Below are 54,154 nucleotides of genomic sequence, written 5' to 3' on the forward strand. Positions count from 1 at the left end.
TCCGGGTTCCGGGTTCCGGGTTCCGGGTTCCGGGTTCCGGGTTCCGGGTTCCGGGTTCCGGGTTCCGGGTTCCGGGTTCCGGGTGAAGCGTGGATCTTACCGTGCTGCGCCGGGGAATTCGGTCGCCGGTGGAGCTGCAGCGCGGTGGGCATGGCGGTCGATCCTAGCCGAGTCGCAACCGCCTCAACCCGTGGTCGACCGGTCCGCGGCGGGCTGGCTCCGGTCGATCTCCACGCGGTTGCGCCCAGCCCGTTTCGCCCGGTACAGCGCGATGTCGGCGGCCGCGAACAGGTGCTCCAGCTTCGCCGGACCGGCCGCGACGCCGATGCTGACCGTCGGCGCCTTCGTGATGCGCCCCAGCACCAACTGCCAGTCGTGCCGGTGCACCGCTGATCGGATCCGTTCGGCGACGATCGGACCGGCGTTGCGGGAGTCCTCCGAAGCATCGACCAGGAGCACCACGAACTCGTCGCCAGCCCACCGGCAGAGCAGATCGTCGGCGCGGCATTCGCGGCGCAGCAGGTGCGCGACCTCCTGGAGCACCACGTCACCCGCGGTGTGCCCGGCCAGGTCGTTGACGTCCTTGAACCAGTCCACGTCCAGCAGCAACAGCCACGGCACCCGCCCGGCGGCGGCAGTCCGCTCCAGCAGCATCGGGGCGTGGCGTTCCAGGCCGAGGCGGTTGGTGAGGCCGGTCAGCGGATCGCGCAGCGCGGCCTCGCGGGCGGCCATCGCCATGCGCTGGGCCTGCACCGCCACCCGGCGCTGCTCCAACGCCTGGCCCAGACCTTCCTGGAGCACCTCCACCGCAGTGCTGCTCGCGGCGACCGTTCGGCGCAACGCGGCGGCCTCGCCGACCGGGTCGCTGAGCGCTTCGCAGATCGCCGCGAGGTCCAGGGAGAACTGCATCATCAGCATGGTGTCGCGGATCGTCTCCGCGCCGTCCAGGGCGCGGCTGGCGAACGTCCGCGCTTCCTCCTGCCGGTGCTGTTCACGGCGCACCACGGCCAGCACCCAGTTCGCCACCGACGCGGTGAACCAGTCGTCGGCGGCGCGGCCCAGCGCCAGCGCCTCCAGGCCGATCCGTTCCGCCAACTCCACCTCGCCGACCCCGGCCAGTGCCCGCGCGAAACCGGCCAGCGCCGAACGCTTCACCTGACCTGGTTTGGCCAGCGACTGCGACTCGTCGAACAGGTCGCGGGCCAGCGTGAACTGCGCAGTGCTGGACTCGCTCGGGTTCGTCACGGCGCGGAACACCCGCGCGTTGCCCTCCCGGTTCAGGCAGTGCGCCAACGCTGCCTGATCACCCGCGTCGCGGGCGATCTGCACCGACAGCGCCATCAGGTTCAGCGCCGGGCCGCGATGCCCGATCGTCTCCAGCAGGTAGCCGAGGATGCTGATGGTGTGCGCGGCGGCCGCCCCCTCCGGGTGGTCCACGTCCAGCTCGGTCCAACCTTCGGCCACCAGTTCTAGGGCGAGCGGGATGTGTTCGAGGCGCCACGCCAGCGAGGCGCGGTGCACCAGCACGGTGGACCGGTTCCACCGTTCATCGACGCGGTGGGGCCCGGTTGCGATCAACTCGTCGAACGCCATGTCGGCCTCGGCGAAGCGACCGGAATCCAGCAGCAACCGCACCTGGCGGTCTTGGGCCGGTAGATGGCCGACCATCAGCGGATCATCCTGCTGCACTGCGTCCTCGCAGGAGCACACCTAGTAGCGGAACCGCGTGCCGGTGCGGTTTTGTTTGAATACAGGCTACCGGGTGCGACCGTGACCGTACTTGTCGTAGTGCACGACCTCGTCCAGCGGCAGTCGATGCCGCCAGCCGTGCCGTTCCAGGTCGGGCGTGTCGGCCAGCGTCCGCACCGGTCCCACGCACAACCATGCCACCGGACGCAAGCCGGATGGAATGCTCAGCAGGCGGCGCAGGAACTCCTCGCGGTAGAAGCTGACCCAGCCGACGCCCAATCCTTCGGCGGTGGCGGTCAGCCACAGGTTCTGGATGGCCAGGCACACCGAGTACAGCCCGGCGTCGGCGATCGCGTGGCGGCCGAGGACCTGGGGCGCACCCCGGCTCGGGTCGTAGGTGACGGCGATGCCCAGCGAGGATTCCACGATGCCCTCGACCTTGATCTTGGCGAAGGCGTCGGCGCGTTCCGCGTCGAGCTGGGCGGCGAACACGCTGCGCTCGGCGAGCACGTGCTCGCGGAAGGCGCGGCGGATCGAGTCGTCGCGGACCAGCACGAAGTCCCACGGTTGGGACAGGCCGACGCTGGGCGCGCGGTGCGCGGCGGTCAGCACGCGGCGCAGCGCGTTTTCGGGGATTTCGCCACCGGTGAACTCCCGGCGCACGTCACGGCGGCGGTTGATCACCTCGTAGAGGTCTGCGGCAGGGGTGGAATCGGTCAACTGGGGTACTCGTCCGGCGATCGTCATCGCCATCCATCCTGCCGTGCCGAGGCGGGCGACGACGTGACGGGCACCCCGTGCCCGCTCAGCAGTCCGCAGGCGCCGGGAGGTGCCGATTTCGCGGGAATCGGCACCTCCCCGCGGTCAGGGGCCGCTGCCTGCGCAGCCAGTACAGGGACGGTGCGGATGCGTCATTTGCGGGTGTTCGCGGGGTAGGGGAGGAGGGCCATTTCGCGGGCGTTCTTGATCGCCTTCGCGACCTCGCGCTGTTCCTGCATGGTCAGACCGGTGACCCGCCGGGAGCGGATCTTGCCCCGGTCGGAGAGGAACTTGCGCAGCAGCGCGGTGTTCTTCCAGTCGACCTCGGTGACACCTTCGCGTTGCAGCAGGTTGGGCTTGCGGCGGTAACTGCGCCGTTCGGCGTTCGGCACGGCTCACCAACTCGACTTCGTCACGCCGGGCAGTTCACCGGAGTGCGCCAACTCCCGCAGCCGCACCCGGGACACGCCGAACTTGCGGAAGTAGCCGCGCGGACGGCCGTCGACGGCGTCCCGGTTGCGCACCCGCACCGGGCTGGCGTCGCGCGGCTGGCGCTGCAACTCGCGCTGCGCGGCTACGCGCTCTTCAGAACTGCTGCCTGGCGCGACGATGATCTTCTTCAACTCGGCGCGCCGCTGCGCATAGCGGGCGACGATCTCGCGCCGCTGCTCGTTGCGCGCGATCTTGGACTTCTTGGCCACTCGGCCCTTCCTTTCGATGTCAGGAGCCCGTCGGCGGCAATCCGGGCCGGTCTCATACTCAAGTCGGGAATCCCGCAGTCGAGGCGGCGTCTGAGGTTCCGCTACCCGCACCGCCACGCAAGACGCGCCTGAAAATTCGAGTATTAGCGTTCTTCGCGGAATTCGACGTGTTTGCGGGCCACCGGGTCGTACTTGCGCAGGACCAGGCGGTCCGGGTTGTTGCGGCGGTTCTTGGTGGTCACGTACGTGAATCCGGTACCGGCGGTGGACCGCAGTTTGACCACCGGGCGGACGTCGGTGCTCTTGGCCATCAGATTCGCTCTCCTCGTGCTCGCAGCTGCGCCACCACGGCCTCGATGCCCCGTTTCTCGATCGTCTTCATCCCCTTCGTCGACACCCGCAGCCGGATCCAGCGGCCTTCGGACGGCAGCCAGTAGCGACGCCGTTGCACGTTGGGCAGCCAGCGGCGTCGGGTGCGGTGGTTGGAGTGGGAGACCTGGTTGCCGTAGCCGGGTTTCCTCCCGGTGACCTGGCAGCGGATGGACATGATCAACCTCTCGATAACGACATTCATTTTCATTATGACACGAATGAGGGTAACGTGTGGCCGAGTCAGATGAAAACCGTTGTCGATTGAGGTGGGGATGGGAACCGAGTCGTCCGCGAACCAGCGGACTCCGCTGATCATGGTGGCCGGGATCCGCGCGGAGCAGGTCGCGGCAGCCGCCGAGGCGGCGCGGCGGGAAGACCCGGCGGGCACCGCGCTCGTGCACCACGACCTGCGCGAAGTCGCTCACGGCGTGGTCCGGCGCTTAGTCCGGCACGGCGATGCCGAACGCACCGCGGTGCTCGAACTCGCGCACGGTTGCGTGTCCTGCACGCTGCGCGAAGACATGCTGCCGCTGCTGCGGCGGCTGGCCGCCGAGCCCGATGTGGCGCGGATCGTCGTCCAGCTCGATCCGGCGCTGGAGCCGGAGACGATCTGCTGGGCGTTGCGGCACGTGGTGGTGGACGACCGTCCGATCGTCGACGACGTCGACATCGAGGCCGTGGTCACCACCGTCGACTTGGCGACCTGGCTCGCCGACGCGACCGGTGGCGAAGAACTCGTCGAGCGCGGGCTCGGTGGCAGCGCGGACGACGAGCGCACCGTCGCGCAGGTCGCGGTGGGGCAGGTCGAATTCGCCGACGCGATCGTGCTCGCGGGCCGCGCCGACGACCGCTGGAAGCAGGTGCGCACCGCGGCCGTGCTCACCCGGCTCACCCCGACCGCGCCTGCGATGCACCTCGATGACCTGGGATTTTCCCGGTTGCTGGGCGAAGTGCCGGGTGGTGCGCGGCGCGGCGCGATCGACGGGCCGCACGGGCCGTTGCTGCGCGGGCAGCCGCCGCTGGACACCGATGCCGGGGTGTCGACGGTGCTGTTCGAAGAACGTCGGCCGTTCCACCCCGGACGACTGCACGAGGCGATCGACGTGCTGCTGGACGGTGTGGTGCGCACTCGTGGCCGGGTCTGGGTGGCCAGCCAGCCGGACATCGCGCTGTGGCTGGAGTCCGCCGGTGGTGGGCTCGGCGTGGCGCACGGCGGGCCGTGGCTGGCCGCGCTGGAGCCGGACCAGTGGGCGGATGTTTCGCCCGAGCGCCAGGTCAGGGCCTCGCTGACCTGGGACGACTACTACGGCGACCGGATCCAGGAGCTAGTGGTGATCGCCCACGAGGCCAGTCCGCGGGACATCGTCCGCGCCCTGCGCCACGCGTTGCTCACCGACGACGAGCTCGCCGCCGGTGATCAGGCGTGGGCGAGCTACGACGACCCGTTCGTCGAGTGGCACACCGACCCGTGCGATGCCGACCCGGCGGAGAACTCGACCTCGAAGGAGCGCACATGAAGCCCGGAATCCATCCCGAGTACCGGCCGGTGGTGTTCCAGGACCGCACCACCGGAGACCGCTTCCTGACCCGCTCCACCGCGACGTCCGACGCGCGGACCGAGTGGTCGGATGGCAACACCTACCCGCTGGTCGTGGTCGACGTGACCGCGTACTCGCACCCGTTCTGGACCGGCGAGCAGCGGGTGCTCGACACCCAGGGCCGCGTCGAGAAGTTCCGCCGCCGGTACGGCGACCGCATCACCTGATCGCGGGAGGGTTCGCAATTTCTCGCGAAATTGCGAACCACCCCGGCACAACCCACGGAAGGACCGTCATGGCTGTTCCCAAGCGGAAGACGTCCCGCAGCAACACCCGGCACCGCCGTTCTCAGTGGAAGGCGGCGGCGCCCGACCTGGTGCCGATCATCGTCGACGGCAAGCGCAAGCTGGTGCCGCGCGCTCTCATCAGGCACTTCCACCAGCGGTGATCGATCCGGGGCGGGTGCTCACCGAGGGTGCTGCGGAGCACGCCTGAGCGCCCGTCTTTGATCTTGTTTTTGAACCGGGAAGCCGCTTAGCCCACCTACGCTACTTGCACCGCCAGGCAAACCGAGTTCAAAGACAGGCTTTGAGCGGAGACGGGTGTCACGCGGTTCCGCGATGTCCGGCGGGGTTCTCAGCTACTTCTCAGGGCCAGGGGTAAGACTGTGCCCATGCGCATCCTCGTCGTCGACGACGATCGTGCCGTGCGGGAGTCCCTGCGAAGGTCGTTGCAGTTCAACGGGTACCAGGTCGAGCTCGCCGCGGACGGTCAACAGGCCCTGGACTTCCTGGCCAGCAGCCGCCCGGACGCCATGGTGCTGGATGTCATGATGCCCCGCCTGGACGGGCTGGAGGTCGCCCGCCGGCTCCGCAGCACCGGCGATGACCTGCCGATCCTGGTGCTGACCGCGCGAGACGCGGTGTCCGACCGGGTCGCCGGTCTCGACGCTGGCGCCGATGACTACCTCCCCAAGCCGTTCGCGCTGGAAGAGCTGCTCGCCAGGCTGCGGGCGCTGCTGCGCCGCGCCACCCCACCGGACCTCGGGCTGGACGCCCAACCGGCCGCGCTGCGCTTCGCCGACCTGGAGCTGGACCCCGGCACCCGCGAGGTCCGCCGAGGCGAGCGCCCGATCAGCCTGACCCGCACCGAATTCGCCCTGCTGGAACTGCTGATGGCGCACCCCAAGCAGGTGCTGACCCGCAGTCGCCTGCTGGAGGACGTGTGGGGCTATGACTTCCCGACCTCGGGCAACGCCCTGGAGGTCTACGTCGGATACCTGCGCCGCAAGACCGAGGCCGAGGGTGAACCGCGGCTGATCCACACGGTCCGCGGCGTCGGTTACGTGCTTCGAGAGACGCCACCGTGACAGTCCCCGCTCCACCCCCGCCCGGCCTGGACCAGTCGCCCACCAGCAACGGCCGGTTCCAACGCGTGTCGCTGCGCAACCGCGTCACTTGGCTGGCCGCGATCTGCGTGGCCGGTGCCGTCGCACTGGTGTCCGTGGCGGCCTTCGTAACCGTGCACGACAGCCTCTACCAGCAGCTCGACGACAACCTCACCGAGCGCGCGGTGGAAGCGGCCGAAGGTCCGCTGGTTCGCACCGCGGACCTGCAACAGGTGCCGGTGGCCTTCTTCGTGGCAGCCAACTTCAAGATCAGCGTGCTGTCCGCGGACGGCGTCGTGGTGGGCCCGCCCGACCGGCCGCCGTTGAGCTACGCGGAGCTGGCGGTCGCCAGGGGCGAGAGCCGCGAGTCGCTGCGCACCGACCCGCGCACCAACAGCCGCGTGGTCGCGGTGCCGACCGGTCAGAACGCCGCGCTGGTGATGTCCAGTCCGCTGGCACCTACCCAGCGGACGCTCGCGCAGCTGAGCGTGGTGCTGGTGGTGATGGGCGGCGCCGGAATCCTGCTCGCGGCTGCTGCCGGGACCGCGGTGGCCCGAGCCGGACTGCGACCGGTGCAGCGGCTGACCGCGGCGGCCGAACGCGTCGCGCTCACCGGCGACCTGCGCCCGATACCGGTTGGCGGGGACGACGAGCTGGCCCGGTTGACCACGAGTTTCAACGGGATGCTCATCGCGCTGGCCGAGTCGCAGGAACGGCAGCGGCGGCTGGTGGCCGACGCCGGGCACGAGCTGCGCACCCCGCTGACCTCGCTGCGCACCAACCTGGAACTGCTGATGGCATCGGCTCGACCGGGTGCGCCGACACTGTCCGAACAGGACCGCGCGGAGATGTTCGCCGACGTCGAGGCGCAGGTGACCGAACTGTCCGCACTGGTCGGCGACCTCGTCGAGCTGGCCAGGGAGGACACCCCGCAGGCGGTGCACGAGCCGGTCGACCTGGTCGACGTGGTGGAGCGCGCGCTGAGCCGGGCGCGACGGCGGGCAGCGGGCGTCGAGTTCGACGTCCACCTGCAACCGTGGGTGATGATGGGCGACGCCACTGCGCTGGAGCGGGCGGTGCTCAACCTGCTGGACAACGCGGCGAAGTGGAGTCCGGACGGCGGTCGGGTGCGGGTGGATCTGCATCCGGACGAGCCCACCAGCGGAGCGGTCGTGCTGGAGGTCGCAGACAGCGGGCCGGGCATCTCCACCGCGGACCGGCCGTACGTGTTCGAACGCTTCTACCGCTCGTCCGACGCACGGCCCCTGCCGGGCTCCGGGCTGGGCCTGTCGATCGTGAAGCAGGTCGCCGAGCGGCACGGCGGTACGGTCTGGGCCGGTGAGGCGCCCGAGGGCGGTGCGCTGCTGCGCATGTCACTACCCGGAAGCACGCCGTACATCGAACAGCAATGAACACCGCACCCCAATCGTGATGTTGGAAATCCGCATTCTCTGCCCATCACCCGTTCGGGTATGTTGGTTTCTGAGGTTGTGCGGAATGGGCGGCCCCACACCGACGTCGGGCCAGCGGCGCAGCCGCCTCCCGCTACGCCACTGGCATCGCTGACCGCACCGCCATGCAAGGCCGACCCGCTCGCGCAACCGCTTCGGAGTTGACCTGATGTGAGGGGACGGGTGGAGTGCTCGCGCGGCAACGCCAGGAAGTGATCCTCGACGAGGTTCGGCGGACCGGGGCGGTGCAGGTCGGTGATCTGGTGCAGCGGCTGGGCGTGTCGGACATGACGATCCGCCGCGACCTCGACGTGCTGGCCCGCCGCGGCCTGGTGGAGAAGGTCTACGGCGGCGCCACCTCGATGATCGGCCGCAGCACCGACGAGCCGGGTTTCGAAGCCAAGTCGGTGCGCCAGCTCGCCGAGAAGGAGGCCATCGCGCGGCTGGCCGCCGCGCAGGTCCGGCCGGGCACCGCGATCGGGCTGTCCGCGGGCACCACCACCTGGACCCTCGCGCGGCACCTCGACGACGTGGCCGACCTGACGGTGGTGACCAACTCGGTGCGGGTCGCCGATGCCCTGCAGCAGCGCGGTCGCACGGATCGCACGGTGGTGCTGACCGGCGGCGTGCGGACCCCGTCGGATGCGCTGGTCGGGCCGGTCGCGGTGCAGTCGCTGCGCTCGTTGCACCTGGACCTGGTGTTCCTCGGTGTGCACGGGATGGCGCCGCGGGCCGGGTTCACCACGCCGAACCTCAACGAGAGCGAGACCAACCGGGCGCTGGCCGAGGCGGCTGGCCGGTTGGTGGTGGTCGCCGACAGCTCCAAGTGGTCGACCGTGGGGATCTCCACGATCGTCGACTTCGACGAGGTGGATCTGCTGATCAGCGACGAGGGATTACCGGCGGACGCGCGCCAGGTGCTGGCCGAGCACGTCGAGCTGCTGCTGGCCGATCAGCAGGACGCTGATCAGCAAGACGCTGTGGAGGACTGATGAGCGACGCTTGTTCATCTGCTCATCGAGGCCGACCGGGTGCGGGTGTCCCGCAAGACGCTGCGGAGGACTGATGAGCGACGCTTGTTCATCTGCTCATCGAGGCCGACCGGGTGCGGGTGTCCCGCAAGGCACTGTGGAGGACTGATGAGCGACGCTTGTTCATCTGCTCATCGAGGCCGAAGCACTGTGGAGGAGTTGTGAAGCGGACGGCGCGACGGCTGGCCGACGGTCGGGAGATCATCTACTTCGACGCCGATCCCGCTCGGGTCCGGCAGGCCGTGGACACCAGGGACCTGCCTGCGCAGGCCCCGGCGTCGGAGATGCGGCGGGACCCGCTGACCGGTGAGTGGGTGGCGATCGCCGCGCACCGGCAGTCGCGGACCTACAAGCCGCCGACCGAGCTGTGTCCACTGTGTCCGAGCAGTCCGGGGCGGCCCACCGAGATCCCGGAGTCGGACTACGACGTGGTCGTGTTCGAGAACCAGTTCCCGTCGTTCGCCCAAGGCATCCCCGGCGATGAATCCACTGTGGACGGAATGCCGATGGTGCCGTCGTCGCCCGCTCGCGGCCGCTGCGAGGTGGTGTGCTTCACGCCCGACCACAACTCCTCGTTCGGGCGGCTCAGCCCGGCGCGGGTGCGCACCGTGGTGGACGTCTGGGCGGACCGGACCGCCGGGCTGGCCGAAACACCCGGCGTGGAGCAGGTTTTCTGCTTCGAGAACCGCGGTGAGGAAATCGGCGTGACGCTGCACCACCCGCACGGCCAGATCTACGGATACCCGTTCATCACCCCGAAGACCGAGAAGATGTTGCAGGTCGCCGAGAAGTACCTGGCCCAGCACGGTCGGCACGTGCAGGGCGATGTGCTCGCGGCCGAACGCGCCGCCGGGCAGCGGGTGATCGTCGACTCCGAGCACTGGACCGCCTTCGTACCGGCTGCCGCGCGCTGGCCGGTCGAGGTGCACCTCGTGCCGCACCGCCAGGTGCCGGACATCGTGGCGCTCACCGACGCCGAACGCGACGATTTCGCGGTGACGTACCTGGATGTACTGCACCGCCTCGACGGGCTCTACGACCGTCCGCTGCCCTACATCGCGGCCTGGCACCAGGCGCCGGTGCGGACCGGTCGAGAGCTTTCCTGGTTGCACCTTGAGGTCTTCTCGGTGCTGCGCGCGGCGGACAAGCTGAAGTACCTGGCGGGTTCGGAATCCGGCATGGCGGTGTGGATCAACGACGTGACACCGGAGCAGATCGCCGAGCGACTGCGCTGATCGGCGTCGTGGTGGTGCGGAACTGGCGATTTCGCGCGAAATCGCTCGCGGCGCTTCGACGACAGGTGCCGGGTGAGTCGACGCTGCGACTCGCGCCAGACCCGGCGTGGCTCGACATCACGACCGAACCGCGCAAAGCCGACTGCGCCGCCGCCGGGTGGGTCGCACGTCACATCGCGGGTGTTCGTTTTCACGGCGCTCCACAGGTTGATCTCAGGCACTTCTCAGTTGCCTGGCGCAGAGTGGAGGCATGACCGATCACACCCCGGAGTCCTCCGGCAACCAGCCGGAGGAACCGAAACCGCAGGCGGCGTCCGCTGCGGGCGCAGGCGACACGCCACCAGCCGGGGTGCCGCCGCAGCAGCCGTTCCAACAGCCCTACCAGCAGTCGGCGCAACAGCAACAGCCGCCGCACTCGACGCAGCAGTTCCCCCAGTCGCAGCCCTGGCCGCCCAGCAGCGGATACACCGCGATGACCCCGGTCCCGCAGACGCGCAACCGGCGTGGCGGACTCATCGTGGGCGCAGCGGCGCTCGCGCTGGTGGCCGGACTCGTCGGCGGCGGTGTGGGCGGCTTCGTCGGGTACCAGCTCGGCGGCGACCACGGGTCCGGCGTGACGTCGCTGGACCAGCCGCTGCCCGCGCGCAGCACGAGCAGCGCGCCGCAGGGCTCGGTGCAGCAGGTCGCCGACAAGGTGCTGCCCAGCGTCGTCCAGTTGCAGCTGGTGACCTCGCGCGGTACCGGTGAGGGCTCCGGGATCGTGCTCAGCAACGACGGCTACATCCTCACCAACAACCACGTCGTCGACGGCGAGGGGCAGGGCGGGGGTCAGCTCACCGCGCTGTTCCACGACAACCGCTCGGCGCCGGTGCGGGTCATCGGCACCGACCCGAAATCCGACCTCGCGGTGGTCAAGGCCGACGTCACCGGCCTCACCCCGGTCGAACTCGGCCGCAGCGACGATCTCCCGGTCGGCGCGCCGGTGGTGGCCATCGGGTCGCCGTTCGGCCTCTCCGGCACCGTCACCAGCGGCATCATCAGCGCCAAGGACCGCCCGGTGCGGGCGGGCGGTGAATCCGGCAGCCAGGACACCGTGCTCAACGCGTTGCAGACCGACGCCGCGATCAACCCCGGCAACTCGGGTGGCCCGCTGGTGGACATGGACGGGCGCGTGGTCGGCATCAACTCCGCGATCTACAGCCCTGGTAACAGCCAGCAGCAGTCCGGATCGGTGGGCCTCGGGTTCGCGATCCCGATCGACCAGGCCCGGCGCATCGGTACCGAGCTCAAGGACACCGGCTCGGCTACCCAGACCACGCTGGGCGTCACGATCGGCGCCGGGCAGCAGCCCGGAGCACTGGTCCGCGACGTGACGCCCGGCGGGCCCGCGGACCAGGCCGGAATCCGCCCTGGAGACCTGATCACCATGCTCGACGACCGAGCGATCCAGGACCCCGACTCGCTGGTGGCGGCGGTCCGCTCGCACGCCCCCGGCGATCGGGTGCGGATCACCGTTGCCAACGGGAACCGCACCGTAGAAGCCACCCTGATTGGGCAACAGGGGTGATCTGAACGCACGGCCGGACTCCTCCGGCCGTGTTCCGCGTCGACCGCGCCGAGCTGCTATGCCCCCTTCCGAGCTGCCCGGCGCGGTCGGCGGCGCACCGGCGTGGTGCACCGGAGAACTGGGAGGAACATGTCCGACAAAACAGGTGCTGTTGTCCCGCAGCGGGCGCGGCGGTTGGTCGATCTCACCGGGTCGTTGGATCTGACCGGGATGGACCTTGGCACTACGGTTACCGGCATGGAACGCAGCGCGCAGCGGTTGGGGCGGGCCCTTGTGGTCGTGGTGGACGATCGGGTCGCCCAAGGCGAGCAGGAAGACAACATCGGTCCGCTGGTGACCGAGTTGCTGGAGGAAGCCGGTTTCATCGTCGACGGCACCGTTGCGGTGGCCGGGGAAACAGTAGACATCCGCAACGCGCTGAACACCGCAGTGATCGGCGGGGTGGACGTGGTGATCACCGTCGGGGGCACCGGCGTGTCACCGAGGGATGTCACGCCGGATGCGACGGCAGGTGTGCTGGACCGCCCGGTCCCAGGCATCGCGGAAGCCCTGCGAGCCTCCGGGCTGGCAGCGGGAGCGGTCGAAGCGGGGGTTTCGCGCGGCCTGGTCGGAGTCTCGGGCAGCACCCTGGTGGTGAACCTGGCTGGCTCCCGAGCATCGGTGCGGGACGGCATGGCAACCCTGACGCCACTGGTGGCCCACGTGATCGAGCAACTGTCCGGCTTGGAAGCGACCTGACCTGAGAGCCTTGTCTTCGGACTCGTTTTGCTTTGCGGTGCGTCGAGGCTGATCTCCCGACACGACGTCTGAGAACCCGCGGCGGTGCAAGCGCCGTAGGTGGGCCGAGCGGCTACGCCGCTTCGAAGAACAAGATCAAAGGCAAGCACTGAGATTCACGCGGTGGCGGCTCCTGCGCGGGGCCGCCACCGCTTTGTTCTGGCCATGGAACTGCCGCCCGCTGCGCGGGACGAGCCTGCGGACGGCCCTTGGTCAGGGGGTTTTCGGCGGTTCGGTGGGGCCGCCCGCTGGGCCCTTGTCCTCCGGTCCCTTGGCCTCTGGTCCCTTGTCTTCGGGACCTTTCTCCTCGGACTTCGGCGGCTGGCCGTCCGGGTGGTGCTCCCGCTTGATCATGCCCTCGACCTTGTGGCTGACGTTCTCGATCTTGTCGTGGTACTTGCCCCCGGTGGCCTTGTCCAAGCTCGTCTTGGCCGCGTCGAGCCCCTTCACCGCGCTCGGGCCTGCCTTCTCGGCGAGGTGCTCCGCCTTGCCCCTCGCCTGGTGCGCCAGTTCCTTGGCTTTGTCCAGGAAACTCATTTCTCGCCTCCCGTGGCTTCGACACCCGGTGAGCCACGCCTGGCGCCGCTCCCGCGGCATTGGACCTGCAACAACTCAACTGTAACCGACATCACAGCGATGGTTGGCGGTGCCGCCGCACGGCCTCGGCGGTGGGGGATGATGGCGGTGTGACCGGCGCCCAGGCCGCCGGTGGAAGGGCTTGACTTGAACGGCAACACCGGCCAGGACCGGGAGCGGCGGCGCAAGCTCGCCGAGATCTTCGGCGACGTGCTGCCGGAGACCACCTCGGACGACCGTCCGGACCGGTCTCCCAGCACCGAGGACGAACGCTGGTACCGGGAGAACCGGCCGCCGCACCACGACGCGCGCTGAGGCAGTCGGTCGGCGCACGGGCGCGCCGACCAAATCAAGAGCCTCAGTTCAGCTTGCCGTTGCCGGACACCCCGGCCTTCTCATCGTCGGTGGCCAGCCCCTCGATCTGCGGCAGGCCCTGCTCGCGGCGCAGCAGATCGCGGATCTCCAGCAGCAGCTCGACGTCGGTCGGCTCGGGCAGCTCCTCCTCGCCCTTCTTGCGCCGCTCCGCGAGCTTCTTCATCGGCAGCACGAACAGGAAGTAGACGACCGCAGCCGTGATGAGAAACGTGATCACCGCATTGATCACCGTGGCGAAGTCGATGATCGATGCGGTGTTACCGGCGCGCAGCTGGATGCTCAGACCTGTGACGTTCCCGCCGCCGGTCGCGGCGATGATCGGCTTGATGATGCTCGTGGTGAACGACGTGACCAACGCGGTGAACGCGCTGCCGACGACCACCGCGACGGCCAGTTCGACCACGTTGCCGCGCATCAGGAAGTCCTTGAAGCCCTTGAGCACGCTGGAAGCTCCTCTCCAAATCAAGGCGACCCGGAAGATCCCGGATGGATGATGCGCCGAATCGATAGTGGATCGGCGCGCGACGCGTACTCAGCGGAGCGTAACGGTCACCGACTGGGTCAGGGACGCCGCGGCGACTGCTGCGGCGGGCCCTTCCGGCAGCCCGACGAAGATGAGTCTGCCCTGGTCGCGGCGATTCTGCGCAGGTTGGACCGCGAGCACCGGGACGTTCTCGGCGAGCACCGAAGTATGACCCGATCGAGTGATCGTTGTGATGAGGTCCACTCGTCTGCCGGGGACCAGGAAGTCGGCGACGTCCGGATCGGCCAGCCGGACCGGCACCGACGCCCGCCCGGCACCACCGGAAGCCACCGTCGGGCCGTTGAACCGGACATCGGTCAGCGGTTCGCCGCCGCGTGCCGCGCTGCCGAGCACCCGGCCGACGGCTGCGGCGGCATCCGGCAGCGCGCCGTCCGGCACTAGTTCCGCGGGCATCTCGCGGCGCACCACGTCCACATGCGACAGAACGCGGCCGGGTGGTAGGTCGCGCGCGGCGACGAGCACCGCGACTCGTGATTCCGGTGGCCCGTGGCGCGGCTGGAACGCGAGACCAGCCGCCAGCGCAAGCAGCGCCACAGCGGTCAACCGGCGCAGCGCGTGCAGGCGAATTCCGCGCCGAGCAAGGGAAAACGCGCTGATTCGCGCGCGCAGTGTCGAGTTGAGACGGTCGTCCGGTGCCATGATCGCCTCCCTGGTTTCGCGGCGGTATCCAACGGATTCCGACGCTAGGGAGCTGCCGGGCCCAGCGGAAGGCAGGAACGGAAATCTGTGCACAAACCGGTCCGCTGTGGACAACTCGGCTCACTCGAACGATTCCTCGCCGATCACTCGCCGTGCAGACGAAAATCGCCGACCGCAGCGGCTGCGGTCGGCGGGAGTTGCGGTGTGCCAGGCTCAGGAGGCGGCAGCAGTGGTCGTCGACGAGCTGCTGCTCGAAGACGACGAGCTCGACTCCGACGAAGAGCCGTTGCCGTTGGACGAAGAGCCGCCGTCGCTGGACGAAGAGCCGCCGTCGCTGGACGACGAAGAACTGCTCGCCGCAGTGCTCGAAGGCGAGTTCGACGATCGGTTGTCGGTCCGGTAGAAGCCGCTGCCCTTGAACACGATGCCCACCGCGTTGAACAACTTGCGGAGTCGGCCGCTGCACTTCGGGCACTCGGTGAGCGAGTCCTCGCTGAACGACTGCACCGCCTCGAAACGGTGATCACATTCGGTGCAGGCGTACTGGTATGTGGGCACGGCCGCGAACCTCCGACATCTCGTCTTGGCACTCAAACAGCAGGAGTGCTAACTCGATAATGCGTCAGATCGGGTGTCCGGTGCAAACACTGATATGTCACACGGGCAGCGCCACGACCCCGCGCCGCGGGGTCAGCACGCCGGTCATCCGCACATCATGCGGCTCACCAGGCAGCTCGGCCACGAACTCGCCGTCCCGCACGATGCCGATCAGCGCCGCGCCCGGCGCGGCCATCGGCAGCGACCGGTCGTAGTGACCGGCCCCGCGCCCCAGCCGAACGCCCCGGTGATCCACGGCCAGCGCGGGCACCAGCAGTGCCTCGGCCTCCCCGATCGCGGCCGGGCCGAGCCGATCAGCGACCGGTTCCAGCAGGCCGAACCCGGCAGCCCGCAGCGAGTCCGGTCCGGTGTAGGTGGCCCACTCCAGCGGCCCACCGCGAACCACGATCGGCAGCAGCACCCGCAGCCCGGCCGCGCGCAGCGCGTCGAGCATGCCCGGCGACCCCGGCTCGCCGCCGACCGGCACGTACGCCGTGACCGTCCGCACCGGGCGGTCGCTCAGCCACCGCAGCAGCGCCTCCTGCAGCGCGCTGTCCTCAACGGATCGGGTGCTCTCGTCGATTTCGCGGCGCTGCTCCAGCAGCAAGTTGCGCCACTGCGATTTGGTCGTACACGATTCATCCAGTGAGCTCACAGTTCCACTGTAGGTATGCCCGATAGGCTCCCTGGCCATGAGCAGCCCGACGAGCACGCCCAAAGCGTTCCGGACCGCCATCGTGCCCGCCGCCGGTCTGGGAACCCGGTTCCTGCCGACCACCAAGACGGTGCCCAAGGAGTTGCTCCCGGTCGTGGACACTCCAGGGATCGAGCTGGTGGCCGCCGAAGCGGCCGAAGCGGGTGCGCAACGCCTGGTCATCGTGACCTCGCCGGAAAAGCGGGCGGTCGTCGACTACTTCCAGCCGCAGCCCGAGCTCGAGCAGACCCTCGAGGACCGCGGCAAGGACGAACTGCTCGAAAAGGTCCGCCGTGGACCCGCGCTGATCGCGGCGGAGACCGCGGTGCAGGACCGGGCCCTGGGGCTGGGCCACGCGGTGGGCTGCGCGGAACCGAACCTGACCGACGCCGACGATGCGGTCGCGGTGCTGCTGCCCGACGACCTGGTGCTGCCGCGCGGGGTGCTCAAGCGGATGGCCCAGGTGCGCGCCCGCTACGGCGGCAGCGTGCTGTGCGCCTTCGACGTCCCGCGCGAGCAGATCGCCGCCTACGGCGTCTTCGACGTCACCGACACGGATGAGGATGACGTCAAGCAGGTCCGGGGCATGGTCGAGAAGCCAGCACCCGAACAGGCCCCGTCCACCTTCGCGGCGGCCGGGCGCTACTTGCTGGATCGAGCGATCTTCGACGCGCTCAAGCGCATCGAGCCGGGCGCGGGTGGTGAACTCCAGCTCACCGATGCCGTAGCGTTGCTGATCTCCGAAGGGCACCCGGTGCACGTCGTGGTCCATCGCGGTGGGCGACACGACTTGGGAAATCCTGGCGGTTTCCTCAAAGCTGCGGTGGACTTCGCGCTGGAAGATCCCGAGTACGGGCCGGACCTGCGGGACTGGCTCGTCGAGCGGATGAGCAGGAGCTGACGCCGCGCGCCACGCCTGGCCACGGCTCGGGGCACGCGAGAAGAGGTCGACAGCCATGAGGTCAGTGGACGAGCAGCTCGCGCGCGTACTGACGGCCGCCGTCCGGCCCGCGCCGGTCCGGGTGGCGATCTCCGAGGCGCAGGGCTTGCTGTGCGCCGAAGAGGTCGTCGCCGAACAGGCGCTGCCCGGATTCGACCAGGCCGCGGTGGATGGCTACGCGGTGCGCAGCGTCGACGTGCAGACGGCCGTCGACGAGTCGACCGTGCTGCCGGTGGTCGGGGAGATCCAGGTCGGGTCGCGGCAGCCGCGCCGGTTGCAGCCCGGACAGGCGGTGCGGGTGGCCACCGGCGCACCGCTGCCGACGTTGGCCGACGCCGTGGTGCCGCTGGAGTACACCGACGAGCACCCGGCGAAGGTCACGGTGCGGCGTGCGGTGCCATCCGCGGCGTTCGTCCGGCGCACCGGTGAGGACGTGCAGACCGGCGACGTCGCGGTCCGTCGCGGTGCGCCGATCGGCGCGGCGCAGGTCGGGCTGTTGGCGGCGGTGGGTCGCGACAAGGTCCTGGTGCACCCGAGGCCGCGGGTGTCGGTGATCTCAGTGGGCGACGAACTCGTGGACGTCGACCGGACCCCCGGACAGGGCCAGGTCTACGACGTCAACTCCTACGCGCTGGCCGCCGCTGCGCGGGACGCCGGGGCCGAGGTCACCCGCGTCGGCATCGTCAACAGCGACCCGCGACGGCTGCGCGAAGTGGTCGAGGGGCGGCTGCTGCTGTCCGAGATCGTGGTGATCATCGGCGGTGCCGGGGGCGCGGTGGGCAACGAGGTCCGCGCGGCCCTGGCCGATCTCGGGGAGCTGGACGTGACGCGGGTGGCCATGCAACCCGGCTCGGTGCAGGGCTTCGGCCGTCTCGGCCCGGACGAGATCCCGACCTTCGTGCTGCCCAGCAATCCGGTGAGCGCACTGGTGGTCTTCGAGGTGCTGGTCCGACCGCTGATCCGCGCGGCGCTGGGCAAGCTCAACCCGCACCGGCGCACCGTGTCGGCCGAGCTGCTCTCGCCGATCACCTCCACCAAACAGCGGCGCGGTTTCCTGCGCGGCCAGCTGCTGCGCGACCCGAAGAACGGCTCCTACCTGGTACAACCGCTTGGCACCTCGGGCTCGCACCTGCTCGCGTCGCTGGCCGAAGCCAACTGCCTGGTGGTGGTCGACGAGGACACCACCGAGGTCGCGGCGGGCGAGGACGTGCAGGTCCGGTTCCTGTCCCAGCGCGCCTGAGCCGCCGATGCAGCCCACCGACGCTGATGGGTTCGTGATCGGCCGCCACCCCGGCTGGCCGGTGCGGCTCGGGCCGTTGATCACCGCGCGCGGCGCCGTCGCATTGCGCCCACCCCGGCTGCGCGATGCCTCGGCATGGAGTCGGACGCGGCTGCGCGACCGCGTCTACCTGCAAAAATGGGAACCCACCGCAGTTGGCGGCTGGCAGGAACGCAACGCGTTCATGTCCTGGCCCGCGCAGTGGGGCGCGCTGCGCGGCATGGCGCGACGAGGTCAGGCGCTGCCGTTCACCATCACCGTCGACAGCGAGTTCGCCGGGCAGTTGACCATCGGCAACATCGTGCGCGGCGCGCTGCGCTCCGGATGGATCGGTTACTGGGTCGCCGAGCGGCTGGCCGGTGGCGGGGTCGCCACGGCGGCCGTCGCGCTGGCCGTGGACCACTGCTTCGGCCCGGTCGGACTGCACCGCCTGGAGGCCACCGTGCGGCCGGAGAACCAGCCGAGCGTCCGGGTGCTGGAGAAATCCGGATTCCGTCGCGAAGGGCTGTTCCACCGGTACCTGGACGTGGCCGGTGCCTGGCGGGACCACTACGTGTACGCGCTGACCGTCGAGGACCTGCCGGACGGTGCGGTGACCCGGCTGATCCGGGCTGGTGGGGCGAGCCGCCCCTGAGTTGCCGCTTCGATGCCGGTCCTTGATCTATCTGGTATCGAGATTTCGATCACGCGCCGTCACCGCTGAGCAGGACCGGCCCGGTCGAACTTGGGCTGAACAGCGGTGCTGTTGACGGCATTCGGCGGTGCGGAAGCCGACACGCCGGTGTCGATGTTGCCGCCGACTGCTCCGAACGTGCGATTTTCTCTTCGCCGGGGAACCGATGTGACTCGGCGTGGCTCCGAGACAGAAGTTGCTGGTGTGGCTAGCGTGGCGATCGCAGACTTGTGCGCTGCTGGTGGCCAGGGGGAGGTGGCGGGGCATGCCCAGTTCGTTGATCTTCGCTGCGTTGGCAGCGGCATGGCTGGTGGTGCTGGTACCGATGTTCGCCCGCCGCCGCCAGGAAGTGTCCAAGACCACCGATTCCGCGCTAGCCGCACGAGTTGTCCGGCGCGGCAGCGGTCGGCGACCGGCCACGCCCGGAGCCGCAACAACCGACAGGGTGGAGGAGGCGTTCGGGATGCCTGACACCGACCAGGACGACGCAGTCGAAGAACACGAGCTCGACAACTCGTGGCGGCGGGTGCACAGCGACGACGTCCGGGCCGGGCGCCGCTACCGGCCGGGCCGTGGCGGCTTCGACCCGGAAGCCGCCGCCCTGGCGGCGCGCGCCAAGTACGCCCGTCGGCAGCGGATCGTGCTCGTCATGCTGCTCGTGGCGGTGACCACCGCGCTGCTGGCCGGCCTGCTGTGGCCGATGGTGTGGTGGGCGCACGGCGCCATAGACCTGATGCTGGTCGGCTACCTCACGTACCTGCGTCGGCAGGTCCGCATCGAAGAAGACGTCCGCAGCCGTCGGCTGGCGCGGCTGAACGGCGAGTACGACGAAGTCGAGGAGTACGACGAAGTCGACGAGCGGATCGAGGAGTACGACGAAGACGTCGACGACGAGCCCGACGAAACCGACCGGTCCGCCGACCGCCGATCGGACCGACCGGCCGCGCAAGCGGTGCGCGTGGAGATCGACGACGAGGACCCGATGTTCGACGAGCTGGACGAACGCACCTGGGAGCCATACCGGCGAGCCTCCGGCGAATAGTCCGCGAGCACCCAACAGGGGGTGCTGTGAGTGCTGATCCAGAGGCTTGCTAGGCTCTTGCCAGCACTCAACAAGGGGCTGTAGCGCAGTTGGTAGCGCGTCTCGTTCGCATCGAGAAGGTCAGGGGTTCGATTCCCCTCAGCTCCACTGCACGTCAGAGGCCGTCCACAGTAAAGTGGACGGCCTCTTTTGCGGCCGGGATAGCAGCAAAGTACAGCAGCTTCACTGCTCATCGAGGCTCTCACCAAGCCGCTTGAGCGCGTCCCGCGTTTTCTTCGACGACGCCTGCGAGTAGATCTCCATCGTCATCAAGGGCGGCCCCTGCGGGGCCGCCTGCCGCTGTATGCGAGCCAGGGTGGAGCCGCCGACCTTCCTGTATGCGAGCCCGGTCAAGCAGGCGTTGGCCGGCCGGGCGTGCGGCTCGCTGCGCTCACCGGTCCCGGCAGGCCAACGCCTGCGACCGGGCGCAAGCGGAAAGGCTGACGGCCGCACCTGACTGGCCGTAGGCATTTTGGCGTCGCTGGTCGACTGGGCGATCGCTCAAGAAGTGGACGAGGATTCCGACGATCGCGGCGAGGGTCACGATGGACAGGCCGGCGACCGTGGACGTGAGAGCTTTGCCGGTCGGTGGTCGTCCTGCGGTCTGACTCATGTGTGCCAGTCAAAGCGGCACCGTGTTGCCAGCCTGTACGCGGTTTTCGATACGTCGGCGATATCCGCCCGCTCCTACGATTGAGAGCATGCGTGTGCTGGTTGTCGAGGATGAGCCCTACATGGCCGAGGCCATCCGCGATGGACTGCGCCTGGAAGCGATCGCGGCCGACATCGCCGGGGACGGCGCCACCGCTCTGGAGCTGTTGAGCGTCAACGCCTACGACATCGCCGTCCTCGACCGCGACATCCCCGGGCCCTCCGGCGACGAGGTTGCCGAACGCATCGTCGCTTCAGGCAGCGGCATGCCGATCCTGATGCTCACCGCTGCGGACCGGCTGGACGACAAGGCCTCCGGGTTCGAGCTCGGCGCCGATGACTACCTCACCAAGCCGTTCGAGCTGCAAGAACTCGTACTCCGTCTCAGAGCTCTCGACCGCAGGCGTGCGCACAACAGGCCGCCAGTGCGGGAGATCGCCGGCCTGCGGCTGGATCCGTTCCGCCGCGAGGTCTACCGGGACGGCCGGTACGTCGCGCTCACCCGGAAGCAGTTCGCGGTGCTCGAAGTCCTCGTGGCCGCCGAAGGCGGTGTCGTCAGCGCCGAAGAGCTCCTGGAACGGGCTTGGGATGAGAATGCCGACCCGTTCACCAACGCCGTGCGCATCACGGTATCCGCACTGCGCAAGCGGCTCGGCGAACCCTGGCTGATCGCTACGGTGCCTGGCGTCGGCTACCGCATCGACACGGGACCGGACGCCGGGAGCGATGGAGGCGAACGTGGATAGGGCGCCTGGGTTGAGCGTTCGCCTCAAGCTCACCTTCAGCTATGCCGGCTTCCTAATGCTGGCCGGCGCCGTGCTGCTCGGGGCGTTTGCGGTGTTCCTGGACGGCTACCGGGAGAGGGCACAGGACGCTGGCGAGGTTGTGATCGCGCCTTCGGGCACCGCGCTAATGCGTGACTTCGCGCCGGCGGCCGCCAGCGCGACTGCGTTCCTCCTGGTGTTCGGTCTCGCCGGAGGGTGGATTCTCGCTGGGCGGATGCTGGCCCCGCTGACCCGCATCACCGATGCCACGCGCACGGCTGCGAGGGGGTCGCTCTCTCACCGGATCGAGTTGGAGGGGCGCCAGGACGAGTTCCGAGAGCTCGCTGACGCCTTCGACGGCATGCTCGCGCGGCTCGAAGCGCATGTCGCCGAACAGCAGCGCTTCGCAGCCAACGCTTCCCACGAGCTGCGTACTCCACTTGCGATCACGCAGACCCTGCTCGACGTCGCTCGCAACGATCCGAACCGGGAAAGCAGCGAGCTCGATGAACGCCTCCGCGTCGTCAACGCCCGAGCGATCGACCTCACTGAAGCACTGCTGCTGCTCAGCCGCACTGACCAGCGCTCCTTCGCCCGAGATGACGTTGATTTGTCGCTCATCGCGGAAGAAGCCACCGAAACACTCCTCCCACTTGCCGAGAAGCATGGCGTCGTCATTGAAACCTCCGGGGACATCACCCCGACCATCGGGTCCCATGCGCTCCTGCTGCAGTTGACCACGAATCTCCTGCACAACGCGATCGTCCACAACCTGCCCGAATACGGCATCGTTCAGGTCAGCACCGCTGTCGGTTCCGAGGACGCCGTGCTTACGGTCGAGAACACCGGTGACAAGCTCAGCCCGCACGTGGTCTCCACCCTCACCGAGCCGTTCCAGCGCGGCACCGAACGCATCCGCAGCGACCATGTAGGTGCCGGCCTCGGTCTGGCGATCGCCAAGAGCATCACCCAAGCGCACGACGGAACGCTCTCGCTCAGCCCGCGCGCGGACGGCGGGCTCTGCGTCACGGTACGACTACCCGCGACAGCTCGGCAGGTCTCGTAGGAAGCGGGACGAGATTCCAGCTTGGCCGGTGTACCCGCGTCGCTCGTAGAACCTGTGCGCGTCCGGCCGTCGATCATTGCTGGTGACCTCCATCCGAACGCATCCGTGGCTGGCGGCGAAAGACTCGGCGGCCTCGACGAGCCGGGAGCCGACGCCGTATCCGCGTGCTCGGTCGGAGACGACCAGTGCGGTGATTCGGCCCCAGGCACCTTTGCGTTCGAAGAACGGGCAGACATGGACGGCGATGACGCCGAGTGACTCGTCGTCGGTTTCGGCGATGTAGGCCGCACTGGCCGGGTCGTCGAACCAGGCCTGGAGCCGAGCGGCTGTCGCTGCATCCTGGGGATAGCCCAGCTGGCCGAGCAATTCGTTGACGGCTTCGGCGTCAGCGCTGCGCGCTGGTCGTATCCGCATGGTTCACTCCAAGCCTCGTGAGTCGATACTTCGTTGCTCCGCGAGTCGTGTCCAGTCCGCGGACGGTGCCGAGAGCGGTGATCTCGGCCGTGGGCTCCAGACGGCGCAGCGCGTCGGCGAAGTTCATCGAGGGCTCGATGTGCCCTGCCGAGTGGCCGCCGGCGACGACGATGCGCGGTGGAGGCTCGCCTGGCATCACGATGTCCCTCTGATCAAGATTCCTCGGTTCGCGTGAAACCGCTCGAATACCTGCATGGGTAGCGATGCGGAGTCTGAATTGTGTGAGTAGCCCGACGGGTTGTGGAACCGCACGACACCGTCATCGACCGCGTAGATCAGTACGAGGTGGCCTCCACGTTGGGGCTCGTGGGTGTTTGGGTCGCGAATCTCAGGTGATACTGACGCGATCATGACCTGCCCGGGTCGCACCTCTCGGCTGGATACGTGAATGGGCGTGTGCTCGACCAGTTCGCAGTGGAATCCGAACTGTGAGCTGACCCAGGCCATGAACGGCCGGTAGATGAGTCCTTGGACCTTGCCCGAGGGCTCCACCACGTAGCAGCCCCAGTCGAGGGCCAGCGCGAGGAGTTCGCCCATCGGCAGCCGGATGTCGATCCAGCCCTGGAGCAGCGACTGTAGGCACGCTAGACCGCAGACCTTGCGGGACCAGAACAGGTATTCCTCGCTTGAGCGGTATCCGTCGGAGGCCCAGTCGTGCAGTCGCGATGGATCGGCGCCACCCAAGAAGACCTCCAGCCCCGATAGGTCGGTGCGCCGCATGACGACCTCGTCGTTGCGTTCCAAATGTCCCCACTGCGAGATGCAATGGAGACTCCGATCATGTGATGGGAAAGTCGAAGTAGACATCGGGATGGGGCTCGTTTCTTAGCGTGTAGTGCCACCATTCGCTGTCGTACCGATCGAATCCGCAGTCCTCCATGATGGAACGGAGATGCTCACGGTTCTGGGCCTCGGTCGGCGTGATTTCGCTGGCTTGATGACGTGAGATCGGGTCCATGAGGTCGTGGCCGCCACCCATGGGAACAAGCTCACCGGTGGCAAGCTGATAGAGGGTCAGGTCGACGGCGCTGCCCCTGCTGTGGCCCGACTTCGCGGCCACATATCCGTTCTTGAACATCTGGGGCCGGTCGATGTTCGGGTAGTGCCGCAGTTTGGTCCGGCCATCTTCTGGCTGTTCTGACCAGCGGAGGAAGCAGTCGACGGCGCGTTGGGGGCGATACCCGTCCCAGAGAAGCAGCCCGAAGCCGAGGGAAGCTGCCTTCTCGCGTGCTTGCTCCAGGGCCGCGCACAGGGACCGGGTGCCGACGATGCGATTCGCGAGGTAGCCGTCGACGGGTTTGCCGGTGAAGTTGTCCCAGGTGGCGTACTTGGCATCCCAGCGGACGCCCGGCACCCAGTCGTCGATGTAGACGAAGTCGTCGTTCATCGCTTCTTCCCGTGCAGTGTCATCGAGATGAGCCGGTCGATCACGTCGGAGAGCGACAATCCCGCGGCGGCCATCATCCGCGGATAGCGGCTGTAGGACGTCATGCCGGGCATGGTGTTGACCTCGTTGAGCACCACCTGTCCGTCGTCGGTGAGGAACATGTCGACGCGGGCAAGTCCCTTGCAGCCCAGGGCGCGGTAGATGGTCTTGGCGGTCTCTTGGACGAGCTGGCGCGATTCGTCGGAGATGTCGGCGGGAACGATGAACGTCGAGTTCTCCGATCCGGTCTCGGGGGAGTCTTCCTGGTGGATTCTGAAGAATCCGTGTGAGAGGTCGACGCGGTCCACCTCGCCCGTGACCAGGCCGAACAGCTCCCCGAGGACCGCGCAGCCGATCTCGCTGCCTACCACGACCTCCTCGATCAGGACCTTCGAGTCGTACTGTCGCGCCGTGCTCAGCGCGTCCGGCAACTCGTTTTCCCGGGTGACCTTGCTGATGCCGAACGAGGAGCCCGAACGGGCCGGCTTCACGAAGACGGGATAGGGGAGACGGTCGGGGTCGACCTTGTCGTTCTCCGCAACGACCCAGAAGCTCGGGGTGGCAATTCCTGCGCTCTTGGTGACGGTGTAGGCAAGGGACTTGTCCATGCACACGGCCGAGCTCTGGATGTCGCAGCCGACGTAGGGGATGCCGGAGAGCTCCAACAAGCCTTGGATCGCGCCGTCTTCGCCGAGCTTGCCGTGCAGCACGGGGAAGACGAGGTCGAGACGCACCGTCTCATAGCCGTCCTGCCCGATGACCAGCAGGCCGTGCACGCTTCGGTCAGGTGACAGCGTGACTGAACGGGCACTGCCGTTCTCCCAGTCCGCGGCGGGGCCGTCGCACAGTTTCCAATCGCCGTCGGCCGTGATGCCGATCCAGAACGGCTCGTACTTCTCGGTGTCGAGGTTCCTCGCGACCTCGCGCGCTGACTTGATGGAGACGGGATGTTCCTCGGAGGCGCCTCCGAAGATGACTCCGACCTTCAATCTTGTCATGCTGTTTTCCCACTCTCGAAGCTCAGGCAGTTGATGAGACTGTTCTCGACGATGTCTTTCAGGGCGTGGTCGGTGTCATAGGCGGAGTGCGGACTGATCAGCACATTCGGCAGGCGCTGCAGTCGTAACAGGGCCTCGTTCTCGACATGCCTGTTTCGGCAGTCGGCGTAGAAGATGCCTTCCTCGCCTTCGAGGACATCCAGCGCTGCACCGCCCAACCTGCCGCTCTCCAGTGCGGCGAGGAGGGCCTCGGTATCGAGCAGCGGTCCGCGACCTGTGTTGACGATGTACGCGCCGGGCTTCATCTGCTCGATGCGATGGCGATCGAGGAGATGGTGGGTGTCCGCGGTGAGCGGGGTGTGGAGCGTCACGATGTCGCTCTGTTCGATCAGTTCGTCGAACGGCACGTGGTCGGTTGAGACGTGAGATCGGTTGTCGTGGGTCAGCACGCGGCAGCCGAAGCCTCGCAGCCGGTCGATGACCGCTGTGCCGATGCGGCCTGTTCCGATCACCCCGATGGTCAGGTCGCGCAGTTCCTTGCCGCGCGTGTCGCTGAGTCGGTAATCATGAGAGTCTGTGCGGCGGATGGTGGATTTGGCGTGGCGAACGGCCATCAGCATCAGCATGAGTGTGTAGTCGGCCACGCTGTCGGATGAGTAGACGACGTTGCCGACCGAGATGCCGACGCGTCCGGCGTATTTCAGGTCGATGTGGTTGTAGCCGATGCTTCTGGTGGAGATGTATTCCACACCGGCTTTGCTGAGCGCCAAGAGCGTCGGGTTGGTGATCGGAGTCTTATGATTCACGCTGATGCATCGGTTGCCACGAGCGAGTTCAGCGTTGGTTTCACCCAAGGGTGCCTCGGTGATGATTAGCGATACTCCGAGGCGGGTTCCCATCTCGCGGAACAAGGCGGCTTCGTCTTGGCCGCATCCGAAGACCGTGAGTCCTGTCGTTGGAACGGCCGAGGGGGACGGCTCGGCCATCGCGCGGGCGCGACGGTCCGCGATCGCTCCGCTGTAGATCAACCCCAGTTCGCTGTAGGCCATGCCTCAAGTCAAGACAGCGCGGTGTTGCCAGCGCGTATGCGATTTTCGATATGCGGACGATATGCCGCTCAGGCTGCCGAGTTACGTGAGCGCAGCGGCGATCTCGTCGAGGCGCGCCGCGTGGGAGGCCTTGACGAGCACTACGTCGCCGGCGACGAGATGCTCGCGCAGCCAGTCGACGGTCGCCTTGTTGTCGGCCAGCGACACCGCCCGCTCTCCCGCGCCGTCGGCGATCGCCCGGGCGGCGTCGCCGACCGCGACCACCACGTCGGCGCGAGCGGGGGCGTACTCCCGACGCACGGTGTTCGGCCTCGCCGCGGTTGGAGAGCTCGTCGGCGAGGGTGTCGAGGGTGTAGTTGTCGGTGGCGAAGAGTTCGAATCCGAGTTGGACGAAGGGTGCGCGTTCGGGGTCGAGGATGATGGTGCGGATCTCGCGGCTGTCGGCGAAGTCGCGGCCGTGTCGGTAGGAGACGTAGGCGGAGCCGGCAGCGACAAGCCCGGTACACCCGACACATCCCCATGCTGATCGGATCAGGTCGTCGGCTGGCGTGGAAGGCCGACCTTGACCAGTGACTCGACCAGTTTCTCGACGTAGTCGTGCACGTCGCCGAGCGGCCAGACCGACTCCACTGTGGACGTGAGTGCCAGCCGGCCGTGCACTGATGCCCAGATGAACATCGCGGCCTGTTCGGGGGACTGGCTCAGTTCGATGTCCTGTTCGCGCAGCCGGGCCACTGCGGTTCGCCATCGCTCGGCGAGTTCGGCGGCCATGTGCGGTTCGGTGGGGGAGGCGGTGAAGCGCATGAAGTCCGTCTTGAACATGATCCGGTAGTAGCCCTTGTTCTCGTGGGCGAACCGGCAGTAGGCCTGGGCCTGGGCGATCAGTCGCTGGCTGGGCGGCCCCGCGGCGGCCCACTCGTCGGCGGCGTCCATGGCCGTGATCAGCTTGTCGAAGCCGTCGGCCTCGACGGCGCGGCCTAGTTCCTCCTTGTCGGCGAAGTGCCGGTACAGGGCGGGCGCGGTGACGCCCGCCTCGCGGGCGACCTCGCGCAGTGACAGGGGCAGCGGGCGCATCCGCTCGTCGTCGCCGACCAGGCGGACCAGCGCGGTGATCACCTCTTCGCGCAGGCGGTCGCCCTGGCCTCGCGGGTTTCGCTCGCGCGGCGCCCGCGCGGTGCCCGAATCTTCCATTGAGGACGAATCGTCTGCACGCATGTCCCCAGCCTGCCATGTCAGGGTGCTGTCCACGGTGTTCGGCCCTGGTCAGGAGGTGGAGTCGTCGCCGAGTGACCGCATCGCCACCAGGCGTGCCGCGGAGGCTGCGGGGAATCCGGCGTAGGCGGTGGCGTGGTAGACGACCTCTTCCAGCTCGGCACTGGTCAAGCCGTTGCGCAACGCGATGGGGAAGTGGAACGCCAGTTCTTCGTTCGCCCGCAGAGCGATCAGGATGCCCAGTGTGACCAGGCTGCGGCTGCGCCGGTCCAGGCCGGGGCGGGTCCAGAGTCTGCCGAAGACGTTCTGCAGGCTCAGCTCGGCCAGTTCGCCGGCGAAGCCGTCCATGTGCAGTTCGTCCCCGGTCTGGCCGTCGAGCATCTCGGGCAGCATCTCGCGCAGCAGGTCGAGGCCGTCGTCGCGGTCGGTGCTCATCCGATCCTCCGATGTGGGGTGGGTCATGTTTCCTCTCTATCAGTAAACGAATGTATATTAACGACTGTTCACTTATCCACTCGTGAGAGATCGGAGTTGGCCGTGGAGATCACCCTCGAAGAAGACAAGTGCTGTGGAGCCGGTCAATGCGTGCTGGCTGCGCCGGAGGTGTTCGACCAGCGCGACGAGGACGGCGTGGTGGTCCTGCTGGACGCCGCGCCGCCTGCCGAGCAGCACGAGAACGTCCGCGACCGGCGCAGTGCCAGCGCGCGAGCGGCGGTTCACCGCGCTGTTCGGGCGCGACGGCCGCGTCACCGCGGCGCTCGGCATCGACATGGTCCGCCCGCTGCGCGCGCTGCGAAAACTGGTCGCCGACCGAACCGACTGGGACACCGCGGTCGCGGCCTGACTCACTTCCCTCCGCGAAACAGGAGAATTGACATGACGACCGCCGAAGAGCACGTCGCGGCTCCCGAATTCCCGCTGAACCGGGGCTGCCCGTTCGCCCCGCCCGAGAAGGCCACCGAGTTCCGCGAAGCCGGTGCCCCGCAACGGGTTCGGATCTGGAACGGCAACACGCCCTGGCTGATCACCCGGCACGACCAGACCCGGCAGGTGCTCTCGGCCACCGACCGCTTCGCCGCCGACGTCACCCTTCCGGGATTCCCCAACACCAGCGACGCCCAGCCGTTCGTCGAGGGCGGCATCTTCTTCCGCAAGGACGGCGACGAGCACCTGCCGGTGCGCCGGATTCTCAACCCCGACTTCACCGCCAAGCGCTCCGAGGCACTGCGCCCTCGGATGGCCGAGCTCACCGACCGGCTCATCGACGACCTGCTGACCATGCCGCGCCCGGTGGACCTCATCGAGCACTTCGCGCTGGCGCTGCCGACGGTGGTGATCTGCGAGGTGCTCGGCGTGCCCTACGAGGAGCGCCACGCGGTGCACGAGTCCTCGAAGAAGATCGTGCAGCTCGATCTGCCGCAGGCCGAGAAGAAGGCCGCGCACGAGGCCATGTTCGCCACCATCGGCGAGCACATGCAGCGCAAGCGCGCCGAGCCGGACAACGCGCTGCTGTCGCGACTGGTCAACACCCATGTCGATGAGCGCGGAGAGCTCACCTTCGAGCAGGCCGTTGGCCTGGGCGTGCTGGTCATCGGCGCCGGGCACGAGACCACTGCGAACATGATCGGCCTGGGCGTCCTGGCGCTGATCCGCGAGCCCGACCAGCGCGAGATCCTGCTGTCGGACCCGGCCAAGTACGCGCCGAGCTGCGTCGAGGAGATGATGCGCTACTGGAGCATGGTGCAGACCGAGCCGCGTCGGGTCTGCGTGCAGGACACCGAGGTCGGTGGCGTGCTCATCAAGGCAGGCGAGGGCATCATCTGCAACCTGCCCGCCGCCAACCGCGATCCCGAGGTCTTCGCCGAGCCCGAGCAGCTGGACATCACCCGCGTCGAACGCAAGCACATCGGCTTCGGCTTCGGCGTGCACCAGTGCCTCGGGCAGAACCTCTCCCGGGTCGAGATGCAGGTCGCGTGGCCGCGGCTGTTCCAGCGCATCCCGGACCTGCGGCTGGCCGTCGACGAGAGCGAACTGCACTTCCACAACAAGGCCCTGACCTACGGTCTCGAAGAACTGCCGGTCACCTGGTGAGCACGGAGGGACGAGGATGACGGGCAAGCTCGAAGGCCGGACCGTGGTGGTCGTCGGCGGAGGCCAGACCCCCAGCACCACAACCGGAAACGGACGTGCGGTCGCGCTGACCTTCGCTCAGCAGGGCGCGAAGGTACTGGTCGTGGACCGGGATGTCTACTCCGCGCAGGAGACCGCTGATCTGGTGGCGGAGCAGGGTGGCATCGCGGTGGCGCACAAGGCGGACGTCACCGTCGAAGCGGAGTGCGCAAGCATCCGCGACGCCGCGCTGGAGGCTTTCGGCGCGGTCGACGTGCTGCACAACAACGTGGGCATCGTGCCAGCCGGGCCCACCGAATCCCTGCCGTCGGAGAAGTGGCGGCAGGGATTCGACGTCAACCTCACCGGGATGTGGCTGACCTGCAAGTACGTGCTGCCGCACATGCGAGAACGCGGACGGGGTGCGGTGGTCAACATCTCCTCGATGGCGGGGCTGCTCGCCGGGGGAGAGGCCATCGCCTACACCACGTCCAAGGCCGCGGTGCACGCGATGACCCGCAGCCTGGCCCTGGAGTACGCCCCGCACGGCGTGCGGATCAACTGCGTGGCGCCGGGCATGATGGACACCCCGATGGGCGTGGACTCGGTCGCCAGGGCCAGCGGGACCGATCGGGACGAGGTCGCCGCGCGCCGCGCCGCGATGGTCCCGATGGGGCACCAGGGCGACAGCTGGGACGTCGCCAACGCGGCGCTGTTCCTGGCCTCGGACGACTCGGCGTTCATCACCGGCGTCGTACTGCCCGTCGACGGCGGTTTCACCCTCCGCGCCGGCACGCCCTGATGCGTAGGTCCGCCGAGGATCGTCTGTGGTGAGAGAGGTGTTGACCGATCGGTCCGACGACCGGTCAGTCAACACCTGATCCGCGGAACGACTAACGGGTCTCGGCGTCGTCGAGGACGGTTTCGGCGATGAATCTGTCGACCTCGTTGGTGGGCGGCGTGGTGGCGTCGGTTGTCCGCTCGGTCGCGACGAGGACGTCGAGCAGACCGTCCGCCAGTCCGGTCACCAGGGGCGGTGGGGCGTCGATGGCGAGGCTGTGCTGGATGGAGGCCAGCCCGTGCAAGCTGGTCCAGAGTGTGTGCGCGGCCTGGTGCAGGGGCAGGGCGAGCGGATAGCCCTCCTCGGCGCAGCGGGCGAGGGCGCGGCGAAATCCGCGTGAGACGAGCCGGGACGGGTGCTGGCCCATGCGGTCGGGTTCCACCGTCGGCTGGCGCACCTCGTACATGAGCCGGTAGTGCCCGGGGTTCTCTTGGGCGAACCGGCAGTAGGCGTGCACCTGGGCCCGCAGCCGTTCGCGGGGCCCGCCGTCGGCGGCATCCCGGTCCGCGCGGTCCATCTCCTCCGCGAGCTGCTCGTACTTGTCGGTCAGTGCCGCCCACACCAGCTCGGCCTTGTCGGCGAAGTGCAGGTAGATGCTCGGTGCGGCAACGCCGACTTCCTTGGCCACGGCGCGCATGGTGAGCTTCTCGTCGCTACCCCATTCGTTGAGCAGGCGGTTGACGGCGTCGAGCACCTCGGCGCGGAGTTGGTCGCCCTGACCTCGTCGGCTGCGTTTCCGGCCGGCTCCGTCTGCAGGCACGTTTTCCCACCATCCATGCTCGTCGTCTTGACCTGCCCACGATAAGCCGTCGATGGCGCTCGGGCGGGGTTCCTCGGGCCGTGTCCAGTGTGGATCACGGACCGAGGAACCAGCCGTTTTACCAGGTCACCATCATCTTGCGGACGCCGTAGTTGGTGCCGTGGGTGTCCATCTCCACCTCGTCGACCGGGGTGGCCAGCCGCAGGCCCGGGAAGCGGGTGAACAGCTGCGGCAGGATGGTCTTGAGCTCGGCGCGGGCCACGTTCTGGCCCAAGCACTGGTGCACGCCGTAGCCGAAGGCCAGGTGCCGGGTCATCTTCCGCTCGAAGTCCGGTGCCTCGGGATTGTCGAAGGCGCGCGGATCGCGGTTGGCCGCGGGCATCGCCACGACCACCAGGTCGCCCTCGGCGATCTGCTGCCCGCCGATCTCCAGGTCCTCCTTGGCGGTGCGGCCGAGTCCGAACTGGACGATGGTGAGGTAGCGCAGCAGTTCCTCGACCGCCGGCCCGATCTTGTCGGGGTTGTCCTGCACGAACCGCCGCTGCTCGGGGTGGGTGAGCAGGGTGAGCGAGGACAGGCCGATCATCGCCATGGTCGTGTCGTGCCCGGCGAACAGCAGCAGAACCCCGATGCTGATGAGGTCCTCGTCGGTGAGGAACGAGTCCTCTTCCTGGCTGGTGCGGATCAGGTCGGCGAGCAGACCCTCGGCGTCCGGGTCGGCGCGCTTGACGGCGATGAGTTCGGTGATGTAGTCGATCAGCCACTTGCCGCCCTGCGCGCGTTCGTCGCGGGACTTGCTGACGTCCATCATCACCTCGGTGGCGTGGTGGAACCCGTCCCGGTCGGCGTAGGGCACGCCCAGGATCTCGCAGATCACCAGGCAGGGGATCGGCAGTGCGAGGTGTTCGATGAGGTCCACCGGCCCGTTCGCGCCCAGCCTCTCGATCTCGTCGAAGTGCTCGGTGACGATCCGGTCGATGTAGGGCTGCAGGTTGCGCTGGATGTACTTCGGGGTGAAGCGTCCCGAAAGCAGGCGCCGGTAGGTGCCGTGTTCGGGCTCGTCCATCATCACGAAAGTCGGGTTGATGCCTTCGCTGGCGTCGCTGGCGTCGGTGCCTTCCTCCGCCGGGATGTCGTGGCGTGGCCGGAAAGCGCTCATCCTCGGGTCGGAGAAGACCTGGCTGCCTTCCTCGAAGCGGGTCACCAGCCAGCCGTCCCGGCCGCTGGGGAAGCGGACGCGGACGATCGGCTGCTCTTCGCGCAGCTGGTCGTACTCCAGGGGCGGGTCCAGCAGTCGCTGCCGGGCCGTGGGCATCTCGGGCAGGTCGGTCATTTCTGCTCCTTCGTTTCGTGCACGCGCAGCGCGGCTTCGACTCCGTTGTTGACCTGGGTTCCGTTTCCCCAGCCGACGTAGTAGTGCAGGTGCAGCACGGCTTCGCGCAGTTCCTCGGCGGTGAACTCACCGTTCGCCAGCGCGCCTTCGACCTGGATCTGGATCAGATCGGCACGGCCCAGCGCGGCGGTGGCCCCGATGACGAGCAGCCGCCGGTCCCGCACGGAAAGGCCCGGCCGTGACCAGATCTCGCCGAAGAGGTGGTCGACGGTCTTCTCCAGCATCGGGCTGCGTTCGGCGGGAAGGTTCCCGCTGAAACCGGCGCCGTAGACCTTGTCCATCATGGACATACCGAGTTCGGTGTCACCGGACATCAGACGTCTCCTCGCTCTGGAATTTCGATCGTTTCGGCGCCGTGCGCCCTCGTGACGTCGACCAGTGGAACCGGGACGGACTGGTGCGCGGCCAGTTCCTGTGCCGCCGCGAGGTCCTTGTCGAGCAGCTGCCGCACCTGCGGAACCCCCGCGCGGATTCCCGGATCCGCGGCATGGCGCATGCGCTGCCAGGTGAACAGCGTGCTGCCCTCAGGATCAGCCGCCTCGACCACGTTGATCAGATTCGCCGGGTCGACTCCGGCCGACGCGGCCAGCGCGGCGGCTTCATGCACCGCGCGCCAGGTCCCGTAGGTGATCACATTACGGGCGATCTTGGTCGCCATGCCCGCTCCGAGCAGGCCACAGTGGACGATCTCCTTGCTGAAGTCCACCAGTACCGGACGCGCCTTCTCCACAGCGGATTCGTCGCCACCGAGGATCGCCACCAGCCCGTTCTGGGCGGCCTTGTCGCCTGGAGTGACCCCGCAGTCCAGCAGCGCGACATCGTGTTCGGCGCAGAGCTCGGCCAGCTCGTGCACCACCGGCACCGCGACGGTGCACAGCAGCACGACGACCAGGCCCGGATGAGCGCCCGCGAGCACGCCCTCGGGACCGGAGAGCACGGTGCGAGCCTGGTCGGCGTCGACGACGGCCACCAGCACGACGTCACTGGCCCGGGCTACCTCGGCCGGTGAGGCGAGTGGCGCGGGCACACCAGCGAGTTCGTCGGCGGCGTCCGGGCGGATGTCGTAGACGGCCGGGACGCGGCCGCGGCGGGCCAAGCTGACGGCGACACCGCCGCCGATCATGCCCAGCCCGATCACGCCCGCCCTGACGTCCTGCTTCGCAGTCATGCGGTGGCTCCTTCCTGGGAAACGGCCGCGTCCCAAGCGGTTCGGCTCGCCACGTGAGCCCTGGCGGCTCGCACCGGGCGCACCATGTTGATGCCGACCGCGGCCCGCACGACCTCGTCGCGGCCGTAGAGCGCGACTAGCCTGCCGTCGGCCAGGCCGCCGTCGGTGACGGCGAAGCGGTCCGCGCCGCGGGGCAGGCCGTAGATCTGGATCTTGCGGTCGTACTGGTCGGACCAGATGTAGGGCACCGGGGCGAACGGCTTCGGCTCGCCGAGAATGTTGCGCGCGACCGCCATGCCCTGCTCCGCGGCGTTCGTGCGGTGCTCGATCCGCAGGCGCTCGCCCAGCGTCGGGTGCTGCCAGGACGCGACGTCGCCCGCGGCCCACACACCGGGTGCAGCCCGGCAGAACTCGTCGCACACCACGCCGTCGCCGACCTCGATGCCGCTGCCGCCCAGCCACTCGGTGTTGGGCACCGAGCCGATCGCGACCAGCACGGCATCCGCCTCGATGACCCGGTCGTCGGCCAGTCGTACGCCGGCGACCCGGCCGTCGCTGGTCAGCACCTCCTTGACCAGCACCCCGGTGATGACCTCGACACCATGCTCGCGATGGGTGTCCACGAGTAGCCGACCAAGGTCGTCACCGAGCACGTCGGACAGCGGCGCCTGCAGATCCGACACCAGCGTGACGTCCGCGCCCACCTGCCTGGCGACGGCTGCGACCTCGGCGCCGAGGAAGCCCGCGCCCACGATCACCAGCCGGGGCTTCGCCTCCAGCTCCGCCCGCAACGCACGAGCGTCCGCCAGCGTCCGCAGCACGTGCACGCCCGGTACATCGTCAGTCCCGGGCAACCGGCGCGGGCGCACACCGGTGGCGATCACCAGCTCGTCGTAGGGCACCGTCGAACCATCGGCGAGCTCCACGTTTCGCGCCGCGGCATCCGCGCCGGTCGCGCGAACGCCCAGCCGCAGGTCAAGGTCCAACGCATCGATAGCGGACTCCTCGCGAAGCCAGACGCGCTGCTCGGGCCACTTGCCGGAGAGGATCTCCTTCGACAACGGCGGCCGGTCGTAGGGCGCCGAGTCCTCGTCGCCGATCATCGTGATCGAGCCGTCGAAACCCTCGCGGCGCAGCGTCTCCGCCACCGAGAGCCCGGCAGCCGAAGCACCCGCGACGACCACCCGAGACGGCCGACTCATTCGTCCACCAGGATGGCCGCCGCCGGGCACACGGCCGCCGCCTCGCGAGCGACAGCGTGCTGATCCTCCCCCGGCTCCGCGTCGAGCAGGATGACGACCCCGTCGTCGTCACGCTGGTCGAAGACGTCGGGCGCGACCAGCACGCACTGCCCCGCGCCGCAGCATTTCCCCTCGTCAATCGTGATGTGCACGCGTTCCTCCGATCACCCGAGAACTTAACCTAACTAAGTTCAGTTACCGTAGGCTAGCTCTGGTCGCGCGATCGGGAATGCCGAGGTGGGGTGATTCAGGGCACAAAGACCAACGGGAGCGTCACTGATGATCACGTGGATCGGACAGACCGCGCCGGCGCATCGCCACGCCGTGGCGGTGCAAGATCGCACTAACAGTGCGGCGCTCGATGCCGAACTGATCACCCAGCTCGTAGACGGTTGAGCCCGACGTGTACGGCGATCAGTTGCTGCACCTGCGCGTCGGAGAGTCGCCGGGCTCGGCCGGGCCGTGTCCGCTGGAGTGTTGGTTGGATTGGCGCGTCCAGGTCCGGCAGCTTCCGCCGCAGCGTTTCCGGCGCGCCGACCAGGTCTTCTGTGTTCGAGTAAGCTCCCCCAACCTCCACTCCGCGATTGGAAACGCCCTGCTCACGCAGAGCGTTTCGCTTTATCGCTTCGTCATTGCTTTGGGGGTCGAACCCCCCAAGCCCCCACGGTGCGGTGGCCTCCGTGTCCTCGGCCCAGGACCAATCCGCACCCCCATACCGGAGATTGCATCTCCGTTTGGATGGTACGGTAAAACGGAGATTGAATCTCCGGAAGAGGGGTTGGCAGATGGCAGAAACGGTTGTCGTCACAGGCGGCACGGGCTACGTGGCCGGTTGGGCGATCGTCGCGCTGGTCGAGCGTGGCTACACGGTGCGGACCACGGTCCGCACATCGGGCAAGGAGAAGGCGGTCCGGGACGCCGTCGCCTCGGTTGTCGATCCCGGTGATCGGCTGAGCTTCGTGCACGCCGACCTGTTGCGGGACGAGGGGTGGGACGCGGCGATGACCGGCGTCGACTGCGTGCTGCACGTGGCGTCGCCTCTCGGTGACGAGCGTTCGAAGGACGCCGAAGCCCTCATCGTTCCCGCGCGTGACGGTGCGTTGCGTGTGATCGGTGCGGCCACGCGGGCAGGGGTGCGACGTGTCGTCATGACTTCGGCCGCCAACGCGGCCAGCCCGGCGTCGTACACCTCGGAGGGCGTGACGGACGAAACGTTGTGGACGATCGACGACCCGTCGCTGTCGGCGTACCGGCGGTCGAAGACACTGGCGGAGAAGGCGGCATGGGACTTGATGGCTGACTACGACGGCCCGACCGAGCTGACGACTGTGCTCCCCGGCGCAGTGTTCGGCCCGATCCTGACCGCCGACAACATCGGCAGCACGCAGATCATTCAGCGGATGCTGCAGGGCAAGACGCGGGGCGCCCCCAAGATCGGCCTGGAAGTCGTGGATGTGCGCGACTTGGTGGACCTGCACATCCGCGCGATGACCTCTCCCGACGCAGCCGGACAGCGGTTCCTGGGCACAGGCGAGTTCATCTGGATGAGCGAGATCGCCCAAGCGCTCAAGACCGAGCTGGGTGAGAAGGCGGCCTCGGTTTCCACCCGCGAACTGCCGAACCTCGCGGTGCGGATCGCGGCGCTGTTCGACCCGTCGTTGCGGGCGATCACGATCTCACTCGGACGACGCAACCGGCACAGCACCGCGAAAGCCGAGCGCGTGCTGGGTTGGAAGCCGCGCCCCGCAGCGAGGACGGCTGTCGAGTGCGCCGAGAGCTTGATCGCGCACGGGGTGGCCTGATGCGGGAAGGAGAGCCAGCGATGACCGCGACAGCCGTCCCCTTGAGCAGCCCTCGGAGCACCCGCCGATGGTGGATGCTCGCCACGATCGGCGTGGCGCAGCTCATGGTTTCCCTCGACTCCACGATCATGAACGTCGCCCTCCCCTCGATACAGGACGACCTCGGGTTCAGCGACGGGGTTCGCTCCTGGATCCTCACCGCCTACGCCCTCGCCTTCGGCAGTCTCCTCCTAGGGGGCGGACGGCTCGCCGATCGGTTCGGCAGGCGCCGCGTCTTCTTCGTCGGTCTCATTGGCTTCGCGGTCGTCTCAGCGATCCGCGGCGTCGCTGTGGACTTCGGCATGCTCGTCGCCGCCCGCGCCGCACAAGGAGTGTTCGCTGCGCTCCTCACCCCGGCTACCCTCGCGCTCGTCACAACCAACTTCCCGCATGGCCCCGACCGGGCGCGGGCGTTCGGCATCTACGGCGCCATCAGCGGCGCTGGTGGTGCGATCGGTTTGGTCGTCGGCGGCGCGCTGACCGAGTACCTGTCGTGGCGGCCGACGATGTTCGTCAACGTGTTCTTCGCGATTCCGGCGGTGATCGCGGCGTTTATGCTGATCGCGGCAGACGAGGACTCCCGCCGCGTGCGGCTCGACCCGTTCGGCACCCTGACCGTGTCGCTGGGTCTGTTCGCTCTCGTCTACGGGCTGACCAACGCTGGCCACGATGGCTTGACCGCGCCGCTCACGATCGTGCTCCTCGCCAGCGGAGTCGTGCTGCTCGTGGCGTTCGGCCTGTGGCAGGCTCGCGCGAGTGCACCCCTGCTCCCGCTGCGCGTGCTCGTCGACCGAGACCGGGCGGGCGGGCTGATCGTGCTGTTCATCGGTATCGCGGGCTTGCTCGCCGTGATCCTGCTGAGCGTCTACTACGTGCAAGGCGTTCTAGGTTGGAGCGTGGTCCGAACCGGCATTGCGTTCCTCCCGGAGCCAGCTGCGATGGTCCTCGCTGGAGTCTTCGTCGGGCCGCGCCTCGTCCGCCGACTCGGAGCCAAGGTCGTCGTGCCGGTGGGACTCGTCGTCGCAGCAGCGGGGATTCTCCTCCTGACCCGGCTGGACGGGACCAGCGACTACGCGTACGACATCCTTCCCACCCTCGTCCTGCTCGGCCTTGGCCTGGGACTGTCCTTGCCGGTCGCCATCGGGCTGGCTACTCGGGGTTTGCGGAACGACGACGCGGGCGTCGGCTCCGCCCTCGTCGGAACAGTGCAGCAAGTAGGTGGTTCGATCGGCGTTGCCGTCATCAACGCAATCGCAACCTCGGGGGCCGCTGCCTACTTCGCGACCGCGACCACATCACGCACCGCGCCGATCGACGCCATCGTCTACGGTGACGTCCGGGCGTTCGCGGTCGTGGTCGCACTGTTGGTGGCCGCCGCGCTCGTCGCAGGTCTGCTGCTGCGTCGACGCTCGCGTGAGGAGGAACCGGCGGCGGACAGCGTGCAGCGTGAAAGGATCAGCATGTGAGCGCCCCCAGGTCGAAGAGCACTCGCAGGGACTCGGTTCGGAATCGGGAGTTGCTCATCGAGGCCGCCCGCGAAGTCTTCGCCCAGCAGGGGTTCGGCGCCACGCTCGACGACATCGCACGGCACGCCGGTCTCGGTACGGGCACTGCTTACCGCCACTTCGCGAATAAGCACGCGATCGCCGCGGAGGTGCTTCGCGAAGCCACCGAACAGATCGTCATCGACGCCCGTGAAGCGCTCGATGTTGACGATCCGTGGGATGCGCTCGCGCAGTTCTTCGAGCGCACAGCCGCGCGCCAAGCGGCCGACCGCGGACTCTATGAAACTCTTACCGGCCAAGGGGACTACGAGGCACAGGCACGCATCTGGCCCCAGATCGTTGCCACTGTCACCGAGCTGTTCGACCGCGCGCAGCGCTCGGGGGCCGTGCGATCCGACGCTGCGCCCCAAGATGTCGCCGCGATCCTCGCCATGATGGGCCCCGCGTTCGAGATGAGTCGCGAGATCGGCCCGGATCTTTGGCGACGCTACCTGGCCCTCTTCCTAGATGCGCTCCATGCTGGTCGCCATCACGACCTGCCAGTGCCGCCACCGCCGGTGGAGTCGCTTGACGCCATCCTCCGGGCTGGCAAGCGACGCAACTGAACTCGCACCCCTTACGGCTCACGACGTTATGCCGCCGTCGGAACCCCGCCCGCCAATCACCGCTGCGTGGCAACGAATCACCAGCCGCACCTCATCGCCCTGGGCATCCTGGTAGTCATGGACCGGTCACGACCTGGAGACGCAGACGGAGTGGAAAGGCGCTTTTCATGGCTGGACTGGCGACCCGGTACCTCTACCTCACCCGGCACGCCGAACCGTTGCCCGGAGGGGATGGCTTGAGCGCTCTCGGACGTCGGCAGGCCGATCTGCTCGGGCGACGGCTGAGAGGCGCGCCGCTGTCGGCGCTCTACCACGGTCCGCTCTCCCGGGCGGCGGAGACGGCGCAGCTGATCAGCGAACAGCTCGGCGGCGTCAAGCCCGAGGAGTCGGAGGTCGTCGGCGACTACGTTCCGCACTCCCCCGGCAAGGCCGAGCTTCCGGAGGAGTGCGCGGACTTCCTCTTGGACTTCGTCGCTCAGTTTCCACCGGAGGAGCGCGAGCGCGGGTTGACGTTCTCACGCGAGGCGCTCAAGCGTTTCGCCGGTCCGGTCGAGGGAGAAGAGGATCAGCACGTCCTGCTGGTGACCCACAATTTCCTCATCGGCTGGCTGGTTCGTGCTGCTCAGGATGCGCCCGACTGGCGTTGGCTGGGGCTGAACCACTGCCATGCGGCCTTGACGGTCATCCGGTACGCACCGGGCCGACCGTCGTCCGTGCTGTTCTACAACGACATGTCGCACCTCCCAGCCGAACTGCGCTGGACCGGCTTCGACCCCGACCTGAGCGCCCAGCTGCGCGGAATCTCCTGACCGAGCTAGATCCGTCGACGGTTGATATCGCGGTGGCGGGCTCCGGCCGATCAGGCAGTCGTCAGTGGGCTGCGCACGCCGTGTCAGGTCGGTGTCAGGTCGGCCGATGACAGTGGTCGCATGACGAATTCAGCTCTCGTCGGGTGCCTGTGGGCGCATTCCACGTTCAAGGGGCGAGCGTGACCGCGACCAACTCACGCCAGCTCGCCTGCGCCCCCTCCTGCGTCGCCTCGGTGAACCGCGCGTCACCGAGGCGATGTCGCGTGGCCTGCTCAATCCGGGCCACATCCGGTTGGGAACGATCCTTCAGACCGCGCACTCCGGCGCTCGCCGCGAGCAGCCGCGCAGCCTGCTCGTGCTCTTCGTTGCGCAGCGCCAAGTCCGCGATCCCGACGAGTACCTGCGCGATCGAGGGTGCGTATCCCGCCTCGGACACCGCTTGGTAGGCCGCGATGCGGTGTTCGCGGGCCTCGCCGAGATCCTCGGCAAGGTATCCGAGCAGGTCTTGTACCGCCGCGCGGATGTTTGCCCGTTGGGCATCGCCCAGCACCGCTGTCGCGACGTCGAGTTGCCGGTGTGCCTGCTCGGCGTTGCCGCTCCAGCGCGCGAGCTCCGCTTTCGACAGGGCCAGCTCGGCCAGCGCATTCGGCCAAGCGACTCGTTCCGCGTACCGCTGCGCCTCGGCCATCGCAGCCGCGCTCGACTCCGCATCGCCCAACAGCCAGTACAACTGGGCCTGTCGCGACCGCATCGGCACGACATCCTCGACAGCACCGACCTCGGTGACGACCGCGATCGCCTGTTCGTAGTGCTGGCACGCACCGGCGAACTCACCGCGCACGGCCATTCGATCCGCCACTTCCGTCAAGGCGAACGAAATCCCCCACCGCTCGCCGATCGCGCGGAACTCGGTGAGTGCCATCTCCAGATACGCGTCCGCGTCCCGCTCGTCCTGGCCAACCGCGATCCGCATCTTGCCGAGTTGCAGCCGGGCGACGGCGCGTACCCAGGGATCCTCGTCGGCGAGCAGTGGTTCGAACGCGGACACGAATGCGTCCGGCCCGTGCAACAGGCGTTCCAGTGCGGCGACGAACCCCAGCAGCGGGTGACGGCTCTGACTGCGCTGGGTGAATCGGTACGCCTTCCGGATCCACTCCGCCGCCTGGTACGGGTCACTCCGCCCGGAGGTCATGAAAAAGGAGACGAATGCATGCACCTTGGCCCGGATCTCCTCGGCCACCTCGCCGGGCGCGTCAGTCGCCGCCATGATCAGTTCGTTGCCCTCGGCCTTGTGCCCGCCGAACCACCAGTACCACCCAGCGGACGCCGCGAGCCGCATCGCCCCGCGCGCCTCGCCGACCGCTAGCGCATTGCGCATCGCGGCACTGATGTTGTCGTGCTCGACCTGAAGCGTGGCAAGCCATTCCAATTGCTCGGCGCGGCGAAGATGCGGCTCCGCGGCTTCGACGAGTTCGGTGAAGTACGCGAGATGCGCGTGGCGCGCGAGATCCGCCTCCCCCGCCTCCAGAAGCCGGTGTCCGGCGTACTCCTTGACCGTGCCCAGCATCCGGTAGCGCGGCGCTTTGTCGCCTTTGGTGACCACGAGCGACTTCTCGGTCAGCGCGGTCAGCAACTCAAGCACGTCCCCCGCGTCGGCCGAATCGCCCGCGCAGACCCGCTCGGCCGCTTCCAAGCTCGCACCACCGGAGAACACCGAGAGCCTGCGCAGGACCATCCGTTCGGCATCGGTGAGCAGTTCCCAGCTCCAGTCGATCACCGCGCGCAGCGTCCGGTGCCGGGGCAGCGCGGTGCGGCTGCCGCCGGTCAGCAGGCGGAAGCGGTCGTCGAGCCGGTCTGCGAGCTGATCGAGGGTCACGGTGCGCAACCTGGCCGCGGCGAGTTCGATGGCCAGGGGCATCCCGTCCAGCGCCCGGCAGACGCGCGCCATGGTCGACAACGTGCGGGCGTCGGTCGCGAGGTCCTTGCGCACGGCGCTGGCTCGGTCCAGCAGCAGCCGGACGGCCGGAGAGGACTCGATCTCGCCGGGGTCGGTGTCCCGCGCAGGCAGGGCCAACGGCGCGACGGCCCACAGTTCCTCACCGGTGATGCCCAGGGGTTCCCTGCTCGTCGCGAGGATCCGCAGCCGCTGGCACTCTCCGAGCACGCGATGGGCGAACTTCGCCGCGGACTCGATCACGTGCTCGCAGTTGTCCAGAATCAGCAACGCCTCCCGCTCGCGGATCGCGGCGATGACCCGGTCCGTCGGCTCCGCGTCCGGTGCCTCGCCGAGCAACGCATCCCGGAAGCCGAGCCCGCCGAGCGTCGCCTGCGCCACGTCACCGTCCGCGCCGATGGCCGCGAGTTCGACCAGCCATGCCCCGTCCGGCAGGTCACCGAGCAGCGTGCGCGCGGTTTCCGCGGCAAGCCTGGTCTTCCCCGCGCCGCCCGGCCCGATCAGGGTGGTGAGCCGATGTTCGGCGATGAGTTCGCGGACCGCGGCGACATCAGCGTCCTTGCCGACGAAGCTGGTCAGCTCGGCACGCACGTTGGTCTTCCGGTTTTCCTCCCGCTTTCCCAACTCGCCCCGCAGCAGCGCGACGTGCAATGCGGACAGCTCCGCTGAGGGGTCGACGCCCAGCACGTCGGCCAGGGTTTCCCTCGTGCGCTGGTACACCAGCAGCGCCTCGGTGTGGGGGCCGGGGGGGGCGCGGGGGGGGCGCAGCGCGGCGGCCCGCCCGGGGGGGGGCCGGGGGGGGGGGCCCCCCGCGGGGGGGTGGGCGCCCCCCCCCCCCCCCGGGGGGGGGGTCCCCCGGGGGCGCTGCAACCCCCCCCGCGCCGGGGGGCCGCCCCGGGCCGCCACGAGGGCGCGCATCAGCGCGGCGACAAGCCGTTCTCGTACCGGGTGCGCGGCCACCAAGTCGGTCAGTTCCGCGACCAGCCCCGCACCGTGGCCAAGGCTGATTTCCGCGTCGAACCGATCCTCCAAGGCTGTCAGACGTATCCCCTCAAGCCGGGTGACCGCCGCGTCAAACGCCGCACTGTCCTGCAAACCGACGTCCTGCATGGCCGCACCGCGCCACAATGCGAGGGCCTCGCGCAGCCGCCGTGGATCCTCGTCGTTGGGGGCCTGGCCGACGAGGCGTTCGAACCGCACGGCGTCGACAGCGTCGGGTTCCACCGTCAACCGGTAGCCGTTCGTCTGCCCCTCGACCAACCCTTCCGGCAGCGCCTTCCGCAGCCGGGAAACCAAGCGCTGCAAGGCATTCGCCGCGTCGGCGGGCGGGCGCTCACCCCAAATCCAATCGACGAGCCTCGCCTTCGGGACTACGTGACCTGCTTCGAGCGCCAGGGCGATCAACAGTCCGCGCAACCGGGCGCCCGGCACGTCGGCTAGGACGCCGTCATCCGTGCGAACCTCGAATGATCCGAGCAACCCAATCTGCACCTGGCTGATTTTGCCACGGGCGATTGGCATGGTTCCGATTGTTGACGCGGCGCAGCAGGTTGCCGAGGCCGACCACGTCCCCGGCATGGTCGGTGTCAGAGCCGTGTCAGTCGCGTGTCAGGTCCGTCGGCGAATGTGGCCGCAACAACCGCCGCGAAAGGAAATCCGATGAGCCAAACGGTTCCCATCCCGCACGGCCTCGCCATGGAACGCGATGCGGGCCCCTTCGACCCGCCCCGCGAGATCACCCGGCTCCGGGAGGCTCGCCCGGTCAGTCCCATAGTCATGCCCGACGGTCACGAGGGCTGGATCGTCACCGGCTACGACGCGGTCCGCGAGCTCATGGCCGACACCCGGTTCAGCTCCCGCCAGGACATCGGCATTCTCCACCTGCCCTACGAGACTCCTGGCATGCCGGTCCAGACCGAACCGTCTCCGCAGACGCCGGGCCTGTTCATCGCCATGGATCCGCCGGACCACACCCGGCTGCGGCGCAAGCTCACCGGCGCCTTCACCGTCAAGCGCATGAAAATGCTCGAAGATCAGATCATCGACATCGCTGAGCGGCAACTGGACGAACTGGCCCGCCTGACCCCGCCGGTCGACCTGGTCAAGGAGTTCGCGCTGCCGGTGCCGTCCCTGGTGATCTGCGAACTGCTCGGTGTCCCCTACGCGGACCGGGAGACCTTCCAGGTCAACTCCGCCAAGATCTTGGTCAAGGACCAGTCGCTCGACGAGAAGATCGCCGCGTACGGCGCAATGACCACGTACCTGGCCGAACTGGTCACGCGCAAGCGCGCCGAACCCGGCGAGGACATCCTGTCCGACCTGGCCCGCGATGACGACCTCACCATCGAGGAGCTGGTCGGCATCGGCTTCCTGCTGCTGCTCGCGGGCCACGAGACCACCGCCAACATGCTGGGACTGGGCACCTTCGCGCTCTTGGAACACCCAGAGCAGCTGGTCGAACTGCGCGCCCACCCGGAGCTGCTGCCCGGTGCCGTCGAGGAACTCATGCGCTACCTGTCCGTGGCCGACATCTTCTACCGCTACGCCGCGGAGGACATCGAACTCGGCGGCGAGACGATCGACAAGGGGTCGACCGTCGTGGTCTCGCTGCTCGCCGCCAACCGCGACCCCCAGCGCTTCGACAACCCCGACACCCTGGACATCCACCGCAATGCCCGCGGTCAGCTGGCCTTCGGCCACGGCGTCCACCAATGCCTCGGCCAGCAACTGGCCCGCGTCGAGATGCGCGCCGGTTTCGGCGGACTGCTGCGCCGCTTCCCGACCCTCAAGCTCGCCATCCCCGCCAGCGAGGTGAAACTCCGGACCGACATGAACATCTACGGCGTCCACGAACTGCCGGTCACCTGGACGGAAACGGCCCGGTAGAACCGTCGGCCGAGGGTGGGAACGCGCCTTGCGGGCCTGTCTTGCGGATCATCCCGGTGCGCGGCCCTGTCGACGGAATGCGTCGACAGGGCTCTTCGCGTTATGCCATTGGGAAGCGCCGCGTCGACTGATCCCGGTAGTCGGGAGTGCTCGCGGCTACGACTGTTCGACCTCGGAGTGTGTCGTCAGCAGCGTTTGAACGCGCTGCATGACGTCGAGCTGTGCGGGTTGTACAGGTCAACGAGGGCCTTCCCGATCGTCTTCATGGCGAATGCCTCGCCGCGAGGCGCGTCGTAGGTCGGTGCGCGCAGGTCCGGGTGCTCGTCGAATAGTTCTCGGAGGTAGGGCGCCATGCGCTCGGCGATGTCCTGGCGGGTCTGCTCGTCGGCGGAGTGTCCCGCTGGCGGTAGCAGCCGCTGTCCGGCGCCGCGCTGGATGTGACTCGCGCCACGCTGATCTCGGCTTGAGTGTGCCGCAACGGCACGAGTTCTCCTGGGTCCACCGCACCGCATCGCCTCTTAGCGACGGAAAGGACCGACCCATGATCGACCAGCAGGACACCCGCGAGGCCGACCAGCCCACCGAGCCGGTGCCCACCGGGCAGGCCGCAGCGCAGCCGACATTGCTCGACCAGATGGGCGGCCCGATGGGGTTCGTCTACTCGACCGTCCCGGTCGTCGTCTTCGTCGCGGCCAACGCCTTCCTGCCGCTGCTGATGACGATGGGCGTCTCGATCGCCGCCGGGCTGGCGCTCACCGGGTTCCGGTTGCTGCGCGGGGAGCGCTTCTCCTCGGCGGTCGGCGGGCTGGTGGGGATCGCGGCCGCCGTAGGCATCGTCGCGCTGACCGGGTCGGCGAAGGACTTCTTCGTGATCGGGATCTGGGCGGCGCTGGCTGGCTTCGTCGTCACGTTCGGCTCGGTGCTGGCCCGCCGACCGCTGACCGGCGCGATCTGGAACCTGATGCACGGTGGAAAGCACGCCTGGCGTGATGACAAAGTCTCGCTGCGCGCGCACGACGTCGCCACATTTGCCGCCGCGGCCGTGTTCGGTGCCCGGTTCGTCGTCAGCGAGTGGCTGTACCTCGCCGACTCCACCACCTGGCTGGCCGTCGCCAAGATCGCGATGGGGACGCCGCTGACGGTGTTGGCCGCGCTGGTCGTCGTCTGGGCGTTCCGGCGCACCACCAAGCGCCTCGTCAGCCACGTGTGACGGAAAATGCTCCGTCCAGGTATTGAGTGTGCCGCGACGGCCGAGTGTTTCGTCGGTGTTGATATGACCACCCGTTCGCCGAGGCAGACCTCAGCTGTGCGCTCGATGTCGTGTGCGTGCGTCCCGCCTCGGTGGACTGACCGATTGGAGTCTGGATGACTGGGGTACCGAATCGAGGGTCCCTGCCCAAGTCGATCGAGGTCGAGGAGTTCTTCGCGGATCCGGAGTTCTCCGGTGCGTCGATCTCGCCGGACGGGACGAGGATTGCGTACCTGGCGCCGAAGTACGGCCGGACGAACGTGTGGGTGCGGGGGATCGACGAAGAGCACGAGGACGCGGTGTGCGTCACGCACGACTCGCGGCGCGGCATCAAGACCTACTACTGGACCGACGATCCGCGTTGGCTGCTGTACCTGCAGGACACCGACGGCAACGAGGACTGGCACCTCTACCGGGTTGACCTCGATGCGCCGGACGAGCCAGCAGTCGACCTGACACCGATGCCGCCGGGATCGCGCGTGTTCGCCGCCGAGCCGCTTAAGTCGGTCCCTGGGAGCGTGCTCGCCTGGATGAACCAGCGCCCCATGTTCATCGACCTGTTCCGGATCGACGTCGCCACCGGCGAGACGACACTGCACCTGGAGCAACCCGAGCCGGGGGACAACATTCTGGTCGATCGTGACGGCGAGGCGGCGTTCCACTCCGTGCTGGCCGACGACGGCATCTACGAGTTCTACGCGATCGACCCCGGCACGGGGGAGAAGCGCCTCCTTCGCCGGTTGGGTGGCGCGGAGTACCCGGTGGGGGTGCCGCTGCAGGTGGTGACGCCCGATGGAAAGGGCCTGCTGGTCGGCGCCTACCAGGACTCCGACGATCTGCGGCTCGTCCGCATCGACCGGGAGACCGGCGAGGAGACCGTGGTCGCCGCCGTGGACGGGAACAGCCTGTGCACCCTGGGGCTGGTGGATCCCCGGCTGCCTCCGACCCTGTTCATCAGCCAGCGAACCGGAGAGGCCATCGCGGCCCGCTTCGTCGGCGACCGGCCCAGGATCGAGGTGCTGGACCCGCATTTCGCTGCGGTCTACGCCGAACTGGCGAAGCTTTCCGACGGCGTGCTGGGCACGGTGTCGTCGGACGAGTCGGAGCAGCGGTGGGTCGCGACGTTCATCCACGACCGCGAACCAGGACTGACCTGGTTCTACGACCACGGCACGGGAGAGAGCCGACTGCTGTTCCGCCCGTACCCGCGGCTGGACCCGGCTGACCTGGCCCCCATGACGGCGGTCCGCTTCCCGGCCCGCGACGGGCTGCCGCTGCACGCGTTCCTGACGCTGCCGGTCGGCGTCGAGCCCGAGGAGCTGCCGTTGGTGCTGCTCGTGCACGGCGGCCCGTGGGCGCACGACTCGTGGACCTACAGCCCGCCGGTGCAGTTCCTGGCCAACCGCGGTTACGCGGTGCTGCAGGTCAACTTCCGCGGCTCCTCGGGCTACGGGAAACGGCACATCACGAGTGCGATCGGCGAGTTCGCGGGCCGGATGCACGACGACCTGATCGACGCCGCGGACTGGGCGGTGGCGCAGGGCTACGCCGACCCGGACGGCATCGGCATCGCCGGAGGCTCCTACGGCGGTTACGCGGCGCTCGTCGGCGTCACGGTCACCCCGGACTACTTCGCTGCCGCGGTCGACTACGTGGGCATCTCGAACCTGGCGAACTTCATGCGGACCCTGCCGCCGTTCACCAAGCCCGCCTTGGCCAACAGTTGGTACCGCTACGTCGGCGACCCCGAGGACCCCGCCCAGGAAGCCGACATGCTGGCCCGCTCGCCCGTCACCATGATCGACCGGATCCGCACCCCGCTGCTGGTAGCCCAGGGCGCCAACGACGCCCGCGTGATCCAGGAGGAGTCCGACAACATCGTCACGCCCCTGCGGGAACGCGGCGTCCCCGTCGAGTACATCGTCGCCGCCGACGAGGGCCACGGCTTCGAGAACCCCGAGAACCAGATCCGGCTGTTCCGCGCCATCGAGCAGCACTTCGGCGAGCACCTAGGCGGCCGCCACGACACCGCCGCCTCGGCATAGACACCGCGCGGTCACGGCGAGGTCGAGTCCGAGCACGGATCGGCGGAATCGCGGACGATCAGGAGCGTCCACCGCTCTCCGGCAACCCCCAACGCTCGTGCCAGCGAGCAGTTGCGGTCCGTGTAGGTGCTGGGGAGGAACAGTCATCCTACCGTGTCAGTTCACTCACTGAACTAAACCGTGCTAAGGTGGATCAGTTCACTGACTGAACTAATACTGGAGCGGGCTGCCCGATGCACACCCCGATCATCATCGTCGACCTCGCCGACATCTCGGCTGAGCGCTGGTAGTGGCCTGCGGCAGCGGTCGCCCTCGTCGCTCGCGATCGGGCCACCCACCTCTTGACGCTAAGGAGTTGCTTGAATGAAGCCAGCCCTGAACCGAAGTGTGGCGGTGACCGGGCTCGGCGTCGTCTCGCCGGTCGGCATCGGCGTGAACGCGTTCTGGGAAGGACTGTCGCGTCCCACCGCGGCCGCGAACGTGCGGCGGCTCAGCGATTTCGACCCACGGCGCTGGATGTCGCACAAGCAGGCCCGAACCTCCGACATCGCAACGCAAATGGCCGTCGCGGCCGCGGATGAGGCATTGGCGGACGCCGGGCTGCTCGGGCACGCCGAGAGTGCTGATTCCGTCGGCTTCGCACCACACCTGATCGGCGTTGATCCCGAACTCGCCGCGGTCAGCTTGGGGACCGGCATCGGCGGCGTAGCCACGTTGGAGTCGCAGGCGGAGATCCTGAACCGGCAGGGCGAGCGCAGGGTCTCCCCGCATGTCGTACCCATGACCATGCCCAACGCGGGTGCCGCCGCGCTGAGCATCCGCTACGGGCTGCTTGGCAGCGCTGCGGTGATCACCACCGCCTGCGCGGCCGGTACCGACGCCATCGCCGCAGGGGCCAGGCTCGTCGCTGCGGGCGCTGCCGATCTCGTGATCGCTGGCGGGAGCGATTCCAGTCTCACCCCGACGTGCATCGCCGGGTTCACCAACATGCGTGCGCTGAGCCGCAGCGGAATTTCCCGTCCGTTCGATGCGCACCGAGATGGCCTCGCCGCCTCTCAAGCCAGCGGCATCATCGTGCTGGAACCCTTCGACCTCGCCCGAGCGCGGGGAGCGCGTATCTACATGACCATTGACGGCACGGCCTCCACTGCCGACGCGCACCACGTCACCGCACCCGCTCCTCATGGGGCCGGAGCCGAGCGATGCATGCGGATGGCGATCGAGGACGCTGGCTACCGTCCGCAGGACATCACCCATGTCAACGCGCACGGCACTTCGACGGCCCTCAACGACGCCGCCGAAGCCCACGCCATCCGCCGCGTCTTCGGTACCTCCCGTCCGGTCGTGACAAGCGTCAAGGGGGCCACCGGACATTCATTCGGCTCATCCGGGGCAGTGGAGGCAGTCGCCGTCGCGCTGACGATCGTCAACGAGCTCATCCCGCCGACACTCGGACTGTCCATACAGGACCCCGAGCTCGACATCGACGTGCCGCGTGAGCTGACGCCTTGGACGCCTCGGCCCGTGCTGTCCAACAGCTTCGGCTTCGGCGGACACAACGGCAGTCTCGTGCTCTCGCCGCCCGCCTGAGATCGACCGGGCCGAAGCGACAGCGACAAGCCCAGATCGCCGCATCACCATGCGCTACAACAATCCCGGCTGACGCGGTCGTGTCGGTTCATAGCCTTCAGTTTTGTCATGCCTTGGCGTGCATGCGTTCCTGAGCCCATTCCTCGAAGTTGGTCAGCGGGATGCCCAGGTCTCTCGCGTACTGCGGGCGGCCCGGCTGGCCTGCCGCGTTCAGCCACTCGTGCGACGCGCCCATTGCTGGCATCCCGGCGGCGAGGGCCTGCTGTTCGGTCATGTCCGGCGCGGACAGTCGAGTGCCCAGGGCGCGCGAGAGGACTTCGGCGATCTCCGTCATCGACAGGTAGTCGCTCGCCAGCTCCAGTTCGATCCCGTTGAACCGCTCCGGCGTGGCGATGGCCGCGGCGGCTGCCGTGCCGATGTCGTCTACCGCGACCAGGGACAGTCGGGTGTCGGGGTTGAGGACGCTGACCAGGCCGCCGTCGATGCCGCGCGGGAACAGGAACGCCATGGACGGCAGGAAGTTCTCCATGAAGAATCCGGGCTTGAGGAGCGTCCAGTGGGGGAAGCCTGCCGCGCGGACCCGGTCCTGGATCGCGGCCTTGGCACCGAGGGTGGGTTCCATCGAAGCCCAGCGGCCTTCGGCCCAGCCGGGAGTTTCGGTGTGCTGACCGGCGCCGGTGACGGACGTGTGCACGAACTGCGGCACTCCGGCGGCCAACGCGGCCTCGATGAGGTTGACGCCCTGGGTTACCTCGCCCGCGAAATCGAAGCCTTCTGCGGTCATGGCGGGCATCTGCACGGAGAAGACGGCGCGGGCGCCCTCGGCGGCCCGGATCACGGAATCGCGGTCGTGAAGATCGCCGGTGACCAGTTCGGCGCCGAGTGCCTCGACGGCCTTGGCCCGGTCGGTAGCCGGGTCGCGCACCAGGGCGCGGACGGGAACACCTGCCGCGCGCAGGGCGCGGGCGGTGGCGCCGCCCTGTTTGCCGGTGGCGCCGGTGACCAGGACGGGCGCGGGATCTGCGGACATGCTGCTCCTCGGGTACTCGCCGATTAAACGGCGGGGTCCGCCGTTTCCGCTCCGGTACGATATGGCGGGGCCCGCCATTTAGCAAACCTGGAGGTGACGCCATGCCCGAGCGCCAGCGTGCGGACGCCCGGCGCAACTACACGCGCATCCTCGCCGTGGCTGAGGAGGAGGTCGCGACCCGTGGTGCTGGCGCCTCTTTGGAACAGATCGCCCGCACCGCGGGGGTGGGCTCAGCGACCGTGCGCCGACACTTCCCCACTCGCCGCGCGCTGTTGGAGGCGGTCTCGCGGAAACGTATCGAGGCCCTGTGCGTCCGCGCCCACGATCTGACCGGCGAGGGCGACAGCCGCAACGCGCTCCTGGAATGGCTCAGTGACGTCGTCACCTACTGCGTCTCCGCCCGAGGACTGGCGGCCGCGCTGGCCTACGACGACACCGAGACCGACCCGGCGCACGAGAACACCTGCTCGGCGGCGCTGGAAGAAGCCGCAGAACCACTGCTGCGCCGCGCCGCACTGGATGGCACGGTCGCAACAAGCGTCACTGTCGCAGACCTGATCACGCTGATCGTCGGCATCGCCCTGGCCACGGAGCACTACCCGAACCCGGCCGCCGCAGCGGACCGGCTGTTCCGGCTGGCCGTGGCCGGACTGAGCCCGCAGATCTGAACAAACCGCTCGCAGCGTCCGTCGGCGGCATGACAGGGGGAGGTTCTAATGTCCTTGCCTGTGACTGAAACTTCCTCGTACCTCGGTGCGACCGCGGATGCTTACGATGCCGTCGCTGTCCGCTATGCCGAACTCCCCCGCGACGACCTTGACACTCTTTCGCTGGATCGCGCGGTGCTCGCCGCCTTCGCCGAGCTCGCGCGGGCCGATGGCGGGCGCGTCGCAGAGTTGGGATGTGGCCCTGGGCGTGTGACCGCGCACCTGCGGGACCTGGGGTTGGACGTCTTCGGCATCGACCTTTCGCCGGTGATGATCGACCTCGCCCGCGAGGCGTACCCGGACCTGCGGTTCGAGGTCGGCTCCATGGACGCCCTGGACCTGGCCGACGGTGCGCTGAACGGCATCGTGTCCTGGTATTCGGTCATCCACACCCCGCCGCGGGATTTGCCCTCGTACTTCGCCGAGTTCCGGCGGGTGCTCGCGCCCGACCGCCACCTCCTGCTCGGTTTCTTCGAGTCGGAGGGTGAGCCGGTTACCGCGTTCGACCACAAAGTTACGACGGCCTACCGGTGGCCGATCGACGACCTTGCGGGGCTAGCTAGGGCAGCTGGATTCATCGAAGTCGGCCGGATGCTGCGCGAGCCGTGCGAGGAGGAACGCTTCCGCCGGGGCCATCTGCTGATGCGCAGCGGCAAGCAGCTCAGTTGATCGCCTGCCCGTGAAGGCTTGTCGAGCAGTCGCGAGTGCCGTGTGCAGCCCGGAAGCCTTTGCGGGCCTTGGTCATTCGATCAACCTTGTTGCGGATGCCTTGTCCGGCGCGGTTTTTGGGCGCGGTCGGCGGCCCTGGCGCGGCCGTAGTCGGCCAGGGCGTGGAAGGCCGCTTTGGGTTCCCAGGGCAAGCCCGAGTAGGTCGTCCCGGAGCGGCCTTGGTCGAGGACTTTCACGATGCCGTAGCTGGCCGTGTCGAAGTCGCGTTCGGGTTCGGCTGAAGTCGGCAGGTCCCAGCGGGCGAAGGTGTAGACGAAGGCCGCATCCACACCTTCCTCGTCGTAGATGTCGAGCAGTTCCAGCACGTACCTGGCCTGGTCTTGTTCGTCTCGCACGACGGCCGAGGTGAAGCGGACCGGGCGGGCGTGCTCGTCGTACTCGACGACGTCGCCGTTGCGCGAGGCGTGATCGGCCGCGCCGCGGTAGGGAGCGCAGCCGAATTCGGTGACGGCGAACGGTTTTCCCTGCGAGGTCTGCGCACGCAGGCTCTCGCGCAAGCCGGGCGCGGTGGCCGCGTCGCGGTAGCCCGCATCCGTGGCGATCATGTCGAAGGGGGCCCAGTCCACGCCTTCGAAGGGCAGCGATGCGTAGCTGACCGGGCCGCCGAACCGCTTGCGGACCTCGGTGACGGCCTGGGCGAGGAAGGCGTTGACGCGGGCACGCGTTTCGCGAAGCGCGGCGGTCCGGCACGCGGGGTCGGTGAGGGCGCGAAGCCGCTCCTCGTGATCGTCACCGGGCAGGAAGCCACTGTTGAACAGGCTGATCTCGGAGCCGGTGAGGAACACGACGGCGGCCCCTTCTCGACGTAGCCGCTCGGCGCGTTCGGCCCCGTCCAAGAGGAACTGCATCAGCTCGTCCGATGTGCGGCCGTTGGTGAACGGCGAGTACCAAACCTCCAGACCAGCCGCTGCGGCGTGTCGTGCGGCGGTTTCCAGGCGGTCCGGGTCGGCTCCGGTGATGCGCACCGCGTCGCAGTGCAGGTCGTCGCGGATGATCTGCATCTCGCGGCGCACGGTGTCCGGGTCGAAGGGCTCGTGGGTCGTCGTCCCGCAACTCGAAAAGCCGGTGTCGTAGTTGATGCCGTACACGCGCATGGAGGTCTCCAGCAGGTTTCGTCGAGCATGGCGACGCCAGACTAGATGAAAAATGCGTGCGCGCAAGTTTGCGTGCACGCACTCAAGGTGGGATGCTGAAACGGTGACGACACGTCGGACCGGGTTGCGCGAGCAGAAGAAACAAGCCACCCGCGAGGCGCTGCGCAGGGCGGCGCTGCGGCTGGCTCTTGAGCGCGGGCCGGACAACGTGCGCGTCGACGACATCGCCGAGGCCGCCGGGGTCTCGCCGCGGACCTACAACAACTACTTCTCCAGTCGCGAACAGGCGATCGTCGCCGCTGTCACCGCCGAACGCGAAACCCGAGTCGCGACAGCCGTTGTCGCCCGACCCGCACGCGTTCGCCTCGCCGACGCCGTCATCGAGGCGGTCGTGGCGCAGTACACCGATCCGAGCGAACCCGGTCGCGACGCGCTGCTGCTGATCATCACCTCTCCCGCGCTGCGCGACACGTTCGTCGACACCGCGACCGCGATGGAACACCCACTCGCCGACGCGATCGCCGAGCGGCTCCCCGGCGCCGATCGGTACACCGCCCGCGTGCTCGCCGCGAGCGTGGCCGCTGCGGTTCGCGTCGCACTCGAACGCTGGATCCAGCCCCCTGCCGCCGCGAATGGCGGGCTCGTCGTACCGTCCGGCTCGCTACCCGACCTTCTCCGCGCCGCTCTCGCGCCATTGACACCCGCGCTCAACGCTGCAGAAAAGCGGCCAAGCCAACGCTGAGCAGGCAGTCGGCGCGTCAGATGTTGGGTCGACTGGCAGGAAGCGGGAGATCGGCGTCGCGCACTCCTATTCCTGGATTCCATCCGAGGCGGCGCGAGATGCTGAACGCGCTGGCCAGCACGGGGGCGACGACGGTTGTGAGGTCGAGCGAGCCCGAGCGGACGACGACGGAGAGGGCCGCGACGACTCGTCCTTGCGCATCGACGATGCGGGCCGCGACCGAATCGGCCTCCTCTGTCGTCTCCTCGTGCACGGTTGCCGTTCCCGACCGCCAGCAAGCCGTGAGCTCGGCGCGCAGCTGCGCCGGGTCG

60 protein-coding genes, 1 tRNA gene and 2 pseudogenes (1 of these 63 cut by a window edge) are annotated in these 54,154 nt (G+C 68.4%); 31 read left to right on the forward strand and 32 right to left on the reverse strand.

Annotated elements, in window-relative coordinates:
- Window positions 1–183: 183 nt before the first annotated feature.
- The 6 genes from MOQ72_RS28010 to rpmB form a co-directional block, all read right to left on the reverse strand.
- On the reverse strand, window positions 184–1,668 hold the full coding sequence (locus MOQ72_RS28010) for a GGDEF domain-containing protein (protein WP_242188795.1): 1,485 nt from the start codon (window positions 1,666–1,668) through the stop codon (window positions 184–186).
- A gap of 87 nt (window positions 1,669–1,755) precedes the next feature.
- On the reverse strand, window positions 1,756–2,436 hold the full coding sequence (gene bluB, locus MOQ72_RS28015) for a 5,6-dimethylbenzimidazole synthase (RefSeq protein WP_242188698.1): 681 nt from the start codon (window positions 2,434–2,436) through the stop codon (window positions 1,756–1,758).
- A 164-nt stretch (window positions 2,437–2,600) separates the two neighbouring features.
- Window positions 2,601–2,840: a 30S ribosomal protein S18 gene (rpsR, locus tag MOQ72_RS28020; protein ID WP_242188699.1), complete on the reverse strand. Its 240-nt coding sequence runs from the start codon at window positions 2,838–2,840 to the stop codon at window positions 2,601–2,603.
- Between the two features lie 3 nt (window positions 2,841–2,843).
- Window positions 2,844–3,149: a 30S ribosomal protein S14 gene (gene rpsN / locus MOQ72_RS28025; RefSeq protein ID WP_242188700.1), complete on the reverse strand. Its 306-nt coding sequence runs from the start codon at window positions 3,147–3,149 to the stop codon at window positions 2,844–2,846.
- Window positions 3,150–3,292: 143 nt separating this feature from the next.
- The gene (gene rpmG / locus MOQ72_RS28030; RefSeq protein ID WP_132492926.1) at window positions 3,293–3,460 is read right to left on the reverse strand and encodes a 50S ribosomal protein L33; all 168 of its coding nucleotides are present in this window, start codon (window positions 3,458–3,460) and stop codon (window positions 3,293–3,295) included.
- Window positions 3,460–3,696, reverse strand: coding sequence for a 50S ribosomal protein L28 (gene rpmB / locus MOQ72_RS28035; RefSeq protein ID WP_242188796.1), 237 nt, complete (start codon window positions 3,694–3,696; stop codon window positions 3,460–3,462). Before rpmB ends, rpmG begins: the two co-directional genes overlap by 1 nt.
- Window positions 3,697–3,793: 97 nt before the next feature.
- On the opposite strand from rpmB, the gene mrf reads away from it, so the two are divergent.
- From mrf to MOQ72_RS28080, 9 genes are all read left to right on the forward strand, one after another.
- Window positions 3,794–5,038 (forward strand): ribosome hibernation factor-recruiting GTPase MRF, encoded by a 1,245-nt coding sequence (mrf, locus tag MOQ72_RS28040; protein WP_242188701.1) that lies wholly within the window; start codon window positions 3,794–3,796, stop codon window positions 5,036–5,038.
- Window positions 5,035–5,286, forward strand: coding sequence for a type B 50S ribosomal protein L31 (locus MOQ72_RS28045; RefSeq protein WP_242188702.1), 252 nt, complete (start codon window positions 5,035–5,037; stop codon window positions 5,284–5,286). Before mrf ends, MOQ72_RS28045 begins: the two co-directional genes overlap by 4 nt.
- 68 nt (window positions 5,287–5,354) lie before the next feature.
- Entirely contained in the window at window positions 5,355–5,507 is a 153-nt protein-coding gene (rpmF, locus tag MOQ72_RS28050; RefSeq protein WP_242188703.1) for a 50S ribosomal protein L32, read from the forward strand.
- Window positions 5,508–5,732: 225 nt separating this feature from the next.
- Window positions 5,733–6,428: a response regulator transcription factor gene (locus MOQ72_RS28055; protein ID WP_277954814.1), complete on the forward strand. Its 696-nt coding sequence runs from the start codon at window positions 5,733–5,735 to the stop codon at window positions 6,426–6,428.
- Window positions 6,425–7,858 (forward strand): HAMP domain-containing sensor histidine kinase, encoded by a 1,434-nt coding sequence (locus tag MOQ72_RS28060; RefSeq protein ID WP_242188705.1) that lies wholly within the window; start codon window positions 6,425–6,427, stop codon window positions 7,856–7,858. The genes MOQ72_RS28055 and MOQ72_RS28060 overlap by 4 nt, the downstream gene beginning before the upstream one ends.
- Before the next feature lie 227 nt (window positions 7,859–8,085).
- Window positions 8,086–8,889: a DeoR/GlpR family DNA-binding transcription regulator gene (locus MOQ72_RS28065; protein ID WP_242188706.1), complete on the forward strand. Its 804-nt coding sequence runs from the start codon at window positions 8,086–8,088 to the stop codon at window positions 8,887–8,889.
- Between the two features lie 200 nt (window positions 8,890–9,089).
- A complete protein-coding gene (galT, locus tag MOQ72_RS28070) occupies window positions 9,090–10,163 on the forward strand; it encodes a galactose-1-phosphate uridylyltransferase (RefSeq protein ID WP_242188708.1) in 1,074 nt (357 codons plus the stop codon).
- Window positions 10,164–10,413: 250 nt separating this feature from the next.
- Window positions 10,414–11,730: a S1C family serine protease gene (locus MOQ72_RS28075; RefSeq protein WP_242188709.1), complete on the forward strand. Its 1,317-nt coding sequence runs from the start codon at window positions 10,414–10,416 to the stop codon at window positions 11,728–11,730.
- Between the two features lie 237 nt (window positions 11,731–11,967).
- Entirely contained in the window at window positions 11,968–12,468 is a 501-nt protein-coding gene (locus MOQ72_RS28080) for a MogA/MoaB family molybdenum cofactor biosynthesis protein (protein WP_242188797.1), read from the forward strand.
- A gap of 252 nt (window positions 12,469–12,720) precedes the next feature.
- On the opposite strand, the gene MOQ72_RS28085 is transcribed toward MOQ72_RS28080, so the two are convergent.
- Window positions 12,721–13,044 carry an antitoxin gene (locus MOQ72_RS28085; RefSeq protein ID WP_242188711.1) on the reverse strand — a complete coding sequence of 108 codons (324 nt, stop codon included), beginning with the start codon at window positions 13,042–13,044 and terminating at the stop codon, window positions 12,721–12,723.
- 186 nt (window positions 13,045–13,230) lie between these two features.
- On the opposite strand from MOQ72_RS28085, the gene MOQ72_RS28090 reads away from it, so the two are divergent.
- On the forward strand, window positions 13,231–13,398 hold the full coding sequence (locus MOQ72_RS28090; protein WP_242188713.1) for a hypothetical protein: 168 nt from the start codon (window positions 13,231–13,233) through the stop codon (window positions 13,396–13,398).
- Window positions 13,399–13,441: 43 nt separating this feature from the next.
- On the opposite strand, the gene mscL is transcribed toward MOQ72_RS28090, so the two are convergent.
- From mscL to MOQ72_RS28110, 4 genes are all read right to left on the reverse strand, one after another.
- The gene (gene mscL / locus MOQ72_RS28095; protein WP_242188715.1) at window positions 13,442–13,900 is read right to left on the reverse strand and encodes a large conductance mechanosensitive channel protein MscL; all 459 of its coding nucleotides are present in this window, start codon (window positions 13,898–13,900) and stop codon (window positions 13,442–13,444) included.
- Window positions 13,901–13,990: 90 nt separating this feature from the next.
- Entirely contained in the window at window positions 13,991–14,641 is a 651-nt protein-coding gene (locus MOQ72_RS28100) for an SAF domain-containing protein (protein ID WP_242188717.1), read from the reverse strand.
- A gap of 213 nt (window positions 14,642–14,854) precedes the next feature.
- On the reverse strand, window positions 14,855–15,199 hold the full coding sequence (locus tag MOQ72_RS28105; RefSeq protein ID WP_242188719.1) for an FmdB family zinc ribbon protein: 345 nt from the start codon (window positions 15,197–15,199) through the stop codon (window positions 14,855–14,857).
- A gap of 97 nt (window positions 15,200–15,296) precedes the next feature.
- Window positions 15,297–15,893 carry a 5-formyltetrahydrofolate cyclo-ligase gene (locus MOQ72_RS28110; RefSeq protein ID WP_242188720.1) on the reverse strand — a complete coding sequence of 199 codons (597 nt, stop codon included), beginning with the start codon at window positions 15,891–15,893 and terminating at the stop codon, window positions 15,297–15,299.
- A 37-nt stretch (window positions 15,894–15,930) separates the two neighbouring features.
- On the opposite strand from MOQ72_RS28110, the gene MOQ72_RS28115 reads away from it, so the two are divergent.
- The 5 genes from MOQ72_RS28115 to MOQ72_RS28135 all read left to right on the forward strand — a co-directional run bounded on the left by MOQ72_RS28115 (window position 15,931) and on the right by MOQ72_RS28135 (window position 20,013).
- On the forward strand, window positions 15,931–16,833 hold the full coding sequence (locus MOQ72_RS28115) for a UTP--glucose-1-phosphate uridylyltransferase (protein WP_242188721.1): 903 nt from the start codon (window positions 15,931–15,933) through the stop codon (window positions 16,831–16,833).
- Window positions 16,834–16,888: 55 nt separating this feature from the next.
- The gene (gene glp, locus MOQ72_RS28120; protein ID WP_242188722.1) at window positions 16,889–18,112 is read left to right on the forward strand and encodes a molybdotransferase-like divisome protein Glp; all 1,224 of its coding nucleotides are present in this window, start codon (window positions 16,889–16,891) and stop codon (window positions 18,110–18,112) included.
- Between the two features lie 7 nt (window positions 18,113–18,119).
- Window positions 18,120–18,785, forward strand: coding sequence for a GNAT family N-acetyltransferase (locus MOQ72_RS28125; RefSeq protein ID WP_242188723.1), 666 nt, complete (start codon window positions 18,120–18,122; stop codon window positions 18,783–18,785).
- A 304-nt stretch (window positions 18,786–19,089) separates the two neighbouring features.
- Window positions 19,090–19,866 (forward strand): divisome protein SepX/GlpR, encoded by a 777-nt coding sequence (gene sepX, locus MOQ72_RS28130; protein ID WP_242188724.1) that lies wholly within the window; start codon window positions 19,090–19,092, stop codon window positions 19,864–19,866.
- A 74-nt stretch (window positions 19,867–19,940) separates the two neighbouring features.
- Window positions 19,941–20,013, forward strand: a tRNA-Ala gene (locus MOQ72_RS28135).
- Between the two features lie 283 nt (window positions 20,014–20,296).
- Here MOQ72_RS28135 and MOQ72_RS28140 read toward each other — a convergent pair.
- On the reverse strand, window positions 20,297–20,518 hold the full coding sequence (locus tag MOQ72_RS28140; protein WP_242188725.1) for a hypothetical protein: 222 nt from the start codon (window positions 20,516–20,518) through the stop codon (window positions 20,297–20,299).
- An 88-nt stretch (window positions 20,519–20,606) separates the two neighbouring features.
- Here MOQ72_RS28140 and MOQ72_RS28145 point away from each other — a divergent pair, with 88 nt between their 5' ends.
- Entirely contained in the window at window positions 20,607–21,302 is a 696-nt protein-coding gene (locus tag MOQ72_RS28145; RefSeq protein WP_242188745.1) for a response regulator transcription factor, read from the forward strand.
- Window positions 21,295–22,386 carry a sensor histidine kinase gene (locus tag MOQ72_RS28150; RefSeq protein WP_242188798.1) on the forward strand — a complete coding sequence of 364 codons (1,092 nt, stop codon included), beginning with the start codon at window positions 21,295–21,297 and terminating at the stop codon, window positions 22,384–22,386. The genes MOQ72_RS28145 and MOQ72_RS28150 overlap by 8 nt, the downstream gene beginning before the upstream one ends.
- Here the strand turns inward: MOQ72_RS28150 and MOQ72_RS28155 are convergent.
- From MOQ72_RS28155 to MOQ72_RS28195, 9 genes and pseudogenes are all read right to left on the reverse strand, one after another.
- Window positions 22,357–22,800 (reverse strand): GNAT family N-acetyltransferase, encoded by a 444-nt coding sequence (locus MOQ72_RS28155; protein WP_242188746.1) that lies wholly within the window; start codon window positions 22,798–22,800, stop codon window positions 22,357–22,359. The two genes, MOQ72_RS28150 and MOQ72_RS28155, sit on opposite strands and share 30 nt — an antisense overlap.
- Window positions 22,801–22,846: 46 nt before the next feature.
- Window positions 22,847–22,996 (reverse strand): annotated as a pseudogene (locus MOQ72_RS28160) (UDP-N-acetylglucosamine--N-acetylmuramyl-(pentapeptide) pyrophosphoryl-undecaprenol N-acetylglucosamine transferase); the annotation flags it as partial.
- On the reverse strand, window positions 22,996–23,580 hold the full coding sequence (locus tag MOQ72_RS28165) for a hypothetical protein (RefSeq protein WP_242188747.1): 585 nt from the start codon (window positions 23,578–23,580) through the stop codon (window positions 22,996–22,998). The gene MOQ72_RS28165 and the pseudogene MOQ72_RS28160, both read right to left, overlap by 1 nt.
- A gap of 58 nt (window positions 23,581–23,638) precedes the next feature.
- A complete protein-coding gene (vanX, locus tag MOQ72_RS28170; RefSeq protein WP_242188748.1) occupies window positions 23,639–24,247 on the reverse strand; it encodes a D-Ala-D-Ala dipeptidase VanX in 609 nt (202 codons plus the stop codon).
- A complete protein-coding gene (vanA, locus tag MOQ72_RS28175; RefSeq protein WP_242188749.1) occupies window positions 24,244–25,284 on the reverse strand; it encodes a D-alanine--(R)-lactate ligase in 1,041 nt (346 codons plus the stop codon). Before vanA ends, vanX begins: the two co-directional genes overlap by 4 nt.
- Window positions 25,281–26,270: a D-isomer specific 2-hydroxyacid dehydrogenase family protein gene (locus tag MOQ72_RS28180; protein ID WP_242188799.1), complete on the reverse strand. Its 990-nt coding sequence runs from the start codon at window positions 26,268–26,270 to the stop codon at window positions 25,281–25,283. The genes vanA and MOQ72_RS28180 overlap by 4 nt, the downstream gene beginning before the upstream one ends.
- Window positions 26,271–26,414: 144 nt before the next feature.
- Window positions 26,415–26,633 carry a hypothetical protein gene (locus MOQ72_RS28185; protein ID WP_242188750.1) on the reverse strand — a complete coding sequence of 73 codons (219 nt, stop codon included), beginning with the start codon at window positions 26,631–26,633 and terminating at the stop codon, window positions 26,415–26,417.
- 231 nt (window positions 26,634–26,864) lie between these two features.
- Window positions 26,865–27,548 carry a TetR/AcrR family transcriptional regulator gene (locus MOQ72_RS28190; RefSeq protein WP_242188751.1) on the reverse strand — a complete coding sequence of 228 codons (684 nt, stop codon included), beginning with the start codon at window positions 27,546–27,548 and terminating at the stop codon, window positions 26,865–26,867.
- A gap of 48 nt (window positions 27,549–27,596) precedes the next feature.
- The gene (locus MOQ72_RS28195) at window positions 27,597–27,980 is read right to left on the reverse strand and encodes a carboxymuconolactone decarboxylase family protein (RefSeq protein WP_242188752.1); all 384 of its coding nucleotides are present in this window, start codon (window positions 27,978–27,980) and stop codon (window positions 27,597–27,599) included.
- 168 nt (window positions 27,981–28,148) lie between these two features.
- On the opposite strand from MOQ72_RS28195, the pseudogene MOQ72_RS45730 reads away from it, so the two are divergent.
- The 3 genes and pseudogenes from MOQ72_RS45730 to MOQ72_RS28210 all read left to right on the forward strand — a co-directional run.
- A pseudogene (locus tag MOQ72_RS45730) lies at window positions 28,149–28,205 on the forward strand (ferredoxin); the annotation flags it as partial.
- Between the two features lie 216 nt (window positions 28,206–28,421).
- Entirely contained in the window at window positions 28,422–29,636 is a 1,215-nt protein-coding gene (locus tag MOQ72_RS28205) for a cytochrome P450 (RefSeq protein ID WP_242188754.1), read from the forward strand.
- A gap of 16 nt (window positions 29,637–29,652) precedes the next feature.
- Window positions 29,653–30,456: an SDR family NAD(P)-dependent oxidoreductase gene (locus MOQ72_RS28210; protein ID WP_242188755.1), complete on the forward strand. Its 804-nt coding sequence runs from the start codon at window positions 29,653–29,655 to the stop codon at window positions 30,454–30,456.
- A gap of 91 nt (window positions 30,457–30,547) precedes the next feature.
- Here MOQ72_RS28210 and MOQ72_RS28215 read toward each other — a convergent pair whose 3' ends face one another.
- From MOQ72_RS28215 to MOQ72_RS28240, 6 genes are all read right to left on the reverse strand, one after another.
- Window positions 30,548–31,255, reverse strand: coding sequence for a TetR/AcrR family transcriptional regulator (locus MOQ72_RS28215; RefSeq protein ID WP_242188756.1), 708 nt, complete (start codon window positions 31,253–31,255; stop codon window positions 30,548–30,550).
- Window positions 31,256–31,373: 118 nt separating this feature from the next.
- On the reverse strand, window positions 31,374–32,588 hold the full coding sequence (locus MOQ72_RS28220; protein ID WP_242188757.1) for a cytochrome P450: 1,215 nt from the start codon (window positions 32,586–32,588) through the stop codon (window positions 31,374–31,376).
- Window positions 32,585–32,962 (reverse strand): carboxymuconolactone decarboxylase family protein, encoded by a 378-nt coding sequence (locus MOQ72_RS28225; RefSeq protein ID WP_242188758.1) that lies wholly within the window; start codon window positions 32,960–32,962, stop codon window positions 32,585–32,587. Before MOQ72_RS28225 ends, MOQ72_RS28220 begins: the two co-directional genes overlap by 4 nt.
- The gene (locus tag MOQ72_RS28230) at window positions 32,962–33,816 is read right to left on the reverse strand and encodes an NAD(P)-dependent oxidoreductase (RefSeq protein WP_242188759.1); all 855 of its coding nucleotides are present in this window, start codon (window positions 33,814–33,816) and stop codon (window positions 32,962–32,964) included. The genes MOQ72_RS28225 and MOQ72_RS28230 overlap by 1 nt, the downstream gene beginning before the upstream one ends.
- Entirely contained in the window at window positions 33,813–35,018 is a 1,206-nt protein-coding gene (locus MOQ72_RS28235; RefSeq protein WP_242188760.1) for an NAD(P)/FAD-dependent oxidoreductase, read from the reverse strand. Before MOQ72_RS28235 ends, MOQ72_RS28230 begins: the two co-directional genes overlap by 4 nt.
- A complete protein-coding gene (locus tag MOQ72_RS28240; protein ID WP_242188761.1) occupies window positions 35,015–35,209 on the reverse strand; it encodes a ferredoxin in 195 nt (64 codons plus the stop codon). Before MOQ72_RS28240 ends, MOQ72_RS28235 begins: the two co-directional genes overlap by 4 nt.
- A 633-nt stretch (window positions 35,210–35,842) precedes the next feature.
- Here MOQ72_RS28240 and MOQ72_RS28250 point away from each other — a divergent pair.
- The 4 genes from MOQ72_RS28250 (at window position 35,843) to MOQ72_RS28265 (ending at window position 39,817) form a co-directional block, all read left to right on the forward strand.
- Window positions 35,843–36,859, forward strand: coding sequence for an NAD-dependent epimerase/dehydratase family protein (locus MOQ72_RS28250; RefSeq protein WP_242188762.1), 1,017 nt, complete (start codon window positions 35,843–35,845; stop codon window positions 36,857–36,859).
- Between the two features lie 20 nt (window positions 36,860–36,879).
- Window positions 36,880–38,364, forward strand: coding sequence for an MFS transporter (locus tag MOQ72_RS28255; RefSeq protein WP_242188763.1), 1,485 nt, complete (start codon window positions 36,880–36,882; stop codon window positions 38,362–38,364).
- Between the two features lie 50 nt (window positions 38,365–38,414).
- A complete protein-coding gene (locus tag MOQ72_RS28260) occupies window positions 38,415–39,008 on the forward strand; it encodes a TetR/AcrR family transcriptional regulator (protein ID WP_242188764.1) in 594 nt (197 codons plus the stop codon).
- A gap of 167 nt (window positions 39,009–39,175) precedes the next feature.
- Window positions 39,176–39,817: a histidine phosphatase family protein gene (locus MOQ72_RS28265; protein ID WP_242188765.1), complete on the forward strand. Its 642-nt coding sequence runs from the start codon at window positions 39,176–39,178 to the stop codon at window positions 39,815–39,817.
- Window positions 39,818–39,983: 166 nt separating this feature from the next.
- On the opposite strand, the gene MOQ72_RS28270 is transcribed toward MOQ72_RS28265, so the two are convergent.
- Entirely contained in the window at window positions 39,984–43,262 is a 3,279-nt protein-coding gene (locus tag MOQ72_RS28270) for an AfsR/SARP family transcriptional regulator (protein WP_242188800.1), read from the reverse strand.
- Between the two features lie 168 nt (window positions 43,263–43,430).
- Between MOQ72_RS28270 and MOQ72_RS28275 the strand changes: the two genes are divergently transcribed.
- Window positions 43,431–44,657, forward strand: coding sequence for a cytochrome P450 (locus MOQ72_RS28275; RefSeq protein ID WP_242188766.1), 1,227 nt, complete (start codon window positions 43,431–43,433; stop codon window positions 44,655–44,657).
- Between the two features lie 185 nt (window positions 44,658–44,842).
- Here the strand turns inward: MOQ72_RS28275 and MOQ72_RS28280 are convergent, their stop codons facing one another.
- Window positions 44,843–45,010, reverse strand: coding sequence for a hypothetical protein (locus MOQ72_RS28280; protein WP_242188767.1), 168 nt, complete (start codon window positions 45,008–45,010; stop codon window positions 44,843–44,845).
- Window positions 45,011–45,198: 188 nt separating this feature from the next.
- Between MOQ72_RS28280 and MOQ72_RS28285 the strand changes: the two genes are divergently transcribed.
- From MOQ72_RS28285 to MOQ72_RS28295, 3 genes are all read left to right on the forward strand, one after another.
- A complete protein-coding gene (locus MOQ72_RS28285; protein ID WP_242188768.1) occupies window positions 45,199–45,867 on the forward strand; it encodes a DUF3159 domain-containing protein in 669 nt (222 codons plus the stop codon).
- 155 nt (window positions 45,868–46,022) lie between these two features.
- Window positions 46,023–47,951 carry a S9 family peptidase gene (locus MOQ72_RS28290; protein ID WP_242188769.1) on the forward strand — a complete coding sequence of 643 codons (1,929 nt, stop codon included), beginning with the start codon at window positions 46,023–46,025 and terminating at the stop codon, window positions 47,949–47,951.
- A gap of 363 nt (window positions 47,952–48,314) precedes the next feature.
- The gene (locus tag MOQ72_RS28295; protein ID WP_242188770.1) at window positions 48,315–49,541 is read left to right on the forward strand and encodes a beta-ketoacyl-[acyl-carrier-protein] synthase family protein; all 1,227 of its coding nucleotides are present in this window, start codon (window positions 48,315–48,317) and stop codon (window positions 49,539–49,541) included.
- 106 nt (window positions 49,542–49,647) lie between these two features.
- Here MOQ72_RS28295 and MOQ72_RS28300 read toward each other — a convergent pair whose 3' ends face one another.
- A complete protein-coding gene (locus tag MOQ72_RS28300) occupies window positions 49,648–50,571 on the reverse strand; it encodes an NmrA family NAD(P)-binding protein (protein WP_242188771.1) in 924 nt (307 codons plus the stop codon).
- Window positions 50,572–50,672: 101 nt separating this feature from the next.
- On the opposite strand from MOQ72_RS28300, the gene MOQ72_RS28305 reads away from it, so the two are divergent.
- Together MOQ72_RS28305 and MOQ72_RS28310 are read left to right on the forward strand one after the other, a co-directional pair.
- Window positions 50,673–51,239: a TetR/AcrR family transcriptional regulator gene (locus MOQ72_RS28305; RefSeq protein ID WP_242188772.1), complete on the forward strand. Its 567-nt coding sequence runs from the start codon at window positions 50,673–50,675 to the stop codon at window positions 51,237–51,239.
- A 60-nt stretch (window positions 51,240–51,299) separates the two neighbouring features.
- Window positions 51,300–51,947: a class I SAM-dependent DNA methyltransferase gene (locus tag MOQ72_RS28310; RefSeq protein ID WP_242188773.1), complete on the forward strand. Its 648-nt coding sequence runs from the start codon at window positions 51,300–51,302 to the stop codon at window positions 51,945–51,947.
- 80 nt (window positions 51,948–52,027) lie between these two features.
- Here the strand turns inward: MOQ72_RS28310 and MOQ72_RS28315 are convergent, their stop codons facing one another.
- The gene (locus MOQ72_RS28315; protein WP_242188774.1) at window positions 52,028–53,101 is read right to left on the reverse strand and encodes a hypothetical protein; all 1,074 of its coding nucleotides are present in this window, start codon (window positions 53,099–53,101) and stop codon (window positions 52,028–52,030) included.
- 103 nt (window positions 53,102–53,204) lie between these two features.
- On the opposite strand from MOQ72_RS28315, the gene MOQ72_RS28320 reads away from it, so the two are divergent.
- Window positions 53,205–53,843: a TetR/AcrR family transcriptional regulator gene (locus MOQ72_RS28320; RefSeq protein ID WP_242188775.1), complete on the forward strand. Its 639-nt coding sequence runs from the start codon at window positions 53,205–53,207 to the stop codon at window positions 53,841–53,843.
- Window positions 53,844–53,859: 16 nt separating this feature from the next.
- Here MOQ72_RS28320 and MOQ72_RS28325 read toward each other — a convergent pair whose 3' ends face one another.
- On the reverse strand, window positions 53,860–54,154 hold the final stretch of the coding sequence (locus MOQ72_RS28325; RefSeq protein ID WP_242188776.1) for an IclR family transcriptional regulator. The gene runs 518 nt beyond the window's last position; only the last 295 of its 813 coding nucleotides appear in the window; the start codon falls outside the window, past its right edge; the stop codon is at window positions 53,860–53,862.

The organism is Saccharopolyspora soli (assembly GCF_022678645.1).
GTDB classification, from domain to species: Bacteria; Actinomycetota; Actinomycetes; order Mycobacteriales; family Pseudonocardiaceae; genus Saccharopolyspora; species Saccharopolyspora soli.

Bases quoted from the DNA above. Each gene is read 5' to 3' on its own strand.
- MOQ72_RS28190 (WP_242188751.1), bottom strand. From the start codon at position 27,548: ATGCGTGCAGACGATTCGTCCTCAATGGAAGATTCGGGCACCGCGCGG.
- MOQ72_RS28085 (WP_242188711.1), bottom strand. From the start codon at position 13,044: ATGAGTTTCCTGGACAAAGCCAAGGAACTGGCGCACCAGGCGAGGGGC.
- MOQ72_RS28115 (WP_242188721.1), top strand. From the start codon at position 15,931: ATGAGCAGCCCGACGAGCACGCCCAAAGCGTTCCGGACCGCCATCGTG.
- MOQ72_RS28285 (WP_242188768.1), top strand. From the start codon at position 45,199: ATGATCGACCAGCAGGACACCCGCGAGGCCGACCAGCCCACCGAGCCG.
- MOQ72_RS28225 (WP_242188758.1), bottom strand. From the start codon at position 32,962: ATGTCCGGTGACACCGAACTCGGTATGTCCATGATGGACAAGGTCTAC.
- MOQ72_RS28235 (WP_242188760.1), bottom strand. From the start codon at position 35,018: ATGAGTCGGCCGTCTCGGGTGGTCGTCGCGGGTGCTTCGGCTGCCGGG.
- rpmG (WP_132492926.1), bottom strand. From the start codon at position 3,460: ATGGCCAAGAGCACCGACGTCCGCCCGGTGGTCAAACTGCGGTCCACC.
- MOQ72_RS28140 (WP_242188725.1), bottom strand. From the start codon at position 20,518: ATGAGTCAGACCGCAGGACGACCACCGACCGGCAAAGCTCTCACGTCC.
- MOQ72_RS28300 (WP_242188771.1), bottom strand. From the start codon at position 50,571: ATGTCCGCAGATCCCGCGCCCGTCCTGGTCACCGGCGCCACCGGCAAA.
- MOQ72_RS28165 (WP_242188747.1), bottom strand. From the start codon at position 23,580: ATGCGGCGCACCGACCTATCGGGGCTGGAGGTCTTCTTGGGTGGCGCC.
- MOQ72_RS28075 (WP_242188709.1), top strand. From the start codon at position 10,414: ATGACCGATCACACCCCGGAGTCCTCCGGCAACCAGCCGGAGGAACCG.
- mrf (WP_242188701.1), top strand. From the start codon at position 3,794: ATGGGAACCGAGTCGTCCGCGAACCAGCGGACTCCGCTGATCATGGTG.
- MOQ72_RS28250 (WP_242188762.1), top strand. From the start codon at position 35,843: ATGGCAGAAACGGTTGTCGTCACAGGCGGCACGGGCTACGTGGCCGGT.
- MOQ72_RS28305 (WP_242188772.1), top strand. From the start codon at position 50,673: ATGCCCGAGCGCCAGCGTGCGGACGCCCGGCGCAACTACACGCGCATC.
- MOQ72_RS28100 (WP_242188717.1), bottom strand. From the start codon at position 14,641: ATGGCACCGGACGACCGTCTCAACTCGACACTGCGCGCGCGAATCAGC.
- MOQ72_RS28315 (WP_242188774.1), bottom strand. From the start codon at position 53,101: ATGCGCGTGTACGGCATCAACTACGACACCGGCTTTTCGAGTTGCGGG.
- MOQ72_RS28055 (WP_277954814.1), top strand. From the start codon at position 5,733: ATGCGCATCCTCGTCGTCGACGACGATCGTGCCGTGCGGGAGTCCCTG.
- MOQ72_RS28205 (WP_242188754.1), top strand. From the start codon at position 28,422: ATGACGACCGCCGAAGAGCACGTCGCGGCTCCCGAATTCCCGCTGAAC.
- MOQ72_RS28255 (WP_242188763.1), top strand. From the start codon at position 36,880: ATGACCGCGACAGCCGTCCCCTTGAGCAGCCCTCGGAGCACCCGCCGA.
- MOQ72_RS28275 (WP_242188766.1), top strand. From the start codon at position 43,431: ATGAGCCAAACGGTTCCCATCCCGCACGGCCTCGCCATGGAACGCGAT.
- bluB (WP_242188698.1), bottom strand. From the start codon at position 2,436: ATGACGATCGCCGGACGAGTACCCCAGTTGACCGATTCCACCCCTGCC.
- MOQ72_RS28295 (WP_242188770.1), top strand. From the start codon at position 48,315: ATGAAGCCAGCCCTGAACCGAAGTGTGGCGGTGACCGGGCTCGGCGTC.
- MOQ72_RS28290 (WP_242188769.1), top strand. From the start codon at position 46,023: ATGACTGGGGTACCGAATCGAGGGTCCCTGCCCAAGTCGATCGAGGTC.
- MOQ72_RS28145 (WP_242188745.1), top strand. From the start codon at position 20,607: ATGCGTGTGCTGGTTGTCGAGGATGAGCCCTACATGGCCGAGGCCATC.
- MOQ72_RS28230 (WP_242188759.1), bottom strand. From the start codon at position 33,816: ATGACTGCGAAGCAGGACGTCAGGGCGGGCGTGATCGGGCTGGGCATG.
- MOQ72_RS28045 (WP_242188702.1), top strand. From the start codon at position 5,035: ATGAAGCCCGGAATCCATCCCGAGTACCGGCCGGTGGTGTTCCAGGAC.
- vanX (WP_242188748.1), bottom strand. From the start codon at position 24,247: ATGAACGACGACTTCGTCTACATCGACGACTGGGTGCCGGGCGTCCGC.
- vanA (WP_242188749.1), bottom strand. From the start codon at position 25,284: ATGACAAGATTGAAGGTCGGAGTCATCTTCGGAGGCGCCTCCGAGGAA.
- MOQ72_RS28220 (WP_242188757.1), bottom strand. From the start codon at position 32,588: ATGACCGACCTGCCCGAGATGCCCACGGCCCGGCAGCGACTGCTGGAC.
- MOQ72_RS28180 (WP_242188799.1), bottom strand. From the start codon at position 26,270: ATGGCCGAGCCGTCCCCCTCGGCCGTTCCAACGACAGGACTCACGGTC.
- MOQ72_RS28195 (WP_242188752.1), bottom strand. From the start codon at position 27,980: ATGAGCACCGACCGCGACGACGGCCTCGACCTGCTGCGCGAGATGCTG.
- MOQ72_RS28210 (WP_242188755.1), top strand. From the start codon at position 29,653: ATGACGGGCAAGCTCGAAGGCCGGACCGTGGTGGTCGTCGGCGGAGGC.
- MOQ72_RS28125 (WP_242188723.1), top strand. From the start codon at position 18,120: ATGCAGCCCACCGACGCTGATGGGTTCGTGATCGGCCGCCACCCCGGC.
- glp (WP_242188722.1), top strand. From the start codon at position 16,889: ATGAGGTCAGTGGACGAGCAGCTCGCGCGCGTACTGACGGCCGCCGTC.
- MOQ72_RS28265 (WP_242188765.1), top strand. From the start codon at position 39,176: ATGGCTGGACTGGCGACCCGGTACCTCTACCTCACCCGGCACGCCGAA.
- MOQ72_RS28080 (WP_242188797.1), top strand. From the start codon at position 11,968: ATGGAACGCAGCGCGCAGCGGTTGGGGCGGGCCCTTGTGGTCGTGGTG.
- rpmB (WP_242188796.1), bottom strand. From the start codon at position 3,696: ATGTCCATCCGCTGCCAGGTCACCGGGAGGAAACCCGGCTACGGCAAC.
- MOQ72_RS28280 (WP_242188767.1), bottom strand. From the start codon at position 45,010: ATGGCGCCCTACCTCCGAGAACTATTCGACGAGCACCCGGACCTGCGC.
- rpmF (WP_242188703.1), top strand. From the start codon at position 5,355: ATGGCTGTTCCCAAGCGGAAGACGTCCCGCAGCAACACCCGGCACCGC.
- MOQ72_RS28010 (WP_242188795.1), bottom strand. From the start codon at position 1,668: ATGGTCGGCCATCTACCGGCCCAAGACCGCCAGGTGCGGTTGCTGCTG.
- MOQ72_RS28155 (WP_242188746.1), bottom strand. From the start codon at position 22,800: ATGCGGATACGACCAGCGCGCAGCGCTGACGCCGAAGCCGTCAACGAA.
- sepX (WP_242188724.1), top strand. From the start codon at position 19,090: ATGCCCAGTTCGTTGATCTTCGCTGCGTTGGCAGCGGCATGGCTGGTG.